40 protein-coding genes and 3 pseudogenes are annotated in these 42,372 nt (G+C 43.0%); 21 read left to right on the top strand and 22 right to left on the bottom strand.

Features of this window, described 5'->3' with window-relative positions; genetic code table 11:
* The 4 genes and pseudogenes from AC5JMF_RS09875 to AC5JMF_RS09860 all read left to right on the top strand — a co-directional run.
* A pseudogene (locus AC5JMF_RS09875) lies at positions 1 to 272 on the top strand (hypothetical protein); the annotation flags it as partial.
* A gap of 17 nt (positions 273 to 289) precedes the next feature.
* Positions 290 to 784 carry a Photosystem I reaction center subunit III gene (locus tag AC5JMF_RS09870; protein WP_495795529.1) on the top strand — a complete coding sequence of 165 codons (495 nt, stop codon included), beginning with the start codon at positions 290 to 292 and terminating at the stop codon, positions 782 to 784.
* A 39-nt stretch (positions 785 to 823) separates the two neighbouring features.
* Complete coding sequence (psaJ, locus tag AC5JMF_RS09865; RefSeq protein WP_281485063.1) at positions 824 to 973, top strand: photosystem I reaction center subunit IX; 150 nt, start codon at positions 824 to 826, stop codon at positions 971 to 973.
* 271 nt (positions 974 to 1,244) lie between these two features.
* Entirely contained in the window at positions 1,245 to 1,766 is a 522-nt protein-coding gene (locus AC5JMF_RS09860; protein ID WP_495795528.1) for a photosystem I reaction center protein subunit XI, read from the top strand.
* 212 nt (positions 1,767 to 1,978) lie between these two features.
* On the opposite strand, the gene gmk is transcribed toward AC5JMF_RS09860, so the two are convergent.
* Together gmk and remA are read right to left on the bottom strand one after the other, a co-directional pair.
* Positions 1,979 to 2,587: a guanylate kinase gene (gene gmk, locus AC5JMF_RS09855; RefSeq protein ID WP_495795527.1), complete on the bottom strand. Its 609-nt coding sequence runs from the start codon at positions 2,585 to 2,587 to the stop codon at positions 1,979 to 1,981.
* A gap of 167 nt (positions 2,588 to 2,754) precedes the next feature.
* Positions 2,755 to 3,021, bottom strand: coding sequence for an extracellular matrix/biofilm regulator RemA (remA, locus tag AC5JMF_RS09850; protein ID WP_190459629.1), 267 nt, complete (start codon positions 3,019 to 3,021; stop codon positions 2,755 to 2,757).
* A gap of 766 nt (positions 3,022 to 3,787) precedes the next feature.
* On the opposite strand from remA, the gene AC5JMF_RS09845 reads away from it, so the two are divergent.
* The 4 genes from AC5JMF_RS09845 to AC5JMF_RS09830 all read left to right on the top strand — a co-directional run bounded on the left by AC5JMF_RS09845 (position 3,788) and on the right by AC5JMF_RS09830 (position 7,759).
* Positions 3,788 to 4,777 carry a phosphotransferase enzyme family protein gene (locus tag AC5JMF_RS09845; RefSeq protein WP_495795526.1) on the top strand — a complete coding sequence of 330 codons (990 nt, stop codon included), beginning with the start codon at positions 3,788 to 3,790 and terminating at the stop codon, positions 4,775 to 4,777.
* Positions 4,778 to 4,850: 73 nt separating this feature from the next.
* Entirely contained in the window at positions 4,851 to 5,807 is a 957-nt protein-coding gene (locus tag AC5JMF_RS09840) for an ABC transporter ATP-binding protein (protein WP_495795525.1), read from the top strand.
* A 303-nt stretch (positions 5,808 to 6,110) separates the two neighbouring features.
* Positions 6,111 to 6,908: an ABC transporter permease gene (locus AC5JMF_RS09835; protein WP_495795524.1), complete on the top strand. Its 798-nt coding sequence runs from the start codon at positions 6,111 to 6,113 to the stop codon at positions 6,906 to 6,908.
* A 56-nt stretch (positions 6,909 to 6,964) separates the two neighbouring features.
* Complete coding sequence (locus AC5JMF_RS09830) at positions 6,965 to 7,759, top strand: ABC transporter permease (protein WP_495795523.1); 795 nt, start codon at positions 6,965 to 6,967, stop codon at positions 7,757 to 7,759.
* Positions 7,760 to 7,774: 15 nt separating this feature from the next.
* On the opposite strand, the gene AC5JMF_RS09825 is transcribed toward AC5JMF_RS09830, so the two are convergent.
* From AC5JMF_RS09825 to hetZ, 3 genes are all read right to left on the bottom strand, one after another.
* Positions 7,775 to 10,096 (bottom strand): transglutaminase TgpA family protein, encoded by a 2,322-nt coding sequence (locus tag AC5JMF_RS09825; RefSeq protein WP_495795522.1) that lies wholly within the window; start codon positions 10,094 to 10,096, stop codon positions 7,775 to 7,777.
* A gap of 333 nt (positions 10,097 to 10,429) precedes the next feature.
* Entirely contained in the window at positions 10,430 to 11,218 is a 789-nt protein-coding gene (locus AC5JMF_RS09820; protein ID WP_495795531.1) for a PatU, read from the bottom strand.
* A gap of 187 nt (positions 11,219 to 11,405) precedes the next feature.
* Complete coding sequence (gene hetZ, locus AC5JMF_RS09815) at positions 11,406 to 12,596, bottom strand: heterocyst differentiation protein HetZ (protein ID WP_495795521.1); 1,191 nt, start codon at positions 12,594 to 12,596, stop codon at positions 11,406 to 11,408.
* 205 nt (positions 12,597 to 12,801) lie between these two features.
* On the opposite strand from hetZ, the gene AC5JMF_RS09810 reads away from it, so the two are divergent.
* Entirely contained in the window at positions 12,802 to 13,275 is a 474-nt protein-coding gene (locus AC5JMF_RS09810; RefSeq protein WP_495795520.1) for a hypothetical protein, read from the top strand.
* A 253-nt stretch (positions 13,276 to 13,528) separates the two neighbouring features.
* On the opposite strand, the gene sds is transcribed toward AC5JMF_RS09810, so the two are convergent.
* Positions 13,529 to 14,500, bottom strand: coding sequence for a solanesyl diphosphate synthase (gene sds / locus AC5JMF_RS09805; protein WP_495795519.1), 972 nt, complete (start codon positions 14,498 to 14,500; stop codon positions 13,529 to 13,531).
* A gap of 1,087 nt (positions 14,501 to 15,587) precedes the next feature.
* Between sds and AC5JMF_RS09800 the strand changes: the two genes are divergently transcribed.
* A complete protein-coding gene (locus AC5JMF_RS09800) occupies positions 15,588 to 15,764 on the top strand; it encodes a hypothetical protein (RefSeq protein ID WP_495795518.1) in 177 nt (58 codons plus the stop codon).
* A gap of 160 nt (positions 15,765 to 15,924) precedes the next feature.
* On the opposite strand, the gene murI is transcribed toward AC5JMF_RS09800, so the two are convergent.
* The 5 genes and pseudogenes from murI to AC5JMF_RS09775 form a co-directional block, all read right to left on the bottom strand.
* Positions 15,925 to 16,782: a glutamate racemase gene (murI, locus tag AC5JMF_RS09795; RefSeq protein ID WP_495795517.1), complete on the bottom strand. Its 858-nt coding sequence runs from the start codon at positions 16,780 to 16,782 to the stop codon at positions 15,925 to 15,927.
* A gap of 173 nt (positions 16,783 to 16,955) precedes the next feature.
* Complete coding sequence (locus tag AC5JMF_RS09790) at positions 16,956 to 18,863, bottom strand: N-acetylmuramoyl-L-alanine amidase (RefSeq protein WP_495795530.1); 1,908 nt, start codon at positions 18,861 to 18,863, stop codon at positions 16,956 to 16,958.
* 425 nt (positions 18,864 to 19,288) lie between these two features.
* On the bottom strand, positions 19,289 to 21,166 hold the full coding sequence (locus AC5JMF_RS09785) for an N-acetylmuramoyl-L-alanine amidase (RefSeq protein ID WP_495795516.1): 1,878 nt from the start codon (positions 21,164 to 21,166) through the stop codon (positions 19,289 to 19,291).
* Between the two features lie 61 nt (positions 21,167 to 21,227).
* Entirely contained in the window at positions 21,228 to 21,383 is a 156-nt protein-coding gene (locus AC5JMF_RS09780) for a hypothetical protein (protein WP_495795515.1), read from the bottom strand.
* Between the two features lie 388 nt (positions 21,384 to 21,771).
* Positions 21,772 to 22,110: pseudogene (locus AC5JMF_RS09775) on the bottom strand (cation:proton antiporter domain-containing protein); the annotation flags it as partial.
* An 80-nt stretch (positions 22,111 to 22,190) separates the two neighbouring features.
* Here AC5JMF_RS09775 and AC5JMF_RS09770 point away from each other — a divergent pair.
* Positions 22,191 to 22,601 carry a hypothetical protein gene (locus AC5JMF_RS09770; protein ID WP_495795514.1) on the top strand — a complete coding sequence of 137 codons (411 nt, stop codon included), beginning with the start codon at positions 22,191 to 22,193 and terminating at the stop codon, positions 22,599 to 22,601.
* A 290-nt stretch (positions 22,602 to 22,891) separates the two neighbouring features.
* Positions 22,892 to 23,638, top strand: coding sequence for an SIMPL domain-containing protein (locus AC5JMF_RS09765; protein ID WP_495795513.1), 747 nt, complete (start codon positions 22,892 to 22,894; stop codon positions 23,636 to 23,638).
* Positions 23,639 to 23,708: 70 nt separating this feature from the next.
* Here the strand turns inward: AC5JMF_RS09765 and AC5JMF_RS09760 are convergent, their stop codons facing one another.
* On the bottom strand, positions 23,709 to 24,068 hold the full coding sequence (locus tag AC5JMF_RS09760) for a single-stranded DNA-binding protein (RefSeq protein WP_495795512.1): 360 nt from the start codon (positions 24,066 to 24,068) through the stop codon (positions 23,709 to 23,711).
* A gap of 619 nt (positions 24,069 to 24,687) precedes the next feature.
* Between AC5JMF_RS09760 and AC5JMF_RS09755 the strand changes: the two genes are divergently transcribed.
* The 3 genes from AC5JMF_RS09755 to mreD all read left to right on the top strand — a co-directional run bounded on the left by AC5JMF_RS09755 (position 24,688) and on the right by mreD (position 27,239).
* Positions 24,688 to 25,695 carry a rod shape-determining protein gene (locus tag AC5JMF_RS09755; RefSeq protein ID WP_495795511.1) on the top strand — a complete coding sequence of 336 codons (1,008 nt, stop codon included), beginning with the start codon at positions 24,688 to 24,690 and terminating at the stop codon, positions 25,693 to 25,695.
* A 109-nt stretch (positions 25,696 to 25,804) separates the two neighbouring features.
* Complete coding sequence (mreC, locus tag AC5JMF_RS09750; RefSeq protein ID WP_495795510.1) at positions 25,805 to 26,596, top strand: rod shape-determining protein MreC; 792 nt, start codon at positions 25,805 to 25,807, stop codon at positions 26,594 to 26,596.
* Positions 26,597 to 26,621: 25 nt separating this feature from the next.
* Positions 26,622 to 27,239 carry a rod shape-determining protein MreD gene (gene mreD, locus AC5JMF_RS09745; RefSeq protein WP_495795509.1) on the top strand — a complete coding sequence of 206 codons (618 nt, stop codon included), beginning with the start codon at positions 26,622 to 26,624 and terminating at the stop codon, positions 27,237 to 27,239.
* Between the two features lie 314 nt (positions 27,240 to 27,553).
* Here the strand turns inward: mreD and AC5JMF_RS09740 are convergent, their stop codons facing one another.
* Positions 27,554 to 30,205, bottom strand: coding sequence for a TonB-dependent siderophore receptor (locus AC5JMF_RS09740; RefSeq protein ID WP_495795508.1), 2,652 nt, complete (start codon positions 30,203 to 30,205; stop codon positions 27,554 to 27,556).
* A 97-nt stretch (positions 30,206 to 30,302) separates the two neighbouring features.
* Entirely contained in the window at positions 30,303 to 31,298 is a 996-nt protein-coding gene (locus AC5JMF_RS09735; RefSeq protein ID WP_495795507.1) for a helix-turn-helix transcriptional regulator, read from the bottom strand.
* Between the two features lie 311 nt (positions 31,299 to 31,609).
* On the opposite strand from AC5JMF_RS09735, the gene AC5JMF_RS09730 reads away from it, so the two are divergent.
* Together AC5JMF_RS09730 and AC5JMF_RS09725 are read left to right on the top strand one after the other, a co-directional pair.
* Positions 31,610 to 32,374 carry a Uma2 family endonuclease gene (locus tag AC5JMF_RS09730; RefSeq protein WP_495795506.1) on the top strand — a complete coding sequence of 255 codons (765 nt, stop codon included), beginning with the start codon at positions 31,610 to 31,612 and terminating at the stop codon, positions 32,372 to 32,374.
* 259 nt (positions 32,375 to 32,633) lie between these two features.
* Entirely contained in the window at positions 32,634 to 33,356 is a 723-nt protein-coding gene (locus tag AC5JMF_RS09725; RefSeq protein WP_495795505.1) for a Uma2 family endonuclease, read from the top strand.
* A gap of 119 nt (positions 33,357 to 33,475) precedes the next feature.
* Here AC5JMF_RS09725 and AC5JMF_RS09720 read toward each other — a convergent pair.
* Positions 33,476 to 35,465 (bottom strand): annotated as a pseudogene (locus tag AC5JMF_RS09720) (TonB-dependent siderophore receptor).
* A 235-nt stretch (positions 35,466 to 35,700) separates the two neighbouring features.
* Positions 35,701 to 36,705: a helix-turn-helix transcriptional regulator gene (locus AC5JMF_RS09715; RefSeq protein ID WP_495795504.1), complete on the bottom strand. Its 1,005-nt coding sequence runs from the start codon at positions 36,703 to 36,705 to the stop codon at positions 35,701 to 35,703.
* A gap of 422 nt (positions 36,706 to 37,127) precedes the next feature.
* Here AC5JMF_RS09715 and ribD point away from each other — a divergent pair, with 422 nt between their 5' ends.
* Positions 37,128 to 38,333, top strand: a complete 1,206-nt coding sequence (ribD, locus tag AC5JMF_RS09710; RefSeq protein WP_495795503.1) for a bifunctional diaminohydroxyphosphoribosylaminopyrimidine deaminase/5-amino-6-(5-phosphoribosylamino)uracil reductase RibD — start codon at positions 37,128 to 37,130, stop codon at positions 38,331 to 38,333.
* Between the two features lie 95 nt (positions 38,334 to 38,428).
* Here ribD and AC5JMF_RS09705 read toward each other — a convergent pair whose 3' ends face one another.
* Positions 38,429 to 38,647, bottom strand: coding sequence for a hypothetical protein (locus AC5JMF_RS09705; protein WP_495795502.1), 219 nt, complete (start codon positions 38,645 to 38,647; stop codon positions 38,429 to 38,431).
* 125 nt (positions 38,648 to 38,772) lie between these two features.
* On the opposite strand from AC5JMF_RS09705, the gene AC5JMF_RS09700 reads away from it, so the two are divergent.
* A complete protein-coding gene (locus AC5JMF_RS09700) occupies positions 38,773 to 38,958 on the top strand; it encodes a hypothetical protein (RefSeq protein WP_495795501.1) in 186 nt (61 codons plus the stop codon).
* Between the two features lie 10 nt (positions 38,959 to 38,968).
* On the opposite strand, the gene AC5JMF_RS09695 is transcribed toward AC5JMF_RS09700, so the two are convergent.
* Both AC5JMF_RS09695 and AC5JMF_RS09690 read right to left on the bottom strand, forming a co-directional pair.
* On the bottom strand, positions 38,969 to 39,253 hold the full coding sequence (locus tag AC5JMF_RS09695; protein WP_495795500.1) for a zinc ribbon domain-containing protein: 285 nt from the start codon (positions 39,251 to 39,253) through the stop codon (positions 38,969 to 38,971).
* On the bottom strand, positions 39,246 to 39,698 hold the full coding sequence (locus AC5JMF_RS09690) for an RNA-guided endonuclease InsQ/TnpB family protein (protein WP_495795499.1): 453 nt from the start codon (positions 39,696 to 39,698) through the stop codon (positions 39,246 to 39,248). Before AC5JMF_RS09690 ends, AC5JMF_RS09695 begins: the two co-directional genes overlap by 8 nt.
* 261 nt (positions 39,699 to 39,959) lie before the next feature.
* Between AC5JMF_RS09690 and AC5JMF_RS09685 the strand changes: the two genes are divergently transcribed.
* On the top strand, positions 39,960 to 40,451 hold the full coding sequence (locus AC5JMF_RS09685; protein ID WP_495795498.1) for a hypothetical protein: 492 nt from the start codon (positions 39,960 to 39,962) through the stop codon (positions 40,449 to 40,451).
* A 75-nt stretch (positions 40,452 to 40,526) separates the two neighbouring features.
* Here the strand turns inward: AC5JMF_RS09685 and AC5JMF_RS09680 are convergent, their stop codons facing one another.
* From AC5JMF_RS09680 to AC5JMF_RS09670, 3 genes are all read right to left on the bottom strand, one after another.
* A complete protein-coding gene (locus AC5JMF_RS09680) occupies positions 40,527 to 40,820 on the bottom strand; it encodes a TMEM165/GDT1 family protein (protein WP_495795497.1) in 294 nt (97 codons plus the stop codon).
* Positions 40,821 to 40,991: 171 nt separating this feature from the next.
* Positions 40,992 to 41,426 carry a TMEM165/GDT1 family protein gene (locus AC5JMF_RS09675; RefSeq protein WP_495795496.1) on the bottom strand — a complete coding sequence of 145 codons (435 nt, stop codon included), beginning with the start codon at positions 41,424 to 41,426 and terminating at the stop codon, positions 40,992 to 40,994.
* Between the two features lie 110 nt (positions 41,427 to 41,536).
* Positions 41,537 to 41,887 carry a YkgJ family cysteine cluster protein gene (locus AC5JMF_RS09670; RefSeq protein ID WP_495795495.1) on the bottom strand — a complete coding sequence of 117 codons (351 nt, stop codon included), beginning with the start codon at positions 41,885 to 41,887 and terminating at the stop codon, positions 41,537 to 41,539.
* A 260-nt stretch (positions 41,888 to 42,147) separates the two neighbouring features.
* Between AC5JMF_RS09670 and psb30 the strand changes: the two genes are divergently transcribed.
* A complete protein-coding gene (gene psb30 / locus AC5JMF_RS09665) occupies positions 42,148 to 42,282 on the top strand; it encodes a photosystem II reaction center protein Ycf12/Psb30 (RefSeq protein ID WP_495795494.1) in 135 nt (44 codons plus the stop codon).
* Positions 42,283 to 42,372: the final 90 nt, after the last annotated feature.

The raw sequence follows: 42,372 nt of genomic DNA, 5'->3' as shown, positions 1-42,372 counted from the left end.
ATTGGGGACTGGGGACTGGGGATTGGGGACTGGGGACTGGGGACTGGGGACTGGGTAAGAGGATGCGGGGATGTGGAGAAAATTTCTCCTTCATCTCCCGGTTGGTGAGCGAAGTCGAACCACACCCCCCTGCCCCTTCTTTGAGAAGCTTTAACTTTTATTTACTTAAACTTTACTCGGTTCCCACCCAAGAGTATGATGACTTGCTAGTTAAGCAAATTAAAGACTGTACAAGCCGCTTCGTTTTGTACAAAAAACTTTTTGTGTTGTAATAAAAGGAAACAACTCCATGCGACGATTGTTTGCTTTGATTTTAGCGATTTGTCTTTGGTTCAACTTCGCCCCACCAGCGAAAGCACTGGGCGCTGATCTTGTACCCTGTAAAGACTCTCCCGCATTTCAACAGCTAGCAGCAAATGCCCGTAATACGACCGCTGACCCAGAATCAGGTAAGAAGCGGTTTGAGCGTTATTCTCAAGCTTTGTGCGGCCCTGAAGGCTACCCTCATTTGATTGTTGATGGACGTTTGGATCGTGCTGGTGACTTTTTAATCCCCAGCATCCTCTTTTTGTATATTACTGGTTGGATTGGTTGGGTGGGCCGTGCCTATCTACAAGCCATCAAAAAGGAATCTGATGCCGAACAAAAAGAAATCCAAATTGATTTAGCACTTGCACTTCCGCTCATGGCTACAGGTTTTGCTTGGCCAGCAGCAGCGCTTCAAGAATTTCTCTCTGGTAAATTGACAGCCAAAGATACAGAAATTCCTATTTCTCCACGCTAATTCAACATCACTCACTCATTTGTTTTGGAGACTAAATTCATGGCAGACAAAGGCGACCAATCATCCTATTTGGTCAAGTTTATTTCCACAGCGCCGGTGGCAGCTACCATATGGCTGACAATTACAGCAGGTATTTTGATTGAATTTAACCGCTTTTTCCCTGACCTACTTTTCCACCCACTGCCATAAGTTGAAGACGGGATTTTAAAAGTTGAATGCGTTGTCTTTTGCCTAATATTGTCTAGTTGAGTTATTTAACCTAATTAGGTAAAACTATAACTCAAATAGGCAGTAAAAATGGTTTTTGAAACTCGTGATGCTGACAACAGCTAACGAGTTTCATATTTTATGAAAACAGCTAAATTAATTTTTTTAAACTTATGAATCAAAAAGCATCTTGAGCGACAATTATTATTAATATAAAAATGCCACCTTTTTAATTTAGAGGCGAACATAAAATATGGCGCAAGCAGTAGATGCATCAAAAAATCTACCCAGCGATCCGAGAAATCGGGAAGTTGTTTTTCCCGCAGAGGGTGATTCACAGTTGGGCAATCTAGAAACCCCTGTCAATTCTTCTCCCGCAGTTAAGTGGTTTATCAACAACTTGCCCGCCTATCGCCCAGGTATCACACCCTTCAGACGTGGGCTAGAAGTTGGTATGGCTCATGGTTACTTGTTATTTGGGCCCTTCGCTAAATTAGGCCCACTGCGGGATACACCTAATGCTAATTTAGCTGGTTTGTTATCAAGCATAGGTTTAGTTGTTTTACTTACAGCTTGCCTATCTCTGTATGCAAATAGCAATCCTCCCAAAGCACTTGCTAGTGTTACCGTACCCAATCCTCCAGTAGATGCTTTTAACTCCAACGAAAGCTGGAGTAACTTCGGTAGCGCCTTCTTAATTGGTGGTATTGGCGGTGCAGTAGTTGCTTACTTTTTGACTCTTAATATAGGATTGATTCAAAGTCTATTCGGTTAATTTGGTCATTGGTCATTAGTTATTAGTCAGCAGTTAGTAGCCAAAATATTGATTAACAACTGACAACTAATAACAAATAAAGGACAAATGACAAAGCGCAAAGTCTGAGCGGCGGAAACCTCCGCTCAGAACTTTGTAAGAGAGGAAAAATAAAGGACACAAAGAAAAAACTTTGTGTCCTTTATTTGTTCATGCTAAAAACGGATATGTTGTTATGATGCTTGTGCAAACAAAGCTGCTTCTATATCATTTAGAGCGGTTTCCAAATCATCGTTGACAATTTGAATATTAAACTCATCTGCGGCTTGAATTTCTTCCTGGGCACGACGCAAACGCCGGACTATCGCTTCCTCAGAATCTTGGGCGCGATCGCGTATGCGTTTCTCTAATTCCTTAAAAGAAGGTGGTAAGATAAAAATGCTCTTAGCATTAGCAAAGGAAGCGCGAATTTGTCTTGCTCCTTCTAATTCAATTTCTAGCATTACCAACTTACCAGAGTGAATTTGCTTAAGTACAGCTTCACGAAGAGTACCGTAATAGTTACCAGCAAATTCCGCCCATTCTAAGAATTCGCCTTCAGCAATCAATTTTTCAAACTGACTACGGCTGATAAAGTAATAATTTTTGCCATCGATTTCCCCCGGACGTGGAGATCGAGTTGTTGCAGATACTGAATAATATAATTCTGGATGACGCTGTAAGAGCGATCGCATCAGAGTACCTTTGCCGACTCCACTGGGGCCGGTCAAAATAATCAGTCCGCCCGTAGAGGGACATTGTTTGGTAGTAGCACTAGCCTGGATGGGTAAAACTTGCATCATCCAATCAACCTGTGAATTTATCAGTATACATCATTCATTAGTTATTAACCTTGTGTTTGTTACCAAGGCTAAACTAGGGAATTTGTAGCACGAGTGACAGAATCGTCTAATTCACATGGTACTGCTGATCCGGTGCAAAAGAGCCAATAGTCCTAAGCTCTCCTTGATCAATTATCTACAACTTGATGTTCTCGGGAAATCACGAAGCGATTCGCTACAGTTTCCGGTTGAATTGCCGACAGAATTACGTGGCTGGAATCGGTGATAATTACAGCCCTAGTCCGACGACCGTAAGTTGCATCAATCAGTTGACCTCTGTCCCTTGCATCGGTAATGATCCGCTTAATTGGGGCAGATTCTGGACTGACAATAGCAACTACACGGTTGGCAGACACAATGTTGCCAAAACCGATGTTAATTAACTGAATGTCCATAAAAAAAGCTGAGGTCAAATGAGGTTTGATAACCTTAGGAATAAACTTATTCCCATGTTATCGCCAAAAAATAGGAGTTACAATGATTAAATTAGAGCCAGCTTTTGTTTTTAAATAATGTCTGCTTTTTTTAGCTATATATCAGTCAGAATTGCCTAAAATCTTCCCAAAGATATATGCAAAATAATATTGATCCAAGCTAGGACTACAACACAAAATTCAAAAATTGTAAGGCTTGCAAAAAAAGCGTGTAGGGTGCGAGGTCGCAAGGATGCTATGTATAAATAAAAACATTTATTAAATCTATACCTCAGTTGAAAAAAATAATTGCTTTGAGTGGGTTAGCTTGAACAAAGCAAGGTGTCCTTTTCAGGAGTCCCATGTTTTTAAACATGGGTTCCTTGCATTCCTAAACCCTTGTACCCTGACACCATTCTATAGTACTTGATACACATCAACCCTTACAAAGCTGGTCAACAGTCAACAGTCAAAATCAAGGTTTTTTGAACTTTGGACTTTAGACTTTGATAGTCTCAACTCAAAATCTGTGAAATTGGATAAGTTCTAAATTATTGTTTGATGATTTTTTGACCACTTTTGAGATGATAGATTGATTCTTAGCTATGAGTAATAGTTAGCTGATATAAGAATCTGACTTGATTAATGAAATTATTTGTGCAAGCAGAGAGTAGGGAGTGGGGAGTAGGGAATCAACTTTTCAAAAATCAAATAGTAGTCCTATATATTTATTTTGAATCATAAATTGATGCAGAGCAAAATTGATTGGCACAATCTCGCTCTTACGGCACTGGCTCACTACAATATCAGTGCTGAGCAATTAGTTTTCTTAGGTCATAGTGAGAATGTGACGTTTTGCGTTGATACTCAATCTACTAAAAATCAAACTAAGTCATTTCTTCTCCGTATCCATTACCCAATCGCCCAATTTCGCGATCGCATTTGGCAAAACTACGCCGTTATTGAGTCGGAACTCATTTGGCTCAATGCATTACATCAAGATACCGATGTAGTTGCACCACTACCTGTACAAAACCTGGATGGTGCTTTCGTCACCCCACTTATCCTTAATGACACAAAACAGACGCTCAACTGTACACTACTAACTTGGGTCGATGGTTCTCCCCTTGACACTGAACCTACTACGATACAAGCTAGATGTGTTGGGGAACTGATGGCTAAGTTACATCAACACGCCAGCTTGTGGGAGTCACCGAATTTCACGCGACCAAAATACGATTGGCAGCAAATCCACACTTCTTTGATGAGGCTGCGATCGCTAGTAGATATTGACATCATATCTATGACTGATTTTACTGTGCTTGAGACTGTGGTGCAGCGAATTAGGGAAGTCATGTCAGCACTCGGAAAAACCCTCTGGAATTGGGGTTTAATTCACGCTGATCTCAACGAAAATAACTATATTTTTGATGCAGATGAGGTAAGAGCGATCGATTTTTCTTGCTGTGGCTTTGGTTATTACCTCTACGACATTGCCTCTACACTCAAACATCTATCTCCTGAAAATCGTCAATCATTTCTCAGCGGCTATCAAAGCCTGCGTCAACTTCCCCATGATGATCAAAATATTTTAGAAGCATTATTGCTTGGGGCAACGATAGATAACTTTGCTTTTTTGGCATTACAGCCAAATGAATATGATTTTCTAGCGCAGAGTATACCCTACATCACAGAGAAGCTTTGTAGTAGATATCTCAAAGGCGAGCCATTTTTGTGATGCAAGTTATATCATGTTGTCAGCTTTTTGTATTATAATTGTAATACAAAATATTTGAAGAGGTTCATCGGTAATGACAGCCGTCGAACTGGAAAATTTATGCAAAAAGTTTACTTTGAGTCGGGGTTGGGGGCGTAACCGCACGCACAAAGAGATTATCGCTGTAGATAACATTAGTTTGAGCGTTATTGAGGGTCAGGCGATCGCTTTTATCGGCCCGAATGGGGCGGGTAAATCTACTACAATCAAGATGCTTACAGGCATACTACAGCCTACATCTGGTACAGCGCGGTTATTGGGATTAGATCCTTGGCAAAATCGCCGTCAACTGGCTTATCAAATTGGGGTAGTGTTTGGACAGCGATCGCAGTTGTGGTATCATCTACCTCCCCGCGATACCTTAGAATTGCTAGCGCGGATTTACAACCTCAATCGCCAAGAATATATTAAACGTCGTGACTTACTAGTCGAGCGTTTTGACCTCAGCCCGTTTTGGAACACCCCAGTGCGTAAATTATCTTTAGGTCAGCGGATGCGAGCAGAAGTAGCAGCCAGCTTACTCCACGCGCCTAAAGTACTATTTCTGGATGAACCCACTATTGGATTAGACGTGATTGCCCGTCAAGAATTACGTGACTTGATCTGCGAGTGGAATCGTTCTGAAGGATTAACAGTATTTCTCACAAGCCATGATGCTGGGGATATCGAACAAGTAGCACAGCGGGTAGTAGTCATCAATTACGGGCGTGTAGTACTTGATGACAAAGTTTCGACAATGCGCCGCCAATACCTTGGCTCAAAAATTCTCAGAGTTAAATTTCATAACTCCCCAACACAAATCAATCTCCCAGGAGTAACTCAACTCAAAGCTGGCGAATATGCCCTCAAGTTGGAAGTCAATACTCGCATCACACCGATTGAAACCGTGATGACTCAAATCCTGAAAGCGGGTTCAGTCGCTGATATAGCCATTGAAGACCCCCCTCTAGAAGAAGTAATCGCACACATTTACGCTCAAGCGGCCTCTTAAATAATTCGTAATTCGTAATGACGCGACGCTCCTGTGTCGCTCTAAGCGAAGCTATGCCGTAGGCTTTACGCTAACGCTATCGAGGACTCGCTACCGCTGCGCTAACGTAATTCGTAATTAAAAGAGCAGGGAGCAGGAGGCAGGAGGTGGGGGGATGTGGTTCGACTCTGCTCACCAACCGGGGGATTGGGGAGAAATTTTCTCCGCCTCCCCGCGTCCTCTTGCCCAGTCTCCAATCCCGTGGGCTTCGACTTCGCTCAGCCCACGGGAACTGGGTCGGTTTATTTAAAGAGTAGGTATTAAATGCATAATCTCAATAAATATACCTGGATTGGCTTGACGGCAGCACGTTCCAACTTGGCTTACTTGGGAGAAGTGGCTGCCAGAGGAATTTTTCTATTTGTTATTCTCTACATCTTCCTACAACTGTGGCGTGTAACTTATACAGAGACCAATGCTGAACAGTTGGGAGGTTTAACATTGCCTCAGATGCTTTGGTATCTAGGTATTACCGAGTCGATTGTCCTCTCCAGTCCGCAAGTTGCCTTAGAAGTAGATGAAGATGTGCGAACCGGCGCTTTAGCAGTGCAATTAATACGCCCTCTTTCATATCCTTTGTATCGCTTGTGGACTACCTTAGGAGAGCGAACAGTACGCTTTGGATTGAATGTGGCGATCGCATCTTCAGTCGTACTGTTATTTGTGGGGCCAATTCCTTTAAGTTTCAGAGGCATCTTGCTATTTATATTGGTGCTACCCCTGGCATTTGTACTGGATTTTTTAGCAACATTCTTAGTAGGTTTAGGAGCTTTTTGGCTAGAAAACACCACAGGGCTAATGCTCATCTACTCTCGCTTGACGATGATTTTAGGTGGAATGCTGATTCCTTTAGAACTATTACCAGAAACATGGCAACCAATACTCAAAATTCTGCCCTTTGCCAGCATTTTGTATGGCCCTGCGCGTGTGTTCGTACACCCTGATTTAGCTTTTGTCAGTGAATTATTAATGCGCCAAGCAGTCGCCATCTGTGTGTTGGCCTGCCTAGTAGCTCTTGTTTACCGCACAGCAGTTAAACGCATCCACGCCCACGGAGGTTAATTGTACTTAAAAAGTCTCAAAAACAACGTATCTTAATTACGAATTACGAATTAATTATGTGGCTTTTACTTTCATTTCTCCAATTAGCTGCTGCTTACGTCCGCCTCAACCTAAATGCCCACTTGGAGTATCGCGGCGCCTTCATCACACAAGTAGTGGCAATGTTGCTCAATAACCTAGTTTGGATAGCATTTTGGGGGCTTTTTTTCACACGTTTTCCGGTGCTACGCGGCTGGACGGTACAAGATGTAATTACACTCTGGGCGATCGCCGGAGCAGGTTTTGGTTTAGCCCACACTATCTGTGGTAACGCTTTGCAACTGTCAAATTTGATTGTGCAAGGACAATTAGACGTGTGGATGTTGTACCCGCGTGCCTTGCTACCACACTTACTTTTGGGGCGAATGAATGCCATGTCTTGGGGAGACATGTTATTTGGATATGGGGTATATGTGTTATTTGTCAAGCCAGATATAGTACATTTAGCACTGTTTACTGTGTTAACTGTTTCTGTAGCAATGTTGTTTGTTGGCTTTAACGTGTTGACAGGAAGCCTCAGCTTTTACCTGGGTAATTCCGAAGGACTGACACAGCAGTGGCGAAATGCCATGCTTACCTTCAGTACCTACCCAGCAACTTTGTTTGAGGGCCCAGTAAAGTTAGTGTTGTATACACTGATTCCCGCAGGTTTTGTGAGTTACTTACCGATAGAGGCATTGCGATCGCTATCCTTAATTCATGCCTTGTCAGCAATTGCTGGCTCAACTGCGGTGCTGTTAGTGAGTGTAGCTGTGTTCTACCACGGTTTGCGTCGCTACTCTTCAGGAAACTTGATGCAGATGCGAGGTTGAGTTTCACTGAGCTTGTCAATTAGCAGTCTTTCTCAATTCTTGCCATCTTTGTCGCAGTTGCTTTAAGTTGGGAGTATGACCACCATAGCGCCAGCTAACATAGGCTTGACAAATATCATCTATGACTTCAGCAGTTGCTAGTGCATGATGCTGATACGATACTTGAGCATACTCCAAAGGCGTTTGTGCTGGATGCTTACCTAAACCTTTTTTAGCTGTCCATTGCAGCATTTGTTGGTAAAGACTTTCCATCGCTGGCAATTTCCTTAACCGACGACGGTGACGCAACTCTTGCCACTGTACCCAACCCAGCCATCCTAAGAAAGCTGTTGTAGTTGTCAAGATTAAGCCAGTTAATACGCCGAACCAACCTTGAGTAAATAAAGCGAAAAACCAAGCGATCGCTTTACTCACCCAACTAAATATTGTCCCAAAAATCTTGTTTAATAAACCTGTCACCGGAGAAGGCAACCACCCAGCAACCCAGTGCCAAAACTGGCGCAGAACGCTAAAAGTCTGCGTATCCTCAACTGAAGGGGGAATCAAAGGATGGTTGGGAATTGGATCAAAAGCAAACCAACCATATTTAGGGAAATACACTTCTGTCATCGCATAAGCATCAGTGTTACGCACAACATACATCCCCGTGAAGGGATTAAATTCTCCCGCACTAAACCCCGCCACTAATCGCGCGGGAATTCCAATGGAACGCAGCATGACTGTGAGAACTGTTGAAAAGTGATCTGGATAGCCGCCTTTATGCTTGAATAAAAAAGCCTCTACTAGGTCTTCTTTTTCCTCTAAATAAGGAAACTCTGAAGGATTTTGAGGAATAGAATAGTTTTGCTTGAGATACTGAGCTAAGTAAAGAGCTTTTTCATAGGGTGAATCCAAAGTTTTCGAGGACTTGGCGACTCGTTCTTTGTTGTAGTTGGCGATGATTTCTTCGGTGCGTTGCCGAACTTTGGTGGTAATTTCAGGAGGGATTTGCAGATAATTCTTTTTAATATGTTGTGGGTAATTTTGCGATGCTTGCCCTAACAAGGTACGATCGCGGTATGGTACTTCCGAAATTACTGTGTAAGTCAAGTCTTGCGATAACTCCACAGGCGATCGCAATCCATTCTCTTTATCCACAGCGATTATTGGTGTAGGAAAGTAAATCTCTTTTGGATAAGCCATCGCTGGAATCAGATTCGGCAAATCCGATACCATTGTATAAGTTTGTACTACCTCTTTGGTTTTACCCGCAATTGCTGGTGGAGAAAGATAGATTTGGTAAGACCAAGGCGATCGCTTGATAGTAGTAACTTGATCATTGCGTGAAACTTCCCATCCTTTACCTGTATAGCGGTCAAACGCCAACACTCGCCAAAATCCTTCGGCTTGCGATCGCACCCGCATTACTACCTTGGGTATCAACTCACCCCGCAGGTTTTGATTGATCTGACTACTAAAACCGTAATAAAAGTTATTATCTATTTTTCCTGGTTGGCCTGTTTGGTTTTGTCCCGTACTGCTGTTACCACTGCCTTGATTATTGGCATTACCTTGGCGGACATAACCGGGGTTAATAATACTACGTCCTGTAAAGCCACCTTTAACTTCAATTGGAGAACTTACAGGAAACATCCGTAATTGATAACCAGGGAAGCGGGGTAAAACAGCAAAAATTGCCAGCCCCAACCCGACAACAATCAAAAAATTTATGATGAGAAATTTAAAACTAAAATTAACAGGTTTACTATTTGATAATTTTTCCTGTTTGTTTTTTGTTGCTAGCAAACCCAAACGTGAGCGGTAATCGATAACGAGAGTTGGTAAGGCGATCGCTAAAAATAATAGCACCACAGGCGCAAAAGCCAGAGTCTGACTGAGTGTTGCCGCCACACCAATTAAAATCAACCCAATCACAATCGAATATCCCAAGCTTTTGCGGCGGGGTGTATCAAAACTATGTAATATCACCAGTTGAATTAACAACTCTGCCAAATTCAACCGCGTATCATTCAACTCCCCCACCAATCGCCCAAAAAAAGCACCCAATGCTACCAACATACCAATGGCTATGCAGAATTTGACGGCTACATTGGCATCACGGCGATGATAGTAACCCCAAATCGCACCCAACACACTCAACGGTACTGCCCAAAAACTGAATGTAGTTTGGGCGGCAATATCTGTGGCCGCGATTCCCAAAATCACCAACGCTAGCACTAGCACCCGCAAAGAAATTGAATCTTCCACTTCTGTCAAAGGCGATGCTTGCATATTTGATCGCCAAAAACGACTGACAGATAAACGCCTAAACTGATTCATCCCAGATAAGTTAAACATTTGAGTCTTTGTGAAGCAATGATGTAGATGCTATGGACACAATCAGTTATCAGTTATCAGTTTCACTGCGGGAGCGAAACCCACACCACATGCCTGATAACTGTTCACTGTTTCAACAGCTTCCTTGAGAAAGCTTTTTGATCCTCTCCATAGATACCCGCAGGCTATCTATGGAGATATATATATTTTATACAGGTGTCCTTGTTTTAGCTGCTTCTCGTCGACGCCCTAATGATCACTTGTTAACAGATGGGATGAGCTTTAAACCAGGAAAATCATCTTAATATTGTGTTAGCGTTAATCGAAGTAGAGTGCTAGCGGTGGCAATTTCGACTACATGGTGGGACTAATTACAAACGACAGCGGTTTTTGATCTATTTCTGGAAATTCAACTTCCAGAGTATATGTTTGGTTGAGTTGTTGGCAGCATAATTCGACACTTAAGCTACCCGGTTCTGAAGACTTTGCGACTGCTAGAGTGTCATTTCCCCGCAATGTCAAAATACCTTTAACGGGTAACTGACCTTGAACACGAATCTTGGTAGTTTTACCAAGAGACTGGCATTCTACTCTGATACCGAGAGTACCTGCACTAGTTAGCCATTGTCTTTCTACTATCGGCTCTTTCAACGAAAGCGGCAGAGTCAGATTTTCTAGGAGTCGTTTAGCTGCTAGTAAGGACAATGCCATTTGTTGGCGCGGCTGTAAATCTGAATAATCGCTCAGAATCTGGGGCATTGTTTCCAGGGTATCCACAGAGCGATAGGTGCTTCTTAGCACTAATCCAGCTATGTCATTAAGTGCTTGAGAGTCGTCAGGAAAGAAGTTTTCTACCGCCTGAACTAATTTAGCCCCCAGCGGCAATGAAGATGTGAGCAACGCTTGGCACTGTTCTAGCAATTGCCGAAAGACTTTCTCCGGCAAAGGTATGGGTAGATTCAGCTTAGATTGCTGCTCTTTCCATCCCCAAGCAGGAACTGTTGCTGCGATCGCAACCTCATCAACAGTTTCAGGATAGTCTACTAATTGTGTTTCCCACGGAAATAAGGGTGGGTGGTTCTGGACTTGGATTTGTAACCGACGCTTTAGGACGGCTTGGAAACGTTCTTGCACAGTAGGAATTTCTCCCGTTTGAAAGGTTTGGGGTGTCCCCCCTCAATTTAGCTCACCACTTTTGGAAGTAGCAGCCTCCTTGATTAAGTTATACACCCCTTCAATTTCCCTACATTCTACCGGGGTCTTCTCGTAATTATTGAGAGTAAATCTCAATAACCCCCAGAGACACTGGTATTGTAAGGATTCTGAGACACTATTCATGGGTAGAAGCACCAGATCCGGACACTAATGAGTTACGAATTTCCCAAGCTTGTTCCAAAATTTTAAACCACCGTTTTTGCAGCTGTGCCATCGACAGTCCCAGAGCCTTAGCAATCTTTTCGTCGGGTTGTCCCTGTTGCTTCAACTCTAGTAAAGACCGCTGTTTCTCGTCCAACTGCGCTGTGTAAGCTTGCCATTGCTGGGGAGTTAACCCCAAATTTGTATGTAGAGAAGCTTCTAACCACTCGTGAACTAATTCCCAGCGATGCAACAGAGCAAACCGAATTAAGTGATATTTAAAGCGCTGCTGTAAATAATCCCTCTGCCGAGGAGTTAAATTTAAAATCGACTCAATTTCCTGTGCTGATAGATCTTGGAGACGCAGAGAAAAGTAATCAGCACAATCGGTTTGTTGTCGTTGTTCTAAATAACTCATTAATTCGGTAATCACAACAGAACGCAAAGTATCTTCTTCCGGTTCTGGTTCTGGTTGCGTTGCCATTGTTGAGCGCAATTGCTGCACTGCTGGTTCTTCCCAATTCCCATCAGCTTCGCTAGTACTACCTTCTGCTGCTTGTTCGATATCTACACTGGTTTCTGGGGGTTGCTGTTGGGAGAAAGTTTGCGCTCGTAAGATAATCAGCTGCTGCTGACGACCTGGTAGAGGAATCCGGCGCTTACCATAGCGCTCGGAAAAAGCCATATACTCGGCCAATTCCAGAAGGGTTTGCGGGCGATAGGTAGCGCTGAGTTGATTTTCTCGGCGAAAAGCGTTCAAAGCCTCTAAATAAAAACTTTGTAGAAAATCTTCGATTATAGTCAGCCGCCCTTGGTAGCTGAGTTGCCTTTGCGGAGGATTAATGTAACGATAAATAATGGCACTCAAAGTGCTGTGTAATTCTACCCTGCCTCGATTTGAACCTAATACGTAATACCTGAGACACTGTTGCAGCCGATGTCGGGCTAGGGTGATTGCTGAACTTTCTACAGCACCGGAAGCTTGGATGCGTTTACTTTCATGGCAAATCCGGTAAACTTCGGCGGCTATTCTTGACGCCACATCGTGGCAATTCTGCTCCGAAGCTTTGGTTGACTGCTGAAGCTCCTTGAACAGGAGTTGAAATATCACCTCCACGTCAATAGAATTTTCTCCCAGAATATTTGCGGTTGCGGCTGAATTCATAGTCTCGGTTTTAAACAGACCCTAACGTACTTAAATACAACCTGTACGACCGTGGGTATTGGCTTAGTAAGTTTTGCGTATAAGCTAAACGCAGGCCATCCTGCGATGAGGATTTGGCTTCAGTTTATTGTTCCCAACTCTGTTTGGATTATTTACACTTCGATAGATGTTATAGCCATTACCCAGGAGCCGTTTACAAGTCATTATGGATTTAGAAGCACAAATTCAATTGCTGATTGACAATGCACCCGATGATGGTGTAACACCACAACTTGTCGCAGCAATCGCCCCGACGCTGGGCGCGATCGCTCAAGAGTTACGCTATTCCCAATACTATATTCTTCAGAGCGTGAAGGAAGATTGGGTTTTAACGACATTAAGCAACCGTGCAAATCCAGAATTGGAAAAGCGCGTCATTTATGCTTTTCCTACCATACAGGATATTTCCCTAATCTCATCTGCTGGGCTAGACCCTCAACTAATAGCTATAGCTGTTCCTGTCATCAATATTTTGTTCCAACTAGTAGTATTAGAACCCGTAGATAGCATAATTTTTTTAGAAACTCCTGGCACAACCACCAATGCTTTTGAGGTGCGGCGAACAGACTTACAAAACCTCATTCAACAACAGCTACAGCAAAATAGACCTCACAGACCGATACCCCCTGATATTGCTTGAACTGGGGAATGGGGACTGGGGACTGGGGACTGGGGACTGGGAAATTGTCATTTGTCATCCTTCGACTTCGCTCAGGGCAAGTTGTTATTGATTATTCTCCGCGTCACCCTTCGGGTGACGCTCGCAAGCTCGCTAACGCAGTCGCCTGCGGAGGGAAACCCTTCTGCAGCGCTGTCTCCCCGCGTCCCCGCGTCCCCGCGTCCCCGCGTCCCCGCGTCCCCGCGTCCCCGCGTCTCCCTCATCTCCCTCATCCCTAATAAAGCCGACCGAGAGTGTAGTTAGCTATGTTAATCAAGGCTTGATGAGACTCTGAGGGTGAGAGATCACAAAGATGCTCAGATGCTAACTTAGTGTGATAAGCTGCTAATTCTCGCGCCCTCTGTATACCCTGGCTATCCTGAACTAGTGCTAGCGCCTGCTCTAAATCCCCTTGTTGAGCAAACTGTCTCTCAATCAGTGCTTCTAAGTATGGTTTTTCCTCTAAAGCAAAGAGAACTGGTGCGGTCAGATTACCACTTTTGAGATCCGAACCCGCTGGTTTACCCAAGGTATCTGTCGTGCTTGTAAAATCTAAAATGTCATCTACGATTTGGAACGCTATACCAAAATGACGCCCGTAGTTATACAAATGATCGGCTGTTTCTTGAGAAACTTCGCTAAGTAATGCGGCTGCTTTGGAACTGTTAGCAATTAACGAGGCGGTTTTGTAATAGCTCTTTTCGAGATAATCTTCAATTGAGACATTAATATGAAAGCGATTCATTCCTTGTTGGATCTCCCCGGTAGCCAGATCCATAATCACTTCCGAAAGTAGCTTCACCACCTCCAAGTTATCCAAATTTGCTAAATACCATGATGATTGGGCAAAGAGAAAATCTCCTGCCAATATGGCGATGCGATTACCAAATAAGCTATGAACAGTAGGAACACCACGTCGCATATCTGACTCATCTACCACATCATCATGCACCAAGCTAGCTGTGTGGATCATTTCCGTAATCTCTGCTAGGCGTCGGTGACGGGGTGTAATGTCTTGTTCGAGCATGGTAGCCCGCGATATCAGTAAGACAATTGCGGGTCTGATGCGTTTCCCTCCAGTTCCGAATAGATATTCGGCTGCTGCAAAGAGTTTAGGGTGGCGATTTTCAACTAGCTGTTTGAGATTATCTGCTAGTATTCGCAAGTCTGCTTCCACAGGGGTAAACAGGGAGGTAGCTGGGGTCATGGATGGGCGGACTCTGGCTTAGGTTACGAAAGTTTACATATCCTATATTCATTTTAAGATAACGCTGTGCTAGCGCAAAGTTTTCATGAGGTAATCCCACAAATCTTGCTTGAAAATTGGGAGGGGGGAGTAGGGGATGAGGGGGATGAGGGAGCAAAAGAGGCAGGGGAGGAAATCACTAACACCCAATCCTCACGCAGCTCAACGCCCCGCTACCGCGCTTCAGCACTTTTCATGGATTGTCTGTTTTTCATTAAAGACACAGAGAATAAATAGGAATCGTATTTGATCTCTGAAAAAATTCAGTACCAATCGAAAAGGTTTTTCCCTACTCCCTACTCCCTACTCCCTACTCCCTACTCCCTACTCCCAGCCTACGCAAGTAATTTCAAAAATCAAAGCGGATTACTATAGTAAAATTACTTATGGTAAAATTAACATAATGTTAAGATTTTTTGAAAAATTTATTTTGAGTTTAATGTGCAATTGTCTAAAAAATTTGAAATTTAGTAGATAAGTTAGCTGAAAAGTTACGGCCGTTGTGTTAGGCTAAAATTAGGGATTTTAAATTTTTCTAATATTCACCTCCAAAAGGTTAAGTCACCTATTAATGGCATTAACTGGTTGGAGTTGTGGATTTAAAATAACTCGTCGTGGATTCAGTTCAAGGACGTAACTCCTTGAGTAGATTCTGGGCATGTGAAACTACTTAGTTAGAGTGATCAACACCCTTACGGGCCGCCGCTACACGTCTTTAGCGCACGTTGAGCGCAAGCTTGCTCTTGCTATGTTGGTTACACATAGGAATAGAGCAGGCCAGGTAGACTGTTGAGGAGCGCAGTTGCAAGTTGCTGTTTGGCAGTTTGCCTGCTGTAGGATGTTGGTCTGCAAAAGATTGAGCTAAATAGTTAAATTCATTTGCCGAAGAGTATTATACTTCTACGCGAAGGTTTGGCATAGCAAAATAAAGCCATCGAGAATGCACTTGAATGGCTGGAATTTTACTAGGTTTATTTATGAAATTTTATATCGATGTCAATAAGGTGCTGGGAGAACAATGATTTACGGGATTTACGGAAGTGTGCCTATGATGATTTTTATTTTAGCGTCTGGATATTTGTTTGCTGTTTACCTATTATTAGCACTGGCAAAGCGTACAGGCAGAAAAGTTAATCATACAAATATCTCTTCCTCGGTTAAAGGAAAACGTAACGAGGAAATATCTGTGAGGACAAAAATAACTGAAGCTGTCAATAGTCAATAGTTCCTTGACTGTTGACTGTGCCGATTTGGGATTTAATTTTAATGATTACAACAAATCCTTTATATAGAGACGCGCCATGGCACGTCTCTATATTTTTTGTTATCAAAACATCAACCTACACCTGTCAGCTTCTCCCTGCCTTTTGTCCTCTTGGTTGGAGTTAGGAAACTGTAGTGCCAGTGAAGCATACCTCTTCGACGAGAGGTGTGTAACCTAACCACTGTAAACCAGACTGGGCAAATTGTTGCGAACAACCGCTAACAGCAAAACGAGTTGGTAGTGGTGGGTGGGTATTTCTTAAGCTTAATAAGTCCAACTCTTGGGTACAAGCTGTGACAACATGAACAGCTGGATCAACTAGCTTAACTGATGCAGGGAGGAGCGATCGCAATACTGGCGTCAGCAGAGGATAATGGGTACAGCCATGGACTAAAGTATCAATTTCTTGCTGTAATAAAGGCTCTAGATAAGCTCTAGCGACCTCTGTAGTGTAGGGGTCGTAGATCCGGTTTTGCTCAATGAGTGGTACAAATTCAGGGCAGCTAACCTGCCAAACTTGAACTTCAGGGTCAATTTCTAGAATAGCTTGGCGATAAGCATTACTTTTAGCGGTGGCTGGGGTAGCAATTACACCAATGCGCTTTCCTTGCTGGACTGCTGCTTTTGCCCCTGGCAAGATGACACCCAGAATGGGAATATTAAATTCCTGACGTACAGTTTCTAGTGCTAAAGCGGAACTGGTATTACAAGCCATAATCACCATTTTTACCTGCTGCTGTTGCAGCCAGGTAAGAATTTCGCGTGTAAATTGTAAGATTTCTGTTTGTGAGCGAATGCCGTAGGGAAGTCGAGCTGTATCCCCAAAATAAACAATTGATTCGTTGGGGAGTTGTCGATACAGTTGTCGCAGTACCGTCAGACCACCTACACCACTATCAAAAATGCCAATTGGGGCACGTTGGGGTTCTTGCTCAAAAAAATCGTAAAAATTTCCTTCAAAAATAGAAGATGAATACACAGGTAGATGTTGATTTAGGTTTTTGGATTTAAAATACAGAATTTAGCAGAGAATTTGCTAATTGACTACTAAATTTTGCATGTAAACGCGGTTTAATTACTACCTCTTCAAGATAGAACCGCATGTAAGCAATCAGATAATAAGGCATAAAATTCTTTTCCCAATCCCTAATATTACCTTTGTTTTAAGTATTGGAGAATACCACGAGCGATCGCCTCTGCCATCCGATTCTGGTATTCTGGTGTTCCTAATCTAGGATTGTCCTCTCGACCAGACATATAGCCTGTTTCTACTAAAATTGAGGGCATAGAACTTTTGCGGAGAACGTAAAACCTAGCTTTACGAGTTCCCCGGTCTTTGATGGTACTAATATTTTGAAGAATAGAATTGCGGACTGCTTCAGCCAAAGCATAACCACTGTCGTAATAATATACTTCTAAGCCATTGACATCGGGACGGCCATCAACAGAATTAGCGTGAACACTGACAAACACAGTTGCATTGACTCGCTCGGCAATGTCCACTCGTCCTTGAAGTTCTACAAAAAAGTCAGAGTCCCGCGTTAGTAATGTTTGTACACCATTCTGCTCTAAGATGGCTGCTATTGTTTTACCAATAGGCAATACTACATCCTTTTCTAACAGTCCACCCAAACCAGGAGCGCCGGAGTCTTTACCACCATGTCCAGGGTCGATAACCACTAGTAATTTACCTCTAGGAACTGAGGAGCGTGGTTGTGGCCGAGGTGTGGGTTTGGGATTCTCGCCACTGGGATTTGGTAATTGACCGTAATTGGGTGGTGGTAAGGGAGGTACGCTGCTAGCACGAGAGCGTTGTAATTGTAAAGCTAAAAGTTCGTCATTGACTTGGTTAAGTTCGCCAATTTGTACTCCTGCTGCCGGTTGGACTAAGACGTTGACAGTATTAGCTTCTTGTGGTTGCAAACGTACCCGTAGAATGGGGCTATTAGCGTTAAATGCAGGGCCTGTAACTTTGGGAGCCAAGTTAGCGTTATTAATAATAATCCGGAATAAACCAGAGGTTCGATCCCAGCCTCCTGTGGCCGATAAGGTTTTGTCAGCTCTAATTAGTAATTGTGTACCATTTCCAGCCAATTCTACAGACTGGATAGTAGCTGGTGAACTGTTATCAAGTGATACAGGTGGGCGGGGAATATTACCTCCAGGCAATTGAGAAATCCCACGATTCGGTAGAACCACGAAACCGCCAACACTGCTGGTACTTGCTCGCCAGCCTGGGCTATTTTTATCAACCTGCAAAGTCATGCGTACTACAGGTGGTTTAGCTTGTAGTTGGCTAAATTGGATACGGCTAACACCGTAGCGATTAATTGATACATCCCCTGACTCTAAGTTTGGGGATAAAGAAGCGTTTGCAATGTCAATGTTAATAACTTGTTCGTCATCGCTGCGATTTACCCGAATTTGCGGATTACTACCACCATTGGTGCGAACGAAGAAGCCATCACCAGTTACTTGTAAGTTTTCAATTTGAGTGATTCCTGTTGTAGCACTGATCACAGGTTGCTTGTTACCTGGGATGACAGGGCTGGTTGTGACAACATTATATATATTTCTAGGGGAAAATACTGGTTTAGGCGTTGAGGGAACTGCTGTGGCTAGAACTCCTCTTTCTTGCTCTCCTGGAGCTGTTGACGAAGGTGATTTTTCTACTTCTGGTGTAGGTAGTTGTACTGTCCAGCGACTAGCAGTCGTACCAACAAATTTCACCTGTTTGGGGTCTAAAGTATAACCAGGTGTGATTTCTATGACAATGCGTGTTGTTTGTTTGTCAAACTGCCCAACACGAACAGAGCGAATTGCACCGCCAAGTTGCTGTGTAAGTTGCGGTTGTCCAAAGGTGGTTTCCGGTAAGTCAATTACTAAGCGCGTGGGGTTGAAAATCAATTGGGCTTTGGGTTGAACAGCCCCTACAGTGTTAATTTCCAGTCGGTTTTGGTTGGCATCAAAACGCCAAGATTCCAGTCTCGCAGCCAAAGCCGGCGACGATAGCATGAGGATAGTTCCAAAAGTACTGGGTAGTAACCAGTGTAATTTCACAGTCCTTTCTCCTGATTCATATTTATGGGAGTGGTCAATATTTCGATATGTTGGCAAATCCTCACACCGTCACCGCCTAGAGTTGAGCTTTGATGCATCTTTGGGTTTGGCACTGTTATTCAGACACAGCTAATGGCGTAAGATTCTAGCACGCCCCTCTGATTTTGCAATGTCTTTTGCGCGTAAAAATTCCTTATAGGATGAGTTAAGCTACCACAAAAAAGCGGGATAAATCCTATTATTCAACTTTAAATACTGCCGATTAATAAAATTAAAATCGGACATGGTGATTAAGTTGTATGAAAGCCGAACCCATTTTAGATGTATTTAATCATTGCTTAAACTACTTTGAGAATAGGAAAAAAAGTAATAAATGATTTTTGTCATTTGTACTGTACTACAAGTTTATAGTGTATTAACTTAACTTATCTGCGTCTGAGGTACTGGAGGATACCGCGAGCGATCGCCTCTGCCATTTGATTTTGATAAGCTGAGGTTCTTAGCTTAGCGATATCTTGTCTACCAGTCAAATAACCTGTTTCCACGAGAATCGAAGGCATAGAACTTTTTCTGAGAACATAAAATCTAGCTCGACGTACTCCTCGGTCTCTGACGCTCAGACTTTGAAGAATACTGTTATGGACAATGCGAGCTAAACTCAGACCACTGTCGTAATAATAAGTTTCCAAGCCACTGACATCAGGACGACCTGCACCTGCTGAATTAGCATGGATGCTCACAAATACATCAGCATTAACCCGCTCTGCCATACTAACTCGTCCCGGCAGACTCACAAAGTAATCAGAGTCCCGCGTCATCACCACTTGCACACCATTTTGCTGTAATATTTCTGCCACCCTTTTACCAATTGGCAAGATGATGTTCTTCTCTCGTATTCCCCCAATACCAACTGCTCCAGGATCTTTACCCCCGTGTCCAGGGTCAATTAACACTACTAATCTGCCTCTGGGTATTGGGCGTGTCGCTGGCTGAGGATTAGGATTGTTTGGATCTGGTAATGCATTTTGATTAGGTGGTGGCAGCGGAGGTAAAAGCAAACCAGGGCGTGTCACAACTCGCCGAGAACCTTGTAACTGTAAAGCTAAAACTTGGTCGCCGATTTGGTTAAGTTGCCCAAGTTGAACGCCTGCTGCTGGTTGCACCAAAATAATCACAGTGTTGGGTTCTTGTGGTTGCAAACGTACTCGCAGAACAGGGCTATTGGGTCTAAAAACAGGGCCGGTAACTCTGGGAGCTAAATTAGCGTTGTTAATAGTGATGCGGAACAAACCAGAAGCTCTATCCCAACCTCCTGTCGCAGATAAAGTTTGGTTGGCCCTAATCAGCAGTTGTGTACCATTATCTGATAATTCTACAGACTGGATAGTTGCTGGTGAGTTGCTCACTATTGGTCTACGGGGCAATAGAGAGGGTCTTGGTAAATTGTTTTCTGAGCCGTTGGCATCATTATTTCTGGGTAATCTGACAATTCGACTAGGCAAAACCACTAGACCACCAGCGCTACTTTTAGTTGCTCGCCAGTCTGGGCTATTTTTGTCTACTCGCAGCGTCAGTCGGACAGCAGGTAATCGAGTTTGCAGCTGGGTAAATTCAATACTGCTAACACCATGCTTATCAACTGGTAAACTATCTTGCTGCGCTAGACGTGATGATAAAGTGGCTCCAGAAATATCCATGAAGATAGTAGCGCGATCGCGGCTACGATTTACCAGAATTTGAGGATTACCACCACTGGTACGGATGAAAAAGCCATCGCCTGTAACTTGTAAATTTTCAATTTGAGTACCCCCTTGTACCGCTTGTGGGGGATTTGGTCTGGAGACATCAGGCTTGGGCTGAGAGTCACTAGGTATTACGCTGTAGGCATTTCTAGGAGAAGACGCTACTTTATCAGCTTGTGGTGTTGGTATTTGTACTGTCCACCGACTGCCAGTTGTGCCAACGAATTTCACTTGCTTGGGGTCTAGAGTGTAACCTGGAGCAATTTCTATGACAATGCGCGTCGTTTGCTTGTCGAACTGCCCAACACGAACAGAGCGAATTGCACCGCCAAGTTGCTGCGTAAGTTGCGGTTGCCCAAATATAGTTTCTGGTAAATCAATTACTAAACGCGTGGGGTTGAAAATTAATTGAGCTTTGGGTTGAACAGCCCCCACAGTGTTAATTTCCAGTCGGTTTTGGTTGGCATCAAAACGCCAAGATTCCAGTCTCGCCCCCAAAGTCGGTGACGATAGCATGAGGATAGTTCCAAAAGTACCAGGTATTAACCAGTGTAGTTTCACAGTTTTTTCTCCTGATTCACATTCATGGGAGCAGTCAAGATCTCAATATATTGGCAAGTTGTCACACCGTCCCCACCTCAACTTGAGCTTTAATGCCCTTTTTGAGTTTTGTACTGAGTATAAAGACAAATTTGGTAGCGTCAGTTCTAATGCGCTCCTCTGATTTTGCCATGCTATTGGCATATCCAAATTCGACTTGCAAAGCATCAGATGACATAGTTCAACAAATAACTAGAATTGATACTACCTAAACAATCCCAGTTAGGAACATTTGACTGCATTAGGATTGATGTTGCCCTGTTAAATTGTTGCAATTGATGCACTAAGTAAATAATTCCCAAGCAGGTCAGCTGAATCTAGCAAGATTTATGATTTATGGAAGTTGCTCCTTAATTACTTGAAAGATATTTAAATTAAAACTGAGGAGTAGGGGGAGACTGAAAATCAATAACATTCCAAATGCTAGTTAAAAATTTGCAACTAACTAAAATTTACAATCAAAGGGGACGGAGATTCGAGTAGATAAGTTTCCATCAAGATATGTGCGACAAGGGGAATGGGGAATTGGGAACTTGTACTGAGCGAAGTTGAAGTATGGGGAATTATTATTTTTCTTTACCTGCTCCCCCTGCTTCCCTGCTTTCTGGCTTTGGTTCTGGAAATACCAATCGTAACAAGGGAGGAGCTAAAAAGGTTGTCAAAATGTCCATCATGATAATTGCTGCTCCCAATGATTTTGAGAGAACGCCACTGGCGGCACCAACACCAGCAAACACTAACCCAACTTCACCTCTGGGAATCATACCGACACCGATCGCTAAACGGTTGATTTGCGATTGACCAAATACCGTTAAGCCTGTGATTACTTTACCAAAGATGGCTACTGCAATCAGGAAAGTTGGCATAATTAAACCCTCACGATTGCTGGGAATCCTGGGTTTAATTTACATTGGGATTGCCAGTCAGCACCAAGAAAACTTTATGATTTTGGTTACAGAAATCCGCAATATTCGGATTTTCATCTATGTTTAACCTGTTTTTACTGCTTAATATTACTTTGCTTATTGCTTTTGTGATTGGGCTAATTAACCCAAAACTGGTACTTCGCGGTAACAAACGCACTCGGCGCCAAAGCTCCAAGGTATACTTTTTTGCCTTTGTGCTTTCTTTTGTTGGAATGCTGAGCTTTGTTCCAAAATCTAAACCAATGAGGGTAGTTACACCAACAACAAAGACGAATGACTTCACAATGTGCGAGAATTTTGCTACCCAAAAGGAAGCTCAAGCAGCATTGTCATCTAATCCGCAACTAGATAAAGACGGCAATGGAACAGCTTGCGATTCGTTTTCTTTTGGCGGCAAAGAGCGTGTTGATTCCTCTAAAAGTCGAAGTTCACGTTCTCACAAGCGACGACGACGTAGAAGAAGAAGATAACAAAGCAAACCCAAGAGTGCGTGCTTCAAAAATATAAATAATCTACGGGTTTGGTCTTTAGCAGCCAAAATATGCTATTGCCAAATCTCCCAAAAAGTTAATGTAATTTTTTTAGTTTCCAAAAACGTAACCATTCCAGCCTTTAATGATGGTGGTGGCAAAGTAAGAATATAACAAATCGTATCTAGCGATCGCATTTAACTTGTGAAAAACTTGTGATAGCTATTGAGACTGCTAAATACGCTCTGTTAAAAGCATCTGTAAATAATTTTGAGAGGAGTGCAAATCTTATGAATAGAGCCGCTTTATCCGGTTCTTCGTTTCCCGCTGCCAAAATGTGTAAAATACTGCCCTTAGCTTTACTTTTATGTAATATTTTTATCATACCTGCATCCGCCCAAGAAAAAGAGAAACTGTGGCGCACCCTTACCGTCAGTGGCCGGGGAGTGGAAACAATTCCCACAACTCTGTCGCAAGTGAGTTTAGGAGTGGAAGTTCAGGGTAAAACAGCACAGGAAGTACAACAAGAAGCCGCGCGTAGATCATCAGCCGTAGTTGCTTTCCTGAAAAGCCAAAATGTGGAAAAATTGCAAACTACTGGTATCCAACTGAATCCTGTTTACAGTTATACCAATAATGTACAGCGGATTACGGGTTATGCTGCAAGTAATACTGTCAGCTTCCGTGTTGCTACTGAGAAAGCTGGCACATTGTTAGATCAAGCAGTGAAAGCAGGTGCATCCCAAATCAACGGTATTAGTTTCATTGCTAGTGATGAAGCGATCGCCATCGCTCAAAAACAGGCATTAAAAGAAGCGACTCAAGACGCCCAGCAGCAAGCTAATGCCGTTTTTAGTGCCTTGGGTCTCAATTCTAAAGAGGTAGTAAGTATTCAAATTAACAATGCTAGTCTACCTCCAGCACCCGTACAACTTCGTGCTGAAGCTGCCAAACTCAGCAGTGCTGATGTCTCTACCCCGATAGTTGGTGGCGAACAGCAAGTAGAAGCATCAGTGACATTGCAAATTAGTTACTAAGTATCCTTAGTCCTTTGTCCTTGGTTTTTAACCCTAACAAATAACCAAGGACAAATGACCAATAACTAGATTAAAAATGCTCTGAAGACATATCTGCACCACCTTCTCCATCACGCTTGGAACCTAAAAGTTCTAGTTGGTCTACTCTAATGATGGGTGTGGAACGGGTTGCTCCTGTTTGGCGATCGCTCCATGTGTCAAACTTTAAGGAACCTTTGATGCCAATTAAACTACCCTTGCGGACATAATTCCCCGCCACTTCCGCTGTCTTGTCCCAAAGTTCTAAAGTGAACCAGTCAGGTTCATCACTATTGCGCGATCGACGCTTGACTGCTAGTGTCAATCGACACTTAACACTGCCAGACTCAAAATACTTAATATCCGGATCGCTGCCTGCACGACCAACGAGGGTGACAACATTAATACTCATGGATGTTACCTTTCAGTACAGGTGTACTTATTAATTGAGATTTTCATCATAACCAATTGTGAGCCAGTCAGGCTAATGGGGAAGGGGGAATTGGGAATTGTAATTATCTTTCTCCCCCAGCTTTTTTCTCCCTCATCTCCCAGTTGGTGAGCGGAGTCGAACCACATCCCCCTACTCCCCACTCCCCACTCCCTTCTTTGATGTTGACGATATTCCCCTTGTGCTTGTACAACTAGAGCGGATAGGATTGTAATCTTTATGAGATCAACACTTACCTACTGATGGCAATTAACAAGTAATGAGTTAAGGGTAAGTATCAAAAATGAGTAAAACAGTTAACAAACAATATAATTAAGATTAAAAATGATACAAACTAGTAGGGGAAACCTCAAAAAGTATACGGATATACTTATACCGTTTGAGAAATTTAAAAAGTAGAGACCTCAGATATAGTAAATAATGCTGAAAATCATATATAGTCTGGGTGACTAGACTCAGGATAAAAAACGTAATAAAATCCAGCACGATTCACTCTTACCGTTGTAGTAAAAAGTAGCGCAAATAGGGGGCGCAGAGACGCGTGGGTCTTTTCAGGAACTTTCTTCGCACATCATGGGATATGGGTATCGACCTCGGTACTGCAAATACCCTCGTTTATGTATCTGGTAAAGGCATCGTACTCCAAGAGCCTTCAGTAGTTGCTATTGATCAAAATGAAAAAGTAGCACTGGCAGTAGGAGAAGAAGCCAAAAAAATGCTCGGCCGGACGCCTGGAAATGTAATTGCTCTGCGTCCCTTGCGCGATGGTGTAATCGCTGACTTTGATACAGCTGAACTGATGCTAAAAAGCTTTATTCAGCGTGTAAATGAAGGGCGATCGCTAATCTTACCCCGAATCGTGATTGGGATTCCCAGTGGCGTTACAGGGGTAGAAAGGCGAGCTGTCATGGATGCAGCTGCTCAAGCTGGGGCTAGAGAAGTTTATTTAATCGATGAACCTGTAGCTGCGGCAATTGGTGCAGGACTCCCGGTTGCCGAACCAACTGGCAACATGATTATCGATATTGGTGGCGGGACAACAGAAGTAGCAGTGCTGAGTCTCCAAGGCACGGTGCTGAGTGAATCAGTACGCATCGCCGGCGATGAACTGACTGAAGCAATCATTCAGTACTTAAAAAAAGTTCATAATTTAGTGATTGGGGAACGTACTGCCGAAGATATCAAAATTCGTATTGGCTCAGCCTATCCCACCAACGATGATGCTGACGCCATGATGGAAGTCCGAGGTTTACATTTGCTTTCCGGTTTACCACGAACTGTAACAATTAAAGGCCCAGAAATCCGTGAAAGTATGCTAGAACCATTATCGGTAATTATAGAAGCTGTGAAGCGGACATTAGAACGCACACCCCCGGAACTAGCAGCAGACATTATTGACAGAGGTATTATGCTCGCTGGTGGTGGTGCTTTGCTTAAAGGTATAGATACTCTCATTAGCCACGAGACAGGAATCATAACACACATTGCAGCCGATCCTCTAAGCTGTGTTGTCCTGGGAACAGGTCGTGTGTTAGAAAACTTTAAACAGCTAGAGCGGGTTTTCAGTGGGCGCTCCCGCAATATGTAGCAAAAAATATTAGATATTAAGTTCTATTTGGGTTCTATTTGGGTTCTATATAAAAAGAATTCAAATAGAACTCAATTTATAAGTATATTACTAGAATCATAAGGTATGTATGGTTACAGTACGGCGTTGGTGGAATCGTAAAGGATTACAAATCGGGCTACTGGCTTTATTAGTTGGTAGTGCCTGGATACTGCGTCAAACTCAAGGCGGACTGCTGCTTGAAATGTACCAAACTATTTATCAAGGTATTACTCGTCCCTTGCAGATGTTGCAGCCAGGGCCAACTTCAGAAGAACGTCTCAAGAATGCCCAAGTAATGGAGTTAGAAACGCGCATAGCAGACCTGGAAAGTCAAAATCAAAAGCTGCAAGATTTACTAGGGTATGTCGAAAAAGAGCCGTTGTCAGCGCGCCCAATACCAGCGCGGGTGATGGGACGCAGTGCAGACCATTGGTGGCAACAAGTTACCCTCAATCGTGGTGCAAATGCTGGAATTCAGGAGGGTTTCATCGTCAAGGCAGATGGTGGATTAATCGGTCTGGTGGAGAGTGTAACTGCCAACACTAGCCGCGTATTATTAATTAGTGACCTTAAGAGTCAAGTAGGTGTAACAATTAGCCGCACAGGAGCTAAAGGCGTTTTACGGGGAGATTCTTCCGCAGAAGCAGTCTTAGAATTTTATGAAAAAGTTCCAAATGTGAAAGTGGGAGATTTAATTTCTACATCTACCTACAGTCAGAAATTTCCCTCTGGTTTAGCGGTAGGACGTATAAAGTCCTTAGATTTGAAGAAACTTCCAGCATCAGTAGCCAAAGTAGAGCTTTTTCCCCCAATTCGTTCTCTAGATTGGGTAGCTGTCTATCCCAAGCTAGAAAACCAAGAACCGCAAAAGTCTAACTAAATTCTTTGAGAAAAGTTATCAGAAAATGAAGATTCCTGCATTTGGTAGCAGCAGACAGAAAAAGCCAAAATCGTCTCGCAGAAGATCAAGAATTCAGATTCAATCTATTGCACATTTGCATCCCCGTATTCGTAAATTGCTGGATTGGATGGTGACGGTTGGGTCTGTAGTGTTATGTTTGCTGTTATTGCCAACTCGCCTACCGGGTATGGAATTATTGGGAATTGGGCCTAACTGGCTGTTAATTTGGGTAGTAGCTTGGAGTGTTAAACGGTCTGTCTTTACCGGAGTTATGGCAGGTATAATTTTAGGGTTACTTCAAGATGCGATGACAGCGCCTCATCCTACTCATGCTTTAAGTCTTGGTATAGCTGGATTGCTCACTGGTCTCATCCAAAAACAGCGTTTTATTGAAGAAGATTTTATTTCTATCGCTTTAATTGTTTTTGTGATGGCAGTTTTAACAGAGACTATTTTTGGATTGCAATTGACCTTGATCGGCGATCGCAAAATAGCAGATATCTGGACATATTATCAACGTGTGGCTCTTGCTTCGGCTATTTTGAGTAGTCTGTGGGCCCCTGTTGTTTATTATCCGCTCAATCGGTGGTGGCAAAAGTTAAAGTTGGCCCAGCATTCTTAAAAAAATTCGTAATAAGTTATTTCAACAATCACCAAATTTGGATGCTTGGTTGGCAGCACTTAAAGCTTAAAAATGCTCGTAATACTCCAAGGGAGTCGCTACGCGTTTACGCAGTATAGCGAAGCTATCGCGCTTTCATCTGCAACCTGTCCCTTACTCGCTACTGCTTGGGTTTATTGGCAGTAACTACAGAAGGAATTGAGGCAAAAATTGATTATTGACAAGATAAACCTGACCTTTCTGAACGGCTTTGAGCGTTTTCCACAGTGGTCTTTGTTTTAAGCGTTCAAAAGTTGTTTTTCCTTCTTGAAAAATTAAAATTCCCAACTAATCGAGCCAGTGATTGTCAAAGGCTCACCTCGGTAGATGTAGTTTCTGCTAGTGCTAGCTCTGACATAATCTATATCAAATAAATTGCGGATATTAATCCCTGCCCTAAAACCATCTCTACGATAGTAAAGCGACCCATCAGTCCGCAGGTAATCGTCTAGCTCAAATGAGTTATCTAAATCACCTTGTCGATTGCCCACATAAAACAGCCCTAAACCAAAGCCTAAACCTTTCAAATCCCCTTTCTGGATTTCATAGGTTGTCCAAAGACTTGCCTGATTTTGTGGCGCACCGGGTAGTTGGTTACCCACAGGAGTCACCTCATCTTTCGTCACAATTGCATCTGTGTAAGCATAGGATGCCGTCACTTTCCAGCCGGGTAAAAGCTCACCTGCAACATCTAATTCAATACCTCGACTCCGTTGCTCTCCGGTTTGGATGGAAAATAGAGGATTATTGGGATCTGTTGTGGTGACATTGGTTTTGGTAATTTGATAAACAGCTAATGTTGTTGAAAGTTTCTTGTCTAGAAAGTCTGCTTTTACACCCACTTCGTATTGAGTTCCCTCGGTGGGTTCAAACGCTCTCCCATCTGGGTTAAATCCTGAAGTTGGGAAGAATGAAGTGGCATAGCTGGCATACAAAGAAACCGCGTCACTGGGCTGATATACCAAGCCAATCCGAGGGCTAAAGGCTCCATCATATTGGATTGGTTGGTCGATTCCATCTTCAAAGGTTTCATTTTCAGAGGAAACCCAATTGTAGCGCCCACCGATCAGGAGCTTTAGGTTGTCACTAAAAGCAATTTGGTCTTGTAGGTAAATTCCATAGTTTGAGTTGATATTGCTGAAACCAGTTAGCAATACACTGACATTGGATATGGAAGCATCATAGTTGGGATTCCGAATATCGAAAGGTGGTAAATCGCCAGTAAGCAGTTCACCTACTTGGTATACAGACCGATAGTAATCGGCACCAATTAACAATTGATGTTCAATACTACCCGTTTTAAACTTGCCCAACACGTCGATTTGGGCAGCATAGCTATCATTCGCATTTGTACCATCAAGAAAAAGAGTAAAAGGAAAAGGTGCAGATTGATCGATCACGTCACTGAAAGGAGGTACAACATCTGTCTGTTTGCCGGTTGATCCCGTTCCAGCAAAGGTGTTGCGAATTTGCCAGTTATCATTGAACTCATGCTTGAGGCTATAACCATATCTCTGAGTGGTTTTCTCAAACAAGGCGATATCAGGATAACCGATGAATAGGTTGCGGGGAGTTAGACTGCCATCTGCTAGAAGTAGAGCAAACGACTCAGGTGGGTTGGAAGTAACACGAGTGTATTCATAGTAGAGGTTTAAGCTTGTGCGATCGCCTAAGTTCCAAGTAATTGAGGGTGCGATCGTTGTTTGTTCCGAGTTGACAAAGTCTTGAAAACTGTCTGCCCCTCGATAGCTGGCGATGAATCGGTAAAGCAGGTTTTTATCTCCAGTCAATGGTCCAGAGACATCGATACCGGGCTGGTAAACTCCATAGTTCCCTGCTTCAAACTCTAGTCTGTAATAAGGTTCGGTTAGAGGTTGCCGAGTCACTATATTAATTACACCACCAGGTTCCAACGCACCGAATAGAACCGAAGCCGGGCCTTTGAGGACTTCCACTTGTTCGATTGTACCGATAGATGACACACTATAGTAGTCAACATCGCGAGTACCGTTTCGCAAAGTTGCAGCACTACCTACAAATCCCTGCTCAAATCCTCTAATAATTCTATTGCCAGTTTGTCCGTTGTTATTTCCACCATCGAGAACTCCACTAACGGTTTCCACTGCCTGGGTAATATTTGTGGTTTTGCGGTCTTCTAGCACCTGTCGCGGCACCACCTGAATCGACTGTGGAATATCCCGAATCGGCGTATCCGTCCGCGTTGCTGTACTCGCATTCGGCACATTATACCCATCCTGCTCACCTGTCACCACCAACTCAATCGGGTCATCCGGCTTCTCTTGGGGTTTCTCGGTTACTGGCTTTTCCTCTACTGGGGTTGTGTCTGGTGGTTTCGTTGCAGTTTCTGTCGATGCTACTGCAAAAATCAACCCGGCGTTATCGTCAAATAACTCAACTACAGGTAAGGCTTTCTCACCAATTACCGTCACCCTGACAGTATTCGCATCAATATTTATAACTGTAATGGACGTAATTCCCGCAAGAGGTTTTTCCGATTTAAAGGTGAAAGCGTCCCCATTGGCTAATCGCAACTGCCCACCAGTTATGTCTGCGATAAAATTATTCCCCGTACTGCGATTGGCAACTTGCAGTTTATCCCCTGCGATTGTCTCTAAAATCACCTCCACACCATTCTCGGTGAGACTTGCCTTTACTCCCGTAATTGTGACAACTGAACCTGCTTGAGTAGGAGGGTTGTCTGGTGTTGGCGACTGTACCAGCATTTGAGCGCTAGTCGCGGGAAGTTTGATCTCACTCAATTGGGAAATATTTTTACTTGCTGTATCCGCTTTTGTCTTTGCAACCTTCCGATCTATTTGATCGCTATTTTCTTGTGCCTGTACTGGTTGGGCTACTAGCACCAATAAAGCACCTATCAAAGATAAGCACCGTAGCTGACTCAACATTGCTCACACCACACTGAGAAACACTCTCAGGTACTCTACAACTTTGTTCAGTCCAGATGAATAGAGTTTTGATCGCTAGACGGAATTTTTTTGATCCCTAGACGGAATTTTTTCGTTGCTTTTTGTATTCTTTGGGGTTTAGTCCAAATTTATCTCGGAATGCAGCCGCAAAATAACCTCGATTAGCAAATCCCACCAACCGCGAAACTTCCGTCGTATTTATATCTTCCGTTTCCAGTAATTGGCGAGCTTGTTCTAAGCGATAATCATGCAAGTAGCTAAATACTGTCTTACCAAACACTTGACGAAATTCGCGCTTGAGGGTGCATTCGTTTAGTCCTGCTTGCCTTGCCAACTCGCCCAGTGAAAGCGGATGAGCTAAATTCTGTAATAAAATTTCTCTAGCGTGATAGATGCGATCGCGTCGCTCTGGCTCTAGATTAATAGCCTGTATTCGCCCTTTGTAAATTTCTGTCTCTTGCTCTAGTACCAATGCCACTACTTCCAGTACTTTTCCTTGCAAACACATCCGTTTAGTAATACCCTGATAGGGACAGCGTAAAATTTGCCACAACATACGTTCCATCATAGGCGTTATACTTGCACAGCGCGTGTAGTGTTCTTGATCGGGTTGACGAATCAAATGCGAAAATTGTGCAGGAAGTTGTCCTTGGAAGTTGCCAATGAAAGAATGTAGCACCTGTGGTTGTATAGAGATTGTTATTTCCAAAATGTAATGGCTGTCAACACTATCTATGATGTCTTTGGGGGCTATGCCGCTACCATAAAGGGCGTACTGATTGTCACCGACCTCAGTATACTTATCCTTGTGTTGTCCACAGAGATGGAAGTGAAAATCTAGCCAACTTTCCCGTTCTGGACGAGTAATAAGTAGGCGATTGTGCCATCGAAAATTATCAATCCACAGTTCCAATCCTTCCCTGAGTATGATTGTTCTTGAATAGCCATCTCCCAGAAGCATAGGCGTTGGATGGACCATATCTAGCTCATCATCGGGATCTAATTGATAGCACTGTTCAACCGTTTCATCATGTAAATCATCGAAGCCTTCCAGTGGGATGGTGATTTTCAAGTCGCTTCACTCCAATTCAAAATTCATGCATTCAAAAGATTAGTGAGGGCTTGAAACACCCATTTATCTAAGACCGCCAAATCGTTTGTAAAAAAAATAATTGAGAAATTATATCATTATTTCCGAAGCTGTTATCAAGAAAATGCTGTTGACGAAATATTGCTTAACATTTCCAACTAGGGGAGATGTCAATAGGATTTACGAGAAGCGATCGCGCTCAGTTATTGAAATCTATGTCTTGGCTGTGTAGCGATAGCCAACTACAACGCTGCTAAAATAAATCCAGAAATACTTGATGCCCTATCGATTCTATGACCATAGCTCAAGATAAGATATCTCAACAAGGCATCTGTGAAGATGTTACCTTTCCCCCTGGTGATTTATATAGCGACGAGCCTCCCTTGGAAACCGAACTGCATCTGAGACAAATAATCCTACTTTTAACCTGTCTAGAATGGCTATGGCGAGATCGAAATGATTTCTATGCAGCTGGAAACCTGACAATATACTATAGTCCAAATCAACTCAAATCAGAAGATTTCCGAGGCCCAGACTTTTTTGTAGTCTTAGGATGCGATCGCAAAACCCGTAAAAGTTGGGTAGTTTGGGAAGAAAATGGTAAATATCCGAATTTAATTATAGAAATTCTGTCAGACTCAACAGCGAAGACAGACAAAGGTTTAAAAAAAGAAATTTATCAAGATACTTTTCGCACTTTAGATTATTTTTGGTTCGACCCATACACACAAGAATTTGCGGGATTTCATTTAGTAGATGGAGAATATCAACCTCTGCAACCAAATGCACAAGAATATTTGTGGAGTCAACAGTTAGGGTTATATTTGGGAGTTTATCAGGGTTTATTGCGGTTTTTTACACCAGATGGGCAACTAGTACCAACACCTGAAGAAACGGCACAACAAGCACAACAAAGATTAGAACAGGCACAACAAACAGCACAACAGACACAACAAAGATTAGAACAGGCAGAACAAACGGCACAACAAGAAGCTGAAAAGGCACAACGTTTAGCAGCAAAATTGCGGGAGTTAAATATCGACCCAGATACAATTTAGACTACTGCGATCGCTCTATGTATAGCAGGGAACAAAATTTATACCAATTTCTAACTATTACTTTAAGAGCGATCGCCTAAACAGGATCGAAAAATTGAGGCAGCACCATATTTGGTCTAAAGAAAAAAATGAGCGATCGCTCTAAATGTCAGCAAGCGATCGCGCTCAGTTATTGAAATCTATGTCTTGGCTGTGTAGCGATAGCCAACTACAACGCTGCTAAAATAAATCCAGAAATACTTGATGCCCTATCGATTCTATGACCATAGCTCAAGATAAGATATCTCAACAAGGCATCTGTGAAGATGTTACCTTTCCCCCTGGTGATTTATATAGCGACGAGCCTCCCTTGGAAACCGAACTGCATCTGAGACAAATAATCCTACTTTTAACCTGTCTAGAATGGCTATGGCGAGATCGAAATGATTTCTATGCAGCTGGAAACCTGACAATATACTATAGTCCAAATCAACTCAAATCAGAAGATTTCCGAGGCCCAGACTTTTTTGTAGTCTTAGGATGCGATCGCAAAACCCGTAAAAGTTGGGTAGTTTGGGAAGAAAATGGTAAATATCCGAATTTAATTATAGAAATTCTGTCAGACTCAACAGCGAAGACAGACAAAGGTTTAAAAAAAGAAATTTATCAAGATACTTTTCGCACTTTAGATTATTTTTGGTTCGACCCATACACACAAGAATTTGCGGGATTTCATTTAGTAGATGGAGAATATCAACCTCTGCAACCAAATGCACAAGAATATTTGTGGAGTCAACAGTTAGGGTTATATTTGGGAATTTATCAGGGACTATTGCGGTTTTTTACACCAGATGGGCAACTAGTACCAACACCTGAAGAAACAGCACAACAGACACAACAAAGATTAGAACAGGCACAACAAACGGCACAACAAGAAGCTGAAAAGGCACAACGTTTAGCAGCAAAACTGCGGGAGTTAAATATCGACCCAGATACAATTTAGACTACTGCGATCGCTCTATGTTTAGTAGGGAACAGAATTTATACCAATTTCTAACTATTACTTTAAGAGCGATCGCCTAAACAGTATCGAAAGAGCCAATGACTAACAAAGCGAGCAAGTTAAAACTCCCAACTGATAGAGCCAGTGATTGTAAAAGGCGCACCTCTGCGGATATAAAGTGGGCTATTTGAGTAGCTAGCATAGTCTGTATCAAATAAGTTACGAATATTCAGTGCGGCTCTAAACCCATCTCGACGATAGTAAAGTGCCGCATCAGTACGTAAGTAATCATCCAATTCAAACGAGTTAGCCAGATCACCTTGACGCTCACCTATGTAAAACAGTCCCAAGCCAAATCCTAAACCTTTGAGATCGCCCTGTTGAATTTCATAGGTTGTCCACAGGCTGGCTTGATTGTAGGGCACATTAAAGAGTCGATTGCCAACCGCAAAGGTTTTATCTTTGGTGATTTCTGCATCCGTGTAAGCATAGGAGGCAATCACCCGCCATCCTGGTAAAATCTCACCAGCAACATCTAGCTCAATCCCTTGACTCTGTTGCTCCCCAGTTTGGATAGAAAGGAATGGGTTATTGGGATCGGCTGTAACCACGTTTGTTTTGGTAATTTGATAGGCGGCTAAGGTGGCTGAAAGCCTTCTGTCTAGCAAGTCTGTTTTAATCCCAACTTCATACTGAGTCCCTCTCGTTGGCTCAAATATTTGATCTGGGGTAAATGATGTGGTCTGGACAAAGGAGCGACTATAGCTGGCATAGAGAGAAACGGTATCGCTGGGCTGATACACTAGCCCAATGCGTGGGCTGAAAGCACCATCAGTTACCACTGGCTCATCAGTGTTATTAAAGAGAGTTTCAGATTCATTAGATACCAAATCATAGCGACCGCCAATGAGTAGTTTCCATTGATTGCTAAACTCAATCTGATCTTGAAGGTAAACGCCATAAGAGCGAGTTTGCGACTCGGACACAAAATCTTGGACTAAATCGCTGGGTCTTGTGACATTGTAGATTGGGTTCAGCAAATCTAGACGAGGTAGGGGTTCTTGACTGGTGAAAGAGCTAAAGCTCCCAGATTTATCCTCAACATCAAAGCCTACTACAAGTTGGTGTTTGATCGAACCTGTATTAAACTTTCCCACCAAGTCTATCTGTCCAAAATAAATGTTAGTTGAATAGAAACGATCAAGATAGAGGTAATCTATAAAGCGATCGTCCACGATCGCAATAGGGACAGCAAATCTCTGATTGGGAACTTGAAAGTTGTTGATGTAAAGGGCGCTGCGAACCTGCAAGTTGTCGTTAAAGTTATGCTTTAGCTCGAAGCCATACTGTTGACTTTGCCTGTTGTCAAAGGTCAAATCTGGATTACCCCAAACATTAACGCCTCTAGGTAGAAGACTACCATCACTAAGTACAGCAGTGTGGAGACCACCATAAAGATCTCCTCTGTATCTACTGTATTCATAGAATAAATCCAGGCTGGTGCGATCGCCCAAATTCAAGCTAATCGAAGGTGCAATGAATGTATTGTTCTTGCCACCACCGTTAAAATAACCATCAAACGTGTTGTAGGCGGCAATAAACCGATAGAGAATATTTTTGTCAGTAGTCAATGAACCGGATAGATCAATACTGGGCTGATAAAATCCACGATTACCTGCTTCAAAACCAAGCTTATAATAAGGCTCTCTCAGCGGCTTTTTGGTGATCGTATTGATAACTCCACCGGGTTCTAGCGCACCAAACAAGACAGAGCCGGGTCCCTTGAGTAACTGTAATTTCAGTGATTCCCGCAACTGGTTTTTCAGAACGAAATGTAAAAGCCTCGCCCGAAGGTAAGCGCAATTGTCCGCCAGATACATCGGCAATAAAATTATTACCAGTACTGCGATTTGTCACTTGCAGTTGAGGCCCAAGCGGGGTTTCTAAAATCACCTCCACACCTTTATCTGTGGGATTGGCTTTAACTCCGGTGATTGGTACAACTTGATTTGTCGGTATTGGCGACTGTACTAGCATTTGGGCGCTAGTGCTAGGACGCTCTATCTGATCGAGTCTAGGAATCTCTCTAATTGACCGGGAATTACGTATTACCGATGCCACAGATTTATTTTGTATCTCTTGCTTAGGTACTTCTTTTGCAGCTGCACTGACTGCACCCCAAAGCCAAACGGAAGTTGTCAGTAAGAAAATCTTTACCAACTGTTTTTGTTTCACTTAATTACCCCACACCAGACTCAAACAAGAATTCTTATCAACAAACACTATCAGTAATCTAGTGCCATAAGAAAGCTGTTTTGGTCGCTAGCTGTAGTTTTTTTGGTCACTAGCGGGATTTTTTGCGTTGCATCAAGTACTGTTTTGGGTTGACACCAAATTTTTTCCTAAAAGCGGCGGCAAAGTAACTGCGGCTGGCAAAGCCGATTTTTTGGGCAACTTCACTCACTTTCATTTCCCCTGTTTCCAGCAATTGATACGCCTGTTCTAAGCGGTAATCGTGGAGATAAGCAAACAAGGGCTTGCCGAATACCTGTAAAAACCCGCACTTGAGGGCATACTCATTGAGTTTGACCAAGCGTGCTAGTTCTGCGGTAGAAGGTGGATTATCTATTTGTTGCAATAACAAGTCTCTGGCATGGAGAATCTGCTCTAATGTTCCCGGCTTTAGCGGCTTGTGTGTCTGGCTTCCCATCTGAATTTCTGCTTCTTCCTTCAGCAGTAGTGCTAATAGTTCCAGCACTTTGCTTTCCAAGTACATGCGCTTAATCATGCCCTGGTAGGGACAATTTAAAATATCTCGCACATTGTATTGCATCATCGGAGTCATGAGATTGGAGCGAAAGTGGAGGGGTTGGTCTGGCTGACGCACTAAATGTCGCAATGCTTGTGGTAATTCCCCGGTGGAATTGCTGATGAAGGACTGCAACAATTCTGGTTGAAAATGCACACCCACAAACAGTTGCCGTCCTTGTGAAAAATTATCTTCTCCTCTAACACCTATACCACTGCCACAAAAACCATACTGTCCGGCTGCTGTCTCATTAACTCCCCAAACAGAGTTTTCCCACCACTGTCCTGAAAGCATCAACCAAAACTCTAGGGGATGAGGATGGTCAATGCGTTGTTTTATCAGGTTGTCATGGCGCTGATAGCTTTCAATCTCTAACACCAAGTTTTGTCGCAGTTCCACTCGTCGAAGATACCCTTCCCCCAATACCTGGGGACACTTGTAGGTAACATCTAACTCATCATCGGAGTCACTGTTTTGTGGAGTTTCGTTAGCTTCTGCAAAAATTTCTTGGTAAGTTTGTGCTGAAATAGCGATGGTCATGACTAATCGAACTAGAACTTATTGAAATTAATTATCACTATTCTCTTAACCCTGCACAAGCTAAATTACCCCTCATCTGGAGGTGTCAAATTTCCTACCAGTTTGCGTACCCCACGTTGAAAAAATTGGTATTCTAAAAACGGTTACGATAGGCAGTCTTGCAGTCGGAGGATTGCAACCCATCAATCAAAACGTAGGGTGTTAAAAACTACACCTGCTAGCTCCTAATCCCCAGTTTCCAGTCCCAAATCTACAAAGGGTGCAGTTAACGTTAAAGTTGAACTATCCAAATTCAAGGCTGATTTAGTTCGCAGCCAACAATAGTGCTGAGACATTGCTGTTTAATAATTACAATCAAAGCGTGACTCTCTTGTCAAGAGGCTGCGTCAATGCGTGCAAAATTATAGCATGGCCCAAAATTTATGGATAATTCTCCAATGGTCACTCCAGCAGATGCATCCCTACTCAATTACACTCAAATGCGATCGCCACTGGGATCAGATTCACCAGTCAAGACAATAGTAGGAAGTGATTTTGACGCCCGCATGATGCAGCGGTGTTTGGAACTTGCCCGTCGTGCTTTAGGACGCACCTCACCAAATCCCCTAGTAGGTGCAGTAATTGTCAAAGATGGAGAAATTATTGGTGAAGGGTTTCATCCGCGGGCAGGCGAACCTCATGCAGAAGTTTTTGCTTTGAGGGCAGCAGGTGATGTTGCTGATGGTGCAACTATATATGTTAATCTCGAACCTTGCAATCACTATGGACGTACCCCCCCCTGTTCACAAGGTTTAATTACCGCTGGGGTTGCCAAGGTTGTAGTGGGTATGGTTGACCCCAATCCTTTGGTAGCAGGGGGTGGTATTGCGCGTCTGCGTGCAGCTGGCATAGAAGTAGTGGTCGGAGTAGAAGAAGCAGCCTGCCATCAGCTAAATGAGGCTTTTGTACATCGCATTCTCTACAAACGACCTTTAGGTATTTTGAAATACGCTATGACTTTAGATGGCAAAATTGCTACCACCTCTGGTCATAGCGCTTGGGTAACAAACCCTGCCGCCCGTGGCGAAGTACATCAACTCCGGGCTGCTTGCGATGCCATAATCGTTGGCGGGAATACAGTACGACAAGACAATCCTTATTTAACCAGTCATTTAGAAGGGGCACATAATCCTTTGCGCGTGGTAATGAGTCGCCAGCTCAACTTACCAGAAAATGCCCGTCTGTGGCAAACTGCGGATGCTCCTACGCTGGTATTAACAGAATTAGGAAGTTCACGTGAGTTTCAAGAACTTTTACGTCGTCGGGGCGTGGAAGTAGTAGAATTTACATCTCTGACACCAGAACAAGCAATGACGTACTTGTATGAGCGGGGTTTTTGTAGCGTGTTGTGGGAGTGTGGTGGTACTTTAGCAGCAAGTGCGATCGCTCAAGGAGCAGTGCAAAAAGTCTTGGCTTTTATTGCCCCAAAAATTATTGGTGGCGACAACGCCCCCACACCAGTAGGGGATTTAGGTTTTACTTCCATGACTCAGGCACTGCCCCTAGAACGTGTCCGTTGGCGTGTAGTGGGTTCCGATTGTTTAGTAGAAGGTTATCTGCCTCCAAAAATCAATAGTCAAAACTATTGACTATTAGTAAGCTTTTACACAAGTAAATTGCACTCTTACTAGCAAGGTTGTCCTTGGTCATTGTACACGAGTTGAAACTATTGTACTTTTTTTAACTATGAACACTGACGTTCATAAGCAAGATCGCGAATGAGCGATAGCCGAGATTGAATGTAGTGGCTGAGGAAATCGGTTTCGTTAGGATTTAACAAAACTTGCGTTTGGGTTTGTTTCACCAACCACTGCACCAAGCTAGCATCGTCCAACTGCAAGAGGAGCTTGGCTTGGGCAGTTTCAACCACAGTCCAAAGCTGACGCATAACTGTAGGAGTCATCAGACCTCAATTGAATCATTAGCTTAGCTTTTTTCAGATTACACAATTCCGGCAGCATCTTTCGATATGAATGTAGAAGCTGAGATAAGTATTATCAAAAACTTCATAATGCGATTTATATCTTTATGAAGATTAAGAATTGGAAATTGGGAATGGTGTTGGTTATTTCTCCTCGTTTGCTGAGTGTATCCCGAATGGAAAGTAAGCTACACATAGCGTCTTTGACAAAAGAAGCCGAAGTGTTGGTGACTGAGCGAATTTGTATTAAGCGTAGTCGAATTGACATCCTCACTGCGCTTAAAGGGCAGTGATTCCCAAGAATCACTTCTTGAGTTTCCTATCTCTTCGGCTGCCAGCTAGACTAACGTTAGCGTTAATCCCCGCCGCATCGCCTCCATAGGCAATTTCTTTGACTTCCAGGCTATGCCCTAGCCCAGAAGCGGAAATTAATTCCAAACCGCGATTTCTAATTACCTGCGCTGCTGCCACGTCACGTGATGTAGTGTAGAAACACACAGGACAAGAGTGGATACGTTGATTTAATTGTTTTTTGCCAGTATGCGTTCCACACTCAGGACACTGTTGTGAAGTGTAGTTCTTATCCACATCGTATCCATCCTAATTGAGGCAGCTTAAGCAAGTTACCATTGATTGGATTGTTGCCTAATTGAGGAAATACAAATGACCGCATTCGGTATTTATTCTTGAAGCGAGGAAAGCCTCGCTTCTTCGCTCTCATGTCCTCAAAAGCTCTATCCAGAGTTCTTAAGACTTGCTGTAATACTTGAGAATGTACTTCTTTAAGAAGTGGGAATTTCTCTTTTGCAAGAGTTAATCGCTTGGCTTGAGTGTGGTAGCTAGGATATAGTTCCTCAGCAGGGAGAATATATTCCGCAAGGGTAGAACAAGCATTGGCAGCACATTTGCGTGAATTCAACCAATCCTTACGTTCCCGCAAAGCAAAATTCCACACTTGGCGACACACGAACAATATCCGCTCAATGGTATCGACCTGTTTGGAAGTTGGTTCTAGTTTGAATTCCCACGTCATGTTTAACATTTGCTATATTTTACACTCAACATGAGTGTATGTAAAGCCGTCCTCTATTTCCTTAAAGGACGGGGTTTTAAACCCAAATTTTCGATAAAAGTAATACTTCTTAACTGAAAATCAAACATTGTTGATATTAAGTCACAAAAATAGCGATCGCTCTTTGAACTCACAAGTGTTTTGTAAAGGATAATTGATATTAGTTGTCAAACCCACTCCTAAGATTAGAAACTAATAGATACAACACAGGCAATTATTTTTATGAATGCTATTTCTAACTTTGAATACAAGCGACCGATTTGGCAAACCGCCATCGTCTTGACTTTGGGCTTTTGGCTCAGTGCCAGCTTAGTTTTAGATTGGGTAATTATGCCTAGTCTTTATCTTTCTGGGATGATGAACCAAGCTGGTTTTACTACAGCAGGCTATGCGATTTTTTGGAGTTTCAATCGCATGGAATTATTATCTGCTGCTGTAGTTTTAACTGGAGCGTTGGCTTTAAATAAAACTCAATCTCAGTGGCGTCTTAGCAGTGTAGCTTTATCTGTATTATTGCTATCTGTAGCACTGCTTGATACCTACTTCTTAACTCCACAAATGTGTGCTGTAGGAATTCAGCTCAACCTGTTTGAGGCAGCAGCAGCAATCCCAACAACAATGAATTTATTACACGGCGGTTATTGGCTTTTAGAGATTGTCAAACTTGTGGTAGGTGGTATGCTTTTAAACTGGTACTGGCGGCCGCAAGGTTAAAAGTTAAGTTTCAAAAAAGCCGCAAAGATGCTAAAAAACTTCAGCATCTTTGCGGTTTTATCTTGTTTAAATTATTTATTTAGAATCTGATGATGTTTCATCGTTGAATAACAGTAGACGCGCAGCGAGAATCGCAAATCCGACAGCTGCGATCGCTTTTAACACACGCGCAGGTAATAATTCTGACACGGCTCCTCCTGCTAAAGCTCCCAAAAGGCTTGTTAACAGGAGTGCGCTCGCTGTGCCAAAGAATACAGCACGCGGAGATCGACAACGACCAGAAAGCGCGATCGCTGCTAACTGACTCTTGTCACCCAATTCTGATAAAAAAACTGTAATAAAGCTTAATCCTAAAAGATGCCAATCCATATTAGTTGGGGAGTGGGGAGTGGGGAGTGGGGAGTGGGGGAGATGAGGGGGATGAGGGAGATGAGGGAGATGGGGGAGTAGGAGAGGCAGCACTTCGACTTAGCTCAGTACAAGTTCCCAATTACGAATTACGTTAGCGCAGCGGTAGCGACGTAGGAGCGTCATTACGAATTACGAATTACCAATAACTACATCCCAAAACAGCATTAAAGAAATCAATAACAACATGATTCCGGCTGATTTTTGTACAGTTTTGGGGCTGAGTCGGCTAGCTATCCAGCTACCTAACAGCACACCTAACAAGCTAGTAGTTATGAGTGCAGCCGCAGAACCGATGAATACTATCCATGGAGAATGAGATTCTGCACTCATCAATAGAGTTGATAGCTGAGTTTTATCACCAATTTCTGCGAGAAAAATGGTGATAAAGGTGGTACCAAAAACTACCGCTGTGGACTGCTGGTTTTTCTGACTATCGTTAACTGCTGCTTGAGTTGGTTCAATAGTGGCAGTAGTTAAATTAAAATCGGTGCTGTTTTGGAGTTCTGGTTGGCTTTGTGTTTCAGATACATCAGAACTGCTTGAGGGTGCAATGTCAAGTTTCACAGGCGGTAGTTTTTTTCCTAGATTGCTTTCATATTCTTATCATATTCTCAGATTCTTGTAATAAATTGCAACTCTATGCTGCAAAGCTAAAGAAATGTCTAAAAAATTGCTTACAAACCGACTGCTTTATCGAAGCGCAGCATTTCTAAACTGCGATCGCCATATACCCCTTCTATTTGCTGGCGACAGCAGTCAATAGCAAAATCGTTTAACTCTTCTGGCTCAATTTCATACATATCTTGAAACACTTCTGCTTCCACACGACAGAAGCGGGGACGATGGGGATAGATGCGACATTCTCGCGTAGTATGGTCGAAATGAATGCACCACCCACCCTCACCTACCATGCTGAGATACAGTTCCAGTTCAGTTGGTGAGAGATACTTATGTATATCTGGTCGATCTGCCGGCTCAAGATTACAGCAGGCTCCACATTGTTTTACACATTGCCAAGTTGACATTTTGGGGATTGGGGATTGGGGATTGGGGATTGGGGCAGGGTGCGAGGGTAAGGGGGAGATCTATGTGTAACTTTCCCCCTGCTCCCTCATCTCCCTCATCCCCCTCATCTTCACCTAGCCCATATTTTACTTTTTTATATCTTTTTTTATAATTTTGTTAAGTAAATTAAAAGTGGCAGGCGATCGCCAGATATGATCAATTGCGGGTTTTGTAAATGAGCTATTGAATTTTTTAAGACAATTGGGAGGACAAGAGGGAAATGATTGACGCTTTAGTTAACACTTTTACCAGCATTAATTGGGAAGTTATCTTCCAACTTCTATTTGTAGCACTGATTGTGCTTGCTGGCCCAGCGGTAATTTTTGTGCTGGCATTTCGCAACGGCAACCTTTAAATAATTCGTAATTCGTAATGACGCGACGCTCCTGCGTCGCTAACGCTGACGCTCGTACCTCGCTACCGCTGACGCTCGAGGACTCGCTAC

This window comes from Desmonostoc vinosum, assembly GCF_059505385.1.
The sequence above is the reverse complement of the archived record's forward strand: the minus strand, read 5'-3'. Positions and strand labels throughout refer to the sequence as shown.

What these genes read in the sequence shown, in the direction of transcription:
- AC5JMF_RS09870 (WP_495795529.1), top strand. Translation starts at nt 290, where the DNA reads ATGCGACGATTGTTTGCTTTGATTTTAGCGATTTGTCTTTGGTTCAAC.
- psaJ (WP_281485063.1), top strand. Translation starts at nt 824, where the DNA reads ATGGCAGACAAAGGCGACCAATCATCCTATTTGGTCAAGTTTATTTCC.
- AC5JMF_RS09860 (WP_495795528.1), top strand. Translation starts at nt 1,245, where the DNA reads ATGGCGCAAGCAGTAGATGCATCAAAAAATCTACCCAGCGATCCGAGA.
- gmk (WP_495795527.1), bottom strand. Translation starts at nt 2,587, where the DNA reads ATGATGCAAGTTTTACCCATCCAGGCTAGTGCTACTACCAAACAATGT.
- remA (WP_190459629.1), bottom strand. Translation starts at nt 3,021, where the DNA reads ATGGACATTCAGTTAATTAACATCGGTTTTGGCAACATTGTGTCTGCC.
- AC5JMF_RS09845 (WP_495795526.1), top strand. Translation starts at nt 3,788, where the DNA reads ATGCAGAGCAAAATTGATTGGCACAATCTCGCTCTTACGGCACTGGCT.
- AC5JMF_RS09840 (WP_495795525.1), top strand. Translation starts at nt 4,851, where the DNA reads ATGACAGCCGTCGAACTGGAAAATTTATGCAAAAAGTTTACTTTGAGT.
- AC5JMF_RS09835 (WP_495795524.1), top strand. Translation starts at nt 6,111, where the DNA reads ATGCATAATCTCAATAAATATACCTGGATTGGCTTGACGGCAGCACGT.
- AC5JMF_RS09830 (WP_495795523.1), top strand. Translation starts at nt 6,965, where the DNA reads ATGTGGCTTTTACTTTCATTTCTCCAATTAGCTGCTGCTTACGTCCGC.
- AC5JMF_RS09825 (WP_495795522.1), bottom strand. Translation starts at nt 10,096, where the DNA reads ATGTTTAACTTATCTGGGATGAATCAGTTTAGGCGTTTATCTGTCAGT.
- hetZ (WP_495795521.1), bottom strand. Translation starts at nt 12,596, where the DNA reads ATGAATTCAGCCGCAACCGCAAATATTCTGGGAGAAAATTCTATTGAC.
- AC5JMF_RS09810 (WP_495795520.1), top strand. Translation starts at nt 12,802, where the DNA reads ATGGATTTAGAAGCACAAATTCAATTGCTGATTGACAATGCACCCGAT.
- sds (WP_495795519.1), bottom strand. Translation starts at nt 14,500, where the DNA reads ATGACCCCAGCTACCTCCCTGTTTACCCCTGTGGAAGCAGACTTGCGA.
- AC5JMF_RS09800 (WP_495795518.1), top strand. Translation starts at nt 15,588, where the DNA reads ATGATGATTTTTATTTTAGCGTCTGGATATTTGTTTGCTGTTTACCTA.
- AC5JMF_RS09780 (WP_495795515.1), bottom strand. Translation starts at nt 21,383, where the DNA reads ATGTCATCTGATGCTTTGCAAGTCGAATTTGGATATGCCAATAGCATG.
- AC5JMF_RS09770 (WP_495795514.1), top strand. Translation starts at nt 22,191, where the DNA reads ATGTTTAACCTGTTTTTACTGCTTAATATTACTTTGCTTATTGCTTTT.
- AC5JMF_RS09765 (WP_495795513.1), top strand. Translation starts at nt 22,892, where the DNA reads ATGAATAGAGCCGCTTTATCCGGTTCTTCGTTTCCCGCTGCCAAAATG.
- AC5JMF_RS09760 (WP_495795512.1), bottom strand. Translation starts at nt 24,068, where the DNA reads ATGAGTATTAATGTTGTCACCCTCGTTGGTCGTGCAGGCAGCGATCCG.
- AC5JMF_RS09755 (WP_495795511.1), top strand. Translation starts at nt 24,688, where the DNA reads ATGGGTATCGACCTCGGTACTGCAAATACCCTCGTTTATGTATCTGGT.
- mreC (WP_495795510.1), top strand. Translation starts at nt 25,805, where the DNA reads ATGGTTACAGTACGGCGTTGGTGGAATCGTAAAGGATTACAAATCGGG.
- mreD (WP_495795509.1), top strand. Translation starts at nt 26,622, where the DNA reads ATGAAGATTCCTGCATTTGGTAGCAGCAGACAGAAAAAGCCAAAATCG.
- AC5JMF_RS09740 (WP_495795508.1), bottom strand. Translation starts at nt 30,205, where the DNA reads ATGTTGAGTCAGCTACGGTGCTTATCTTTGATAGGTGCTTTATTGGTG.
- AC5JMF_RS09730 (WP_495795506.1), top strand. Translation starts at nt 31,610, where the DNA reads ATGACCATAGCTCAAGATAAGATATCTCAACAAGGCATCTGTGAAGAT.
- AC5JMF_RS09725 (WP_495795505.1), top strand. Translation starts at nt 32,634, where the DNA reads ATGACCATAGCTCAAGATAAGATATCTCAACAAGGCATCTGTGAAGAT.
- AC5JMF_RS09715 (WP_495795504.1), bottom strand. Translation starts at nt 36,705, where the DNA reads ATGACCATCGCTATTTCAGCACAAACTTACCAAGAAATTTTTGCAGAA.
- ribD (WP_495795503.1), top strand. Translation starts at nt 37,128, where the DNA reads ATGGATAATTCTCCAATGGTCACTCCAGCAGATGCATCCCTACTCAAT.
- AC5JMF_RS09705 (WP_495795502.1), bottom strand. Translation starts at nt 38,647, where the DNA reads ATGACTCCTACAGTTATGCGTCAGCTTTGGACTGTGGTTGAAACTGCC.
- AC5JMF_RS09700 (WP_495795501.1), top strand. Translation starts at nt 38,773, where the DNA reads ATGAAGATTAAGAATTGGAAATTGGGAATGGTGTTGGTTATTTCTCCT.
- AC5JMF_RS09690 (WP_495795499.1), bottom strand. Translation starts at nt 39,698, where the DNA reads ATGACGTGGGAATTCAAACTAGAACCAACTTCCAAACAGGTCGATACC.
- AC5JMF_RS09685 (WP_495795498.1), top strand. Translation starts at nt 39,960, where the DNA reads ATGAATGCTATTTCTAACTTTGAATACAAGCGACCGATTTGGCAAACC.
- AC5JMF_RS09680 (WP_495795497.1), bottom strand. Translation starts at nt 40,820, where the DNA reads ATGGATTGGCATCTTTTAGGATTAAGCTTTATTACAGTTTTTTTATCA.
- AC5JMF_RS09670 (WP_495795495.1), bottom strand. Translation starts at nt 41,887, where the DNA reads ATGTCAACTTGGCAATGTGTAAAACAATGTGGAGCCTGCTGTAATCTT.
- psb30 (WP_495795494.1), top strand. Translation starts at nt 42,148, where the DNA reads ATGATTGACGCTTTAGTTAACACTTTTACCAGCATTAATTGGGAAGTT.